The sequence below is a fragment of the Sphingobacterium sp. UME9 genome, assembly GCF_014170215.1.
GTDB lineage: Bacteria > Bacteroidota > Bacteroidia > Sphingobacteriales > Sphingobacteriaceae > Sphingobacterium > Sphingobacterium paramultivorum.
The window spans coordinates 1-57,671 of sequence record NZ_LZZP01000013.1 but is presented as its reverse complement, the minus strand read 5'-3'; the positions used below and the strand labels follow the sequence as shown (position 1 = coordinate 57,671).

Annotated in this window: 35 protein-coding genes and 2 rRNA genes (1 of these 37 running past the window's edge); 16 read left to right on the top strand and 21 right to left on the bottom strand. The window is 40.7% G+C overall.

The window, feature by feature from the left end:
• The 7 genes from A9970_RS19305 to A9970_RS19275 all read left to right on the top strand — a co-directional run.
• Window positions 1-2,475, top strand: the 3' portion of a protein-coding gene (locus A9970_RS19305) for a SusC/RagA family TonB-linked outer membrane protein (RefSeq protein WP_182983390.1). It extends 984 nt beyond the left edge of the window; 2,475 of the gene's 3,459 nt are visible here — the last part of the coding sequence; its start codon lies beyond the left edge, outside the window; it ends in the stop codon at window positions 2,473-2,475.
• Window positions 2,476-2,479: 4 nt separating this feature from the next.
• The gene (locus A9970_RS19300) at window positions 2,480-3,928 is read left to right on the top strand and encodes a RagB/SusD family nutrient uptake outer membrane protein (RefSeq protein ID WP_182983389.1); all 1,449 of its coding nucleotides are present in this window, start codon (window positions 2,480-2,482) and stop codon (window positions 3,926-3,928) included.
• An 8-nt stretch (window positions 3,929-3,936) separates the two neighbouring features.
• Complete coding sequence (locus tag A9970_RS19295) at window positions 3,937-4,746, top strand: DUF4843 domain-containing protein (RefSeq protein ID WP_182983388.1); 810 nt, start codon at window positions 3,937-3,939, stop codon at window positions 4,744-4,746.
• A gap of 24 nt (window positions 4,747-4,770) precedes the next feature.
• Window positions 4,771-6,288, top strand: coding sequence for a PKD-like family lipoprotein (locus A9970_RS19290; protein ID WP_182983387.1), 1,518 nt, complete (start codon window positions 4,771-4,773; stop codon window positions 6,286-6,288).
• Window positions 6,289-6,401: 113 nt separating this feature from the next.
• A complete protein-coding gene (locus tag A9970_RS19285) occupies window positions 6,402-7,898 on the top strand; it encodes a retropepsin-like aspartic protease (protein WP_182983386.1) in 1,497 nt (498 codons plus the stop codon).
• An 11-nt stretch (window positions 7,899-7,909) separates the two neighbouring features.
• Entirely contained in the window at window positions 7,910-9,139 is a 1,230-nt protein-coding gene (locus tag A9970_RS19280; protein WP_182983385.1) for a thioredoxin family protein, read from the top strand.
• Window positions 9,140-9,151: 12 nt separating this feature from the next.
• A complete protein-coding gene (locus A9970_RS19275) occupies window positions 9,152-10,495 on the top strand; it encodes a TlpA disulfide reductase family protein (RefSeq protein ID WP_182983384.1) in 1,344 nt (447 codons plus the stop codon).
• Window positions 10,496-10,582: 87 nt separating this feature from the next.
• Here A9970_RS19275 and A9970_RS19270 read toward each other — a convergent pair whose 3' ends face one another.
• The 11 genes from A9970_RS19270 to A9970_RS19220 all read right to left on the bottom strand — a co-directional run bounded on the left by A9970_RS19270 (window position 10,583) and on the right by A9970_RS19220 (window position 27,891).
• Window positions 10,583-11,437 (bottom strand): PIG-L deacetylase family protein, encoded by an 855-nt coding sequence (locus tag A9970_RS19270; RefSeq protein WP_182983383.1) that lies wholly within the window; start codon window positions 11,435-11,437, stop codon window positions 10,583-10,585.
• Window positions 11,438-11,615: 178 nt separating this feature from the next.
• Complete coding sequence (locus tag A9970_RS19265) at window positions 11,616-14,093, bottom strand: phosphocholine-specific phospholipase C (protein WP_182983382.1); 2,478 nt, start codon at window positions 14,091-14,093, stop codon at window positions 11,616-11,618.
• Between the two features lie 141 nt (window positions 14,094-14,234).
• Window positions 14,235-15,758, bottom strand: coding sequence for a SusD/RagB family nutrient-binding outer membrane lipoprotein (locus tag A9970_RS19260; RefSeq protein WP_227550089.1), 1,524 nt, complete (start codon window positions 15,756-15,758; stop codon window positions 14,235-14,237).
• A gap of 22 nt (window positions 15,759-15,780) precedes the next feature.
• Window positions 15,781-19,128 carry a SusC/RagA family TonB-linked outer membrane protein gene (locus A9970_RS19255; RefSeq protein ID WP_182983381.1) on the bottom strand — a complete coding sequence of 1,116 codons (3,348 nt, stop codon included), beginning with the start codon at window positions 19,126-19,128 and terminating at the stop codon, window positions 15,781-15,783.
• 3 nt (window positions 19,129-19,131) lie between these two features.
• Entirely contained in the window at window positions 19,132-20,088 is a 957-nt protein-coding gene (locus A9970_RS19250; protein ID WP_182983380.1) for a FecR family protein, read from the bottom strand.
• 56 nt (window positions 20,089-20,144) lie between these two features.
• A complete protein-coding gene (locus tag A9970_RS19245) occupies window positions 20,145-20,699 on the bottom strand; it encodes an RNA polymerase sigma factor (protein WP_153844800.1) in 555 nt (184 codons plus the stop codon).
• A 297-nt stretch (window positions 20,700-20,996) separates the two neighbouring features.
• Entirely contained in the window at window positions 20,997-22,580 is a 1,584-nt protein-coding gene (locus A9970_RS19240; protein ID WP_182983379.1) for a DUF3843 family protein, read from the bottom strand.
• A gap of 271 nt (window positions 22,581-22,851) precedes the next feature.
• Complete coding sequence (locus A9970_RS19235; protein WP_220801659.1) at window positions 22,852-23,652, bottom strand: tyrosine-protein phosphatase; 801 nt, start codon at window positions 23,650-23,652, stop codon at window positions 22,852-22,854.
• A gap of 175 nt (window positions 23,653-23,827) precedes the next feature.
• Window positions 23,828-25,804: a DUF4836 family protein gene (locus tag A9970_RS19230; RefSeq protein ID WP_182983378.1), complete on the bottom strand. Its 1,977-nt coding sequence runs from the start codon at window positions 25,802-25,804 to the stop codon at window positions 23,828-23,830.
• 91 nt (window positions 25,805-25,895) lie between these two features.
• Window positions 25,896-26,600: a hypothetical protein gene (locus A9970_RS19225; protein ID WP_182983377.1), complete on the bottom strand. Its 705-nt coding sequence runs from the start codon at window positions 26,598-26,600 to the stop codon at window positions 25,896-25,898.
• Window positions 26,601-26,760: 160 nt separating this feature from the next.
• Window positions 26,761-27,891: a clostripain-related cysteine peptidase gene (locus A9970_RS19220; RefSeq protein ID WP_182983376.1), complete on the bottom strand. Its 1,131-nt coding sequence runs from the start codon at window positions 27,889-27,891 to the stop codon at window positions 26,761-26,763.
• 156 nt (window positions 27,892-28,047) lie between these two features.
• Between A9970_RS19220 and A9970_RS19215 the strand changes: the two genes are divergently transcribed.
• The 6 genes from A9970_RS19215 (at window position 28,048) to A9970_RS19190 (ending at window position 37,184) form a co-directional block, all read left to right on the top strand.
• Window positions 28,048-29,658 carry a DNA/RNA non-specific endonuclease gene (locus A9970_RS19215; protein WP_182983375.1) on the top strand — a complete coding sequence of 537 codons (1,611 nt, stop codon included), beginning with the start codon at window positions 28,048-28,050 and terminating at the stop codon, window positions 29,656-29,658.
• A 37-nt stretch (window positions 29,659-29,695) separates the two neighbouring features.
• Complete coding sequence (locus A9970_RS19210; RefSeq protein WP_182983374.1) at window positions 29,696-31,123, top strand: fimbrillin family protein; 1,428 nt, start codon at window positions 29,696-29,698, stop codon at window positions 31,121-31,123.
• Between the two features lie 87 nt (window positions 31,124-31,210).
• Entirely contained in the window at window positions 31,211-33,928 is a 2,718-nt protein-coding gene (locus tag A9970_RS19205; protein ID WP_182983373.1) for a TonB-dependent receptor, read from the top strand.
• 11 nt (window positions 33,929-33,939) lie between these two features.
• Entirely contained in the window at window positions 33,940-35,319 is a 1,380-nt protein-coding gene (locus A9970_RS19200) for a DUF5689 domain-containing protein (protein WP_259655440.1), read from the top strand.
• 7 nt (window positions 35,320-35,326) lie between these two features.
• Window positions 35,327-36,352: an endonuclease/exonuclease/phosphatase family protein gene (locus A9970_RS19195; protein ID WP_182330413.1), complete on the top strand. Its 1,026-nt coding sequence runs from the start codon at window positions 35,327-35,329 to the stop codon at window positions 36,350-36,352.
• A gap of 187 nt (window positions 36,353-36,539) precedes the next feature.
• On the top strand, window positions 36,540-37,184 hold the full coding sequence (locus A9970_RS19190) for an HAD family hydrolase (protein ID WP_182983372.1): 645 nt from the start codon (window positions 36,540-36,542) through the stop codon (window positions 37,182-37,184).
• Between the two features lie 133 nt (window positions 37,185-37,317).
• Here A9970_RS19190 and A9970_RS19185 read toward each other — a convergent pair whose 3' ends face one another.
• Window positions 37,318-38,826, bottom strand: a complete 1,509-nt coding sequence (locus tag A9970_RS19185; RefSeq protein ID WP_182983371.1) for an alpha-L-fucosidase — start codon at window positions 38,824-38,826, stop codon at window positions 37,318-37,320.
• A 66-nt stretch (window positions 38,827-38,892) separates the two neighbouring features.
• Window positions 38,893-40,500, bottom strand: a complete 1,608-nt coding sequence (locus tag A9970_RS19180; RefSeq protein ID WP_182983370.1) for a beta-N-acetylhexosaminidase — start codon at window positions 40,498-40,500, stop codon at window positions 38,893-38,895.
• A gap of 469 nt (window positions 40,501-40,969) precedes the next feature.
• On the opposite strand from A9970_RS19180, the gene A9970_RS19175 reads away from it, so the two are divergent.
• Together A9970_RS19175 and A9970_RS19170 are read left to right on the top strand one after the other, a co-directional pair.
• Window positions 40,970-43,204 carry a glycoside hydrolase family 2 protein gene (locus tag A9970_RS19175; RefSeq protein ID WP_182983369.1) on the top strand — a complete coding sequence of 745 codons (2,235 nt, stop codon included), beginning with the start codon at window positions 40,970-40,972 and terminating at the stop codon, window positions 43,202-43,204.
• A gap of 256 nt (window positions 43,205-43,460) precedes the next feature.
• Window positions 43,461-43,739 (top strand): DUF4342 domain-containing protein, encoded by a 279-nt coding sequence (locus tag A9970_RS19170; RefSeq protein ID WP_075990719.1) that lies wholly within the window; start codon window positions 43,461-43,463, stop codon window positions 43,737-43,739.
• Between the two features lie 24 nt (window positions 43,740-43,763).
• Here A9970_RS19170 and A9970_RS19165 read toward each other — a convergent pair whose 3' ends face one another.
• On the bottom strand, window positions 43,764-45,773 hold the full coding sequence (locus tag A9970_RS19165; RefSeq protein WP_182983368.1) for a beta-N-acetylhexosaminidase: 2,010 nt from the start codon (window positions 45,771-45,773) through the stop codon (window positions 43,764-43,766).
• Between the two features lie 250 nt (window positions 45,774-46,023).
• Here A9970_RS19165 and A9970_RS28945 point away from each other — a divergent pair, with 250 nt between their 5' ends.
• Window positions 46,024-48,150, top strand: a complete 2,127-nt coding sequence (locus A9970_RS28945) for a hybrid sensor histidine kinase/response regulator (RefSeq protein WP_182983367.1) — start codon at window positions 46,024-46,026, stop codon at window positions 48,148-48,150.
• A gap of 122 nt (window positions 48,151-48,272) precedes the next feature.
• On the opposite strand, the gene A9970_RS19155 is transcribed toward A9970_RS28945, so the two are convergent.
• The 7 genes from A9970_RS19155 to A9970_RS19125 form a co-directional block, all read right to left on the bottom strand.
• Window positions 48,273-49,472 carry an AhpC/TSA family protein gene (locus A9970_RS19155; RefSeq protein ID WP_182983366.1) on the bottom strand — a complete coding sequence of 400 codons (1,200 nt, stop codon included), beginning with the start codon at window positions 49,470-49,472 and terminating at the stop codon, window positions 48,273-48,275.
• A gap of 52 nt (window positions 49,473-49,524) precedes the next feature.
• Window positions 49,525-50,931 carry a RagB/SusD family nutrient uptake outer membrane protein gene (locus tag A9970_RS19150; protein WP_182983365.1) on the bottom strand — a complete coding sequence of 469 codons (1,407 nt, stop codon included), beginning with the start codon at window positions 50,929-50,931 and terminating at the stop codon, window positions 49,525-49,527.
• 35 nt (window positions 50,932-50,966) lie between these two features.
• Window positions 50,967-54,458, bottom strand: coding sequence for a TonB-dependent receptor (locus tag A9970_RS19145; RefSeq protein WP_182983364.1), 3,492 nt, complete (start codon window positions 54,456-54,458; stop codon window positions 50,967-50,969).
• Window positions 54,459-54,493: 35 nt separating this feature from the next.
• On the bottom strand, window positions 54,494-55,681 hold the full coding sequence (locus A9970_RS19140; protein WP_182983363.1) for a FecR family protein: 1,188 nt from the start codon (window positions 55,679-55,681) through the stop codon (window positions 54,494-54,496).
• A gap of 142 nt (window positions 55,682-55,823) precedes the next feature.
• The gene (locus A9970_RS19135) at window positions 55,824-56,414 is read right to left on the bottom strand and encodes an RNA polymerase sigma factor (protein WP_182983362.1); all 591 of its coding nucleotides are present in this window, start codon (window positions 56,412-56,414) and stop codon (window positions 55,824-55,826) included.
• 363 nt (window positions 56,415-56,777) lie between these two features.
• Window positions 56,778-56,889 (bottom strand): 5S ribosomal RNA (gene rrf, locus A9970_RS19130).
• Window positions 56,890-57,012: 123 nt separating this feature from the next.
• Window positions 57,013-57,671: ribosomal RNA gene (locus A9970_RS19125) — 23S ribosomal RNA — on the bottom strand; the annotation flags it as partial.

The following is a 57,671-nucleotide window of genomic DNA, read 5'->3' as shown; positions in this document are numbered from 1 at the left end:
GATCCAAACCAACCATTATTTATTTTGGATGGTTTCGAAACCTCGTTGCGTACCATCATGGATTTGGATATGAACATTATCCAATCGGCAACCATTCTGAAAGATGCCTCATCCACTGCGATTTATGGTTCCCGGGCATCCAACGGTGTTGTTGTCATCGAGACGATCAAGCCCAAAGCCGGGAAGGTAAAATTATCTTACGGTACCGACTTACAGATCCAGGCACCTGATCTTTCAAGCTATAACATGATGAATGCTGCCGAAAAGCTGGAATTCGAACGTCTTTCCGGAAGATATCAAAATAGTATCGTCGCTACACAGTTGCAATTGGATGAATTATACAATACAAGATTAAATGATGTATTAAGGGGGGTAGATACCTATTGGTTGGACAAACCGGTACAGACGGGTTTCTCACAGCGCCACTCCTTGAGTGCTCGTGGTGGAGAGGGGGCTGTTGTATTTGATATTGGCCTCAATTATAAGAACACCAAAGGGGCTATGAAAAAATCTGGACGAGAAGATTGGGGGGCTAATATTAACCTAAACTATCGTACAGGTAAGCTCAATGTTGCCAATCGGGCCTATATTTCTGGATATACTGCCGACGAATCTCCTTATGGAAGTTTTTCAACCTGGGTAAATATGAATCCCTATTTTGAGCCTTTGGCGGCAGATGTGATGTACCTCTCGTATAATACTCCTAATAATACCAATACAACAAATAACAACATTACCAATATCAATCCGTTGTATAATGCCAACTTAAAAAGTTTTGACCGCACTAAAAATTATATTATCAGCGATAACCTGCAGTTGAATTATGATTTTACATCGGCATTGCGGTTGACCGCAGGTGGGCAGATCAGCAAAGGCAATACCAATAGTAATGATTTTTTGTCACCATTGAACAGTAAATTCGTTGGTGTAGAATATGCAAAGCGTGGCAGTCTAGCGCATTCAGAAACCAATTTCTTCAGCTATACGGGTAACCTGATGTTGACCTATGCCAAAGTATTTAAAACGGTGCATGCGGTGACCGCCAACTTGAGGGGGGAAATCAGCGAATCGGTAAATGAATCCACCGGTTATACTGCTGTCGGATTTCCTTCAACAAGTAATGGTAACCCGACCTTCTCTTATGGATTTGAAACGGGTTCCAAACCTTCTTCCTACAAGACCGTAAGTCGTAGAAATTCCATATTGGCCTCGGTTAATTATTCCTATGCGCAAAAGTACAATGTAGATGTCAACTATAACCTGGACGGTTCGACAAGTTTTGGATCCAACAACCTTTACTCCTCGTATTACTCCTTTGGATTGGGCTGGAACCTGAACAAGGAAGAATTCCTCAAAGAAGCGAAGTGGATAAACATCCTGCGACTACGCGGAAACGTCGGTGTCACGGGAAATCAGAATTTTGGTAATGTTAGCCAATCGGTCTTTAATTACATTACCGATATCAACCGCTTTGGAGAAGGGATCTATCTATCAGCATTGGGTTCGCCAGACCTAAAATGGCAACGGACCAGACAGACAAGCTTAGGTTTAGATGCTACATTGTTTAATAACAAGGTGACCGTACAGGTCAATGCTTACGACAAATACACAGATCCGTTAGTTGTTGCTGTTACACTCCCTTCATCTACAGGCCTGTCCGCCTATCCATTTAACGCAGGAACGCTTGACACAAAAGGATTGGAAACCATTATCAATTATTCGCCGATATACCGGCCGGCAGAACAGTTTGTCCTGACATTCGGAATAACTGGTTCTTTGATGAAGTCCCGTTATGGCAACTTCAACGACAAATTAACCTCACTGAATAATGAGATGCGGAAGAGCAATTCTTTGACAAGATATCGTGATGGTTATAGTCCAAATGATATATGGGCAGTTCGTTCCCTGGGTATTGATCCCTCGACGGGACGAGAACTCTTTTTGACCAAAGATGGCGAACAAACCTACAACTACAATCCGGATGATGTCATCAGAGTGGGCACCGCGCAACCTCTAGCCGAAGGGGTATTGCGGGGTAGTTTATCCTACAAAGGATTTACCGCCAATCTATTGGTAAGATATATCTGGAATAAGGATAACCTGAATACGGCCCTGTTCAATAAAGTAGAAAATATATCCGTAAAAAATGTAGAGAACAATCAAGACAAGCGCGCCTTGTATGAACGCTGGCAAAAACCGGGGGATGTTACCCAATTCAAAGCCATCAGTATCACCAATACAACACCGATTTCTTCGCGTTTTGTCCAAAATGAGAATACCTTTAGCGGTGAATCAATCAGTATTGGCTACGAGTTTAAAAACAAAAAGTGGTTGGATCAAGTCAAGCTATCCAACTTGCGCATCAACACGTTTTTCAACGATATATTCTATACCTCTACCGTTAAGCGAGAAAGAGGAATCGACTATCCATTCACACGCAATGTCTCTATGAGCATTTACGCAACGTTTAAATAAGAAAATGAAAAAATTAATTATACCCCTACTAGCGATTACAATTTCATTGTCTGGCTGTAATAAATGGCTAAATGTGAAACCCGAGGACAAATTTATTGAAGAAGAGGTATTTCAGACCCCACAAGGGTTTAAAGATGCACTCAATGGCTTATACCTGAGATTGGGTAGCAACAACCTTTATGGCAACACCCTCAATCTTCGCAACTTGGATCTCTTGTCCCAACTCTACTATATTACTGGAGAGCACGATCAGACATTGCAACAGCTAATTGCCTATAATTATGGCGATGATAAGGTTAAAGTGCTGATTGACCAGATCTGGACGGATATGTATGTAAATGTTACCAATGTCAACCGTTTCTTGGAAAATGTGGATCAATACGGTGCAGTACTTGACGACCAGTCAAGAGCCTTGATGAATGCAGAAGGCCATGCCCTACGGGCCTACCTGTATTTTGATCTGCTCCGGATGTTTGCCCCCAACTATACCAAAGATCCGGAGGCAACATATATCCCTTATTACGATAAGACGGGATATGAACCGGCTCCCTATGCAACCAGTTCATTCGTCGTGAGCAAAATCTTAGATGACTTAAAAATTGCGGAAGACATTTTGAAGGTACAGGACCCCGTAATGAATATGAATGTTGTGGACCAAACCTTTGGTGTATACGAAATCGGAGACAAACCTTACCTTCAATTTCGCAACTACCACATGAACTATTTTGCAGTAAAGGGTATGCAAGCAAGGGTACACTTGTACCAAGGCAACAAAGTTAAAGCATTGGCTGCCGCTAAAGAGGTGATTGCCAATCAAACCAAATTCCCTTGGATTACCTCCGCAGGGATCTCAAATAAAAGTACCGCTAATCGGGTGTTTTCAACCGAATTATTATTTGCGTTTGAAAACCAAAAATTGTACAATATCTTTGACAGCCAGTTCAATGGAGCACTGGAGGACAAAGCTATCCTCAGTGCTGGGCCAACTCCAAATTTCTTAAAGGAAATTTTTGAAAACTGGGACAACGATTACCGCAATGGCAATATGTGGGATCAGACAGCTGGTAAATCCTATGCGGTATTTATCAAATATAAAGACCTTACAGCAAATAACAAAAACCAATACAACTGCCGCTATACCGTCCCGGGCATGCGGATCAGTGAAATCTATCTTATTGCGGCAGAATGTGAAGAAAATGCAGACCAAGGACTTGTATATTTAAACGAACTACGCCAACATAGGAATTGTGCCGTTTTAAGCTCAAGCGCTGACCTGTCAAATAGTATCATGAAAGAATACCGGAAAGAATTCTACGGCGAAGGCCAATTGTGGTATTATTACAAACGTACCAATACTCCTTCTATCCTCTCGGCTACAGCCAAAGGTCAAAAAACAATCGCATTGGATCAATATACTTTTCCAATTCCATTGTCCGAAACCCAACCAAGATAATCCAAAAGATGAGAATATTTAAATACACCACCGCAATACTGTTCCTCTTAGCAACAGTATATTCTTGCAAGCAAGAAGAACTCGGCTATTATGCAGCTCAGAATTCCATTCTATTTGAGGGCTTCGACAACAAGGCCGATAATATTTATACCCCCACAGATTCCAGCAACTTTTCCTTTGGGTATGTATCTGCTTACATCAGGGATAGCCTTGCTTTTATATCGGTACTGGCTACGGGTGGCCCTCAAAACGTAGATCGTCCATATAAATTGAACATTTCGAATAAAAGCACACTTAAACCGGGGGTTGACTACGAATTATTAAACAAAGATTTCGTAATAAAAGCCAATCAGGTCCGGGATACGCTGATCCTTAAGCTGATCCGTACCGATGTAATGAAAACGACTCCTTTATTCCTGGATTTAAAGCTAGAGGCCAACGAGAACTTCAATACGGCAATTACTGATCAGATCATAGGATCCGGGATTAATGCAAAGCTGAAGAATTTCACAAGACTCCATCTCTCCGTGGATGACATTGCTGGCCCACCCTGGTTTTGGAATCCCGCAAAAAACCCGTACTCTTCAACATTCATAGGCTACCTTGGTACTTTTAGCACAAAGAAGTTTCAGCTGATGATCGGCCGTTTCGATTTGGATATCAATGTGATAACAACAGAAAAATACCTACCTCCTGCTACATCTACGCTTGCATGGGGCAAAAGTTTACAGTCCTACCTCAACCAAATGGAATCCGAAGGCACGCCAATTCTAGAAGAAGATGGCAGTCTGATGAAAATGGGGCAATATGCACAATAATCTAACAAAAAAATGAAAATCACTATGAGACATTTTGGATTCTTGATCCTTTCCATCCTTTTGTTGGGATCCTGCGCAAAGGATTTGGGGAATTATAATTATACAGAACAAAACCATGTGAACATAGCTGGTATTGAGCCTAGCTATATCGCATATTTCGGACAGCAATTAAAAATAGATCCGGTTCTGACCACCGACGATGGAACGAATTTTCAAGCAAATGACTATACCTATGAGTGGTTTACACTTGATTCGTCAACGACTGCCGCCAATGCCGATAAAATAAAAAAACTGGGCAATCAACAGAACTTGGATATCGTCCTTACATTGAATCCCAGTATTTCAAATTATGGCTTGTACTATAGGGTAAAAAACAAACAAACCGGCTATGTATGGGAAAAGAAAGTTGCCTTGAAGGTAACCGTTGAAATATCTGATGGCTGGTTGGTCTTAAATGATATTAACAATGAGGCACGGCTGGACATGTTGGCTTATAATGCCAAGTCCAAAACCTTCATCAATTACTTCGATATTATCTCAAAAACCAGTAATCTAAAAATTGTTGGCAAACCAACTCTTATTTACTACCTACGGAACTCTGATTTCATCAATTCGAAGAGCTCCGCCAGAATTTATGTATCGACAGACAAAACGACTTATAGTATCAACAATCAGCTCTATACATGGGACAATTACCGCAACCTCAAGGAAGAAGTAATGCGCCCAACTCCGACAGACTATCGTGCTCTAGTATTTGATTCCTATAGTTCGCGTACCTATATGTTGGATAGCGAAGGCATATTGGGTTATGAATATATAACTCAAGCAAACATGTACGGAGCAACGCTCAACCGCCTCAGCACGGGTGGTACCATAGCCATCTCACCGTATTTTGCTTCTACAAGACAGTCTAATAATTTCTTGGTGGCATTTGACATTCAGAAAAGAAGGTTATTGATTCACAAGAATTCCGATCGTTCTATGATTATCCCCTCATCATCCAATCCGGAACTTTTCCAACCCGATGATCTGAAAAAGGACTTAATCTATCTTGCACAGGCACCAATTGCCAACAGTCAGATCTATGCACTACTAAAAGATCCGATCACAAAGAAAATCAACCTTATTCGGTTTACAAACAATAACACCGAGCTCGTTCTTCTCGGAGATGATGCCGTTGATTCTGGATATGGAATTGACCAAGCGCAATTCTATGATGTTGATCCGACCTATGGTTACATCATGTATTCCAACAACAACAAGATTTTCCAATACGACCCTTTTAACAAAGTAAATAAGCTATTATTGGACTTAGGCAATAGAAAACTATCCCTGATGAAATATCAAAAAGTATCGAGTGCCGGATCAGAGGGAAGATATACCGCGCTATCCAAAAAGCTAATGGTCTGCAGCTATGATGAAGCACAGCCCAATACGTCAGGAAAGATGGAATTGTATAACATCAGCTTATCGGGTGCCCCGGTACTTGCCGAATCATACACTGGCTTTGGAAAGATCGTTTCTGTCTCTTACCGCGAATAAGTATAGTCGCTCGATCATGTTATTCAATCCAGTCAAGTGGATCTGTAATCCCCTTGACTGGATTACTTTTAATTGTTTTACAAAAAAAAAACACGCTGAGAATAATTTCAACTATGTGGAGTCAACATATAAAATTACAGGTCCTACTGGGCCTTTTTAGCCTAAGTGGAATTTCTGCTTTTGCCCAGTCCGACCAGAATTTTTCAACCAACCTGCTCAAAGTGTTCAAAGAGAAAGATACGGCCCACGTGTCGCATGACCTTGCCCCTAATTTTTCCATTGCCGGACATACAGGAAATGGGGCCAAATTCCGTCTCAATCAGATTGCACAAAAGTACCAAATATCGGATGCACACGCTATCGCCGAACAAAAAGTTGCAAAAGGAAAGATGATCCAATACAGCATCACGAATACCGATCAGCAGCAAACAAATGCGCAAGCACTATTCAATCCGGGGGGCAAATTATTATATTTTTCTCTTTTTGATCAGTTATATGGATTACAAAGACAAAAAAAGCCGCAGTTAAAAGCGACTATTCCCTTTGAAAACAAGAATGGATCGATCTATCTGCAAGTAAAGATCAACAACTACGATCGTCCGCTACGCCTGCTATTTGACACGGGTGCAGATGGGATGGCTGTCGGACAACAGCTAGCTGATGAAATTGGCCTCAAAATTACACGTGAGAATAATGCATCGGTCGTAGGAGGCAACACCACGATCAAAGTCTCTGACAATAACAGCATCACACTAGATACCTTAAAAATCGGAGGACAAGGCATTGCGATCTTTCCAACAATGAGCCGAGATGGAGATGGTATCATCGGTAATACTTTGATCCAAAAATACATCACACATATTGATTACGACAAGAATGTCATGTCGCTCTATGAATTTGGGGACTTCCACTACCAAGGCAAAGGCACGTTGGCAACGATTACTATGCCTTCGGGGGTCATGCTACTGCCTGGACAATTGGATATTATACAGGGTAAAAGCTACCCCGGTCAGTTCGTCTTTGACACAGGAGCAGCCTATGATTTGATTTGTTTTAGACCCTTTGTTCGACAAAATAGACTATTGGTCAGCGGATTTAAACCCGAATCACAAGCCGCAACGACAAGCATGGGCATATCGTCACCTACATTTTTGGGAAAAAGCTATCAGTTTGCCATTTTTCCCCTCGCAGCCATCAAAAATCTACCCGTTACCTTAATGGGCGGAAGCACCACAAACGAGCAATGGCAACCCGGAGTGGATGGCTCCATCGGCACACGGTTGTTGAGCCGATATAATATGACCATCAATCTCGCCGACAATGAGGTGTATTTTGTACCAAATAAACTCCATGCCCTACCCCAAGATTTTACCCTTAAAAACTACCGGTTCGGCTGGGATAATCAAGGTCAGTTGAAAGTACTGGGTACTGTCGCCGGCGGAGCAACCAGTGTCGGTGGCCTACAAGTGGGACAAACCATTCGGAACATTGCCGAATACAGTATTCAACAATTACAGAAGAAACCTTCACTGCTGGAGGAAATAGCAGCAAAATCCAAAGAAAACAATATTGTCATCACATTAGCTGATACCACAGCAGTCACTATTTAAAAGAGATAGAAATGAACTTAAAATCGATATTTACCCTTTTTACTTGCCTTATTTTGAGTTGCCCTACACTGGTTTCGGCTCAAGAAGGCCAAGCATTCAAGGGAAGTTATGAAGAATGTCTAACACAAGCAAAAAAAGAAAACAAACTCATTTTGATAGACCTCTATTTTGCAGGTTGCATGCCCTGCGCCGAAATGGATAAACAAACTTTTCCAGACCCGGCAGTTGTGCATGAATTACAATCCAATTATATCTTGTTCAAAACAGATGTATTGAAAGAAATGGACGGAAAAAAACTGGCCCGCAAATATGGAGCACCTGGTTTTCCGACCTATGTTATTGTGAACGGCGATGGAAAAACCCTATTGATGGAATCTGGTTTCTTTGCGACGAACAATTTTGTTCCCTTATTACAAAAAGCTGTACAATTGAATACATCAGGTCAACTTCTTGCTTTTAATTCGCTTTTAGACAACACCTACCCGCCAGCTTATAGTGAGCGATTTATCAAAACCGCCCAAAAACACGATTTTGCCGAACTAAAAGGCTATTTGGAACAGCAGTCTGACCTTTATAATGAAGTTGCCATCGTAGCGAATTCGGTGACCAGTTTCCCTGAATATAACAATTGGACCTATGACAATCTTCCTACCATTCTAAACATGTATGGCGGAAATCTCATGCGGAACAAGCTCTCAACGATTGCAAGGATAAAAAGCAAAGAGTTTGGAAAGGAACAACAATTGGATAGTTTTCAAAATATGCTAAATTATATTCGTCCGACTTTCAACAACAAATTGTGGGATGTATATCTTCCCATATTTGCGACCAGTTATTACACCGGCTCAAAAAATGCCGCAATCTATTTCAAGCTTATTGAGCAATATGACCTATACCCTACTTGGGATTTGAGAAGTAATGCCCTGGGGCAGGTCATCATAGACCAGGCACAAAAGCCGGAAGTATTAAAGTCCATTCTGTCCGAATATATGACGGAGCAGCATAATAAAGATTTCGATGTCATAGATAGTTATCGTTTGACGCTTCTATATAGCTACCTCGGTGAATACACAAAAGCGTCGAAAATAGCCCAGGACCTTTTAAAGGTTGATTTCAGTGCTCCTGGCTTGGCCCTTAAGAAAGAGGACGTACTAGAACTCAAAAAAGCGATAGACAAAAAGAATATTCGTCTATATGACGCGAAGAACATTCAAAAAACAATACCATTCAGTTTAAGTTAAATGCAATATATAATGATCAAAAAAACCATTTTATTATTTACCGCTATCGCAACTTCATTGGTTGCGCTGGCCCAACAGCCCAGCAATATTACTGGAACAACCGATCCTGCTAAAATTCAAAAAGTTGGCCTATATAAAGTGCTCAATGGCCGCCTTGTCGAAATTGCGACCTCAACACCAGATTCAATAGGTAGATTTGCTTTTCGTTTTACGCCTGAATATGAAGGCTTATATTCCCTGGGAAACGGCAATCCTCAAGTACAACAAGGTATGTTTAGGTTTTACTTTAAGAGCAACGAGGACCTCAACATCAATCTAACGAAAGAAGGTTACGAACTCATCGGGAAAAACAGTCCTGAGAACGAAGCCTTATATGCATGGGACAAACAGTCCAAAACATTACATGATAAAGGTACAACTCCAGGGGGGATGAGCACTTATGTAGATTTCTTCCCGGAGGTAGAAGAATTCAAGGGAAAATTAGATGCCATCAAGAAAAACGTAAAAACAAAGAATGCCAATTTCAACAAGTTTTTCACGGAACTGGTAGACTATGATTTTGCTTACTATGCAATATCTTATTTATACATGCCACGCACAGCGCATCCGAGCAAAGAGGAAATGAGTGACTTCTATTCTGAGTTCAATGCCGATAAATACCTAACGACAGAATTGTTAAAATTCCCGTACGGAGATCGTTTTATGGCAAATCTCGTATACCGCAAGGTAAATATGGCCAGCAGACCTTCATTGGACCAACAAATAGCAACTATAGGTCCTGATGTCCTGAAAGGACAATATGTTTTGCAACGTTTAGAGAATGTACGCTCATACAGCGATTTTCAAGAGATGAACGACAAATACAAGCAGTATTTTACATTGCCTGAACAAATCGCACGTGCCAAAGCTGTCGCCACAAAATTGGTGGAAACTAAAACAGGCGTACCTGCACTACAATTCAGCTATCCAAATATTGAAGGCAAGAAAACGAGTCTGGCTGATCTAAAAGGTAAAGTTGTATTGGTAGATATGTGGGCAACATGGTGTGGTCCTTGCCGTGCTGAGGAACCGCATTGGGAAAGACTGAATGAAGAGTTCAAAGATAAACCAGTAGCGTTCGTCGGGATTTCTGTCGATCAGGATAAACCAAAATGGGAAGCCTACGTAAAAGAGAAAAGCTTAAAAGGAATTCAGTTACATGCTGGCCCAAGTAATGATCTGTCGACTGGCTATAAAATAAACGGGATACCTCGTTATATCCTCATCGACAAATCTGGCAACCTGATCTCAGCCGATAGTCCGAGACCAAGCGACCCTAAATTGAAGGCACTACTCGAAGAATGGAGTAAAAAATAGGAAAATCCAGCCATACATTTACCTTAAGAAAGGCCATCCAAGGATGGCCTTTCTTAAAACAAAGCATCTTTCAAGTAGCAATAATCCTCATCTCTGAGACAGCATTGGAAAAAATAGAGGCATCTCCTTCTCCTCGAGTTGACGTCCAAATTCAGCAATTTCATAGGATTCAATATACTTTATCCCGGCACTATCCTTTCCATACCACTTGAGCAGCGCTGGTCGATTAATGTCGGTAACACTACTGAATGGATATGCATTGTCATAGATTATTTTCTTCTGTTTCTCAGGATCTGCCCTAACTTCATCCAAAATCCCCATACTATGGGGAATAACATCCGCAAGCTGAGATCGATGAGCCCCTAAAGCGGCTAGTTTGACCTGCCAAACAGTATCAATGGCAACAGCAAAATCAGGTATATATGAAAATTTGATGGTGTGATAGTCACGAACATATACAAAGACAGGCTTTTTCTTCATCTGTAGGTTCGGTGCTGCATCACGAACAATATAACCGGCGGTCATATTATCTATATGCCCTCCTTCCGCAGGGTAATATGTAAATACAACATCGGCCTGCCAGTCTTGAATACTCTTGATAACCTTCTCCTGTGCCTCTTTTGTATTTTTCAGATATTTATCATGATAATCCAGTACTTCATAAGCATCTAATGCCAATATTCGTTTAGACTCCATAGCCTCCTGATAGCGCATCTTAGTTAATTCAACTGGATTCATCGCATAATGACCCGCATCTCCGTTTGTTAGCGACATAAATTTTACTTGATGCCCCATTTTTGTATACAAAGCAGCAATACCGCCCGTATATTTCTCGCCTTCATCAGGATGCGCAAAGATGATCATTATCTTTAGGCTCTTTTGAGCCACACTTAGTGTAGTCTGCAATAAGAACAATGCAGCGAATAAAAAAAGTCTAATCATGGTTAAAATTTCTGGTAAGTCAAAGTGTATGATGAATTTAACTAAATTCATCATAACAAACAAATGATTGACTTCCTATACAGGCACAAAAAAAGATCCTAGCCCACTGTAGAACTAGGATCGCATAGTTAAAGAAGTACCGCCAACAGATACCACTTATCGATGAATTGTTTGCTTATTATCCCAACTGAGGGTCAGTTTTCGAATGATTACCCGTTTCCACACGCCCCGCAAACTGGCGTACAAATTTGGTTCCCTCCACGTGCAGCGTCACATCATACCAACCATGGGTTTTATGAGATTCCACAATCCACTTCGTAGATTTCCCTGCCGCAAGTACAATAGATTTCTTCCAGGTGCTGTAAGCATTATCTTCTACATGTACTTGAAATGATTTTTTCCCTTTGTTATGGACCTCCAGTACAAGATTACCCGTCAAAAGACCTTTCTTCCCGATTTCATAGGTCGCTCCAACAGATAAGGGTTCCTCCTGTCCTTTAAATCCGCGCATAAAACCATTAGGTCCGTACACCGTCAAATCGTAATGGTGATCTTTAAAGTCCGCCAAGTTCCAGTCAAAGCTTAGTTCCTGCCCAGCGACAACTGCAAATGGCCAAAATTTCACACCGTCCTTATAACTCGGTCCACTATAGACATTAAATGGGCTATTTAGCGATTTACTGCCAAATACCTTATTGCCAACTTCTAGTGTCAGATGAATCTGATTGTGTTCCTTAGCAAAAGAGTCTTTGACATAAAGCTCGTACGCCAACGCGCTGGAGTTTTTCTGACCTTTCTCCTGTCTTGCCAGTAAAGTGGAACGACCTTTAGACCGCAATCCTGCGGCATCCTCTTTCGACCAAACATGAAAATTATTAGGTAGTGGTTTCGATTTTGCCTGATCAATGGCATAAATCTGCTGATTCCGATCAAGGAAAGGCAAATCAACAGCATTCGCTCCCTCAGCTTTCCGAAATATCGATGTCAAATCACCTGTAATTGCCCGGCGCCAAGAGCTGATATTCTCCTCTTTCACATGCTTGCCCAACTTTTTCTCAAAGAAATGTTCCATAAACTGAATCGTCGATGTGATATCGCAAATCTCCGAATTGACCCAACCGCCTTTTGACCAAGGTGACGCCACAATCAAAGGTACGCGGTAACCGAGCCCCACTGGGCCTTCCGTTGCATTATCTTTTTCTTCACCGTCGGCAAGCTCCTGTGCTAAACTCACATATTCACCACTATAATCTAATTCCGGCGAAGTTTTTCCTGAATGGCTATCTGCAGGATTAGGTGCTACAAAAGGAGGAATATGGTCAAAATAACCATCATTCTCATCATAGTTCAGAATAAAAATAGTCTTCTTCCAGATTTCGGGATTCTCTGTCAGAATATTCAAAAGCTCCGATACATACCAAGCTCCATACATAGGGGCGCTCGGATGATCTGAGAAGCTCTGTGGTGCTACAAGCCAAGACACTGCGGGTAACTTTCCAGATTTCACATCATGTCTAAATTGGTGTAAAACATCTCCCTTAGGAACAGTAATCTTTTCACCTTCATGTGTCACCACGCTTGTCTCACGATAGAAAGAATCACCCTCGTTCGTTTGAAAAGCGCGTTCATGCAAGGCACGCTGTTCTTTAGGAAGCTGCTGAAAAGCATGATCCGTAAGACGTGCCAAATGTTTTTGGTAGCTATTCAGCTGCTCCTGCTTCTGCTTGAGTTTATTCTGTGTTTTCTGGACACTCTCGGAGCTATTATTCGCTAATGCTTTTTCAAGTTCTTGAATCTCCGCGGGTAATTCTGCAATACGTTTACGCATAAAATCAAGATGGCTTTTCTTAAATTCAATGTGATATTGCGCAAACCATTCCAAATTATTGTCCGTGAAATTACCCAACAGATCCTCACCGTCTAAGCCGCTTTCTATGCTGACTTCATTTTGGTAGACTTTCCAGGAGATCCCTGCTTCTTCCAAGCGCTCAGGAAAAGTCTTCCAATGTGCCCAACGATTAAAATAGATATCTGAATTCCGCACCAATGGCTTCGCCCCTTTATGCGGCACACAGGTTCCCGTCCAAAAGAAATGCCTATTGGTTGTTGTACCTGTAATAGATGAACAGAAATGCTGGTCACAGATTGTAAAAGCATCAGCCAATGCATAATAAAAAGGAATATCTTCACGTGTATAATAACCCATCGTCAAAGGAATATCTTTCAGGACCTTTCCCCCCGGACGCTTCGCTTCGATCCAGTTATCATGTTTTCCCTGATTACGGGCTGCCATCTGGTTTTCCCAGGAATGTGGTAAATTTCCGGTCCAGGCAGCATTTGAATTTTTGATATCCAGTCGAAACGGCGAATAGGTCTTACCTGCAGCCGACGACTGCAACCATACGGGGTTACCATTAGGTAATTTAATCGCCCGTGGATCATTGAATCCCCGAACCCCACGAAGTGTTCCAAAACTATGATCAAAAGAACGATTCTCTTGCATTAATAATACAATATGTTCGGCATCTAAAAAGGTACTTCCTGTTATAGGTTCTATCGCCAATGCGCGCTGTATGGCATCTGGCATAGCACTCTGTAAGCCAAAAACACCAGCTAACAATGAAGCCTTCTTGATAAAATCTCTTCTGCTATCCATAAATAAATTTGTTGTCTCTCTACTAAATTCAATGGTCTACAGCGAATATATTCATTCGCTACCTTTTTTTATGTAACGTTTTTAACAAACAATCCCCGCAAACGATTGATCTCATTTGCGGGGATTGTTTTTCCAAATGGTCTATTTCAAAAGCCACATCAATTGGTTGATCTCATCATTGCCTTTATATTGGCGCTGCATTGCCTCGTCCAAATTTGCAGAATTATAATTGTACTCTAATGATGGGTAACGCCACCGCATCGGTATTTTATCCGGTGCGACTGAATTCAAACTTGATGTTGGATTGATTTTCCATTTAGGATAGCCCGTTCTTCTGTAATCATAATATGGGGTCATACGACCCTGCAAGTAACTGGCTAAATATTTTTGTGTCATAATAGCCTCCAGTTGTGCTTCGAGTACAACCGGAAATTGATTTCCATAAGTTGCTACTGCTGTATTGATGTAGTTGGCATCCAATGGCATATTATGGGTATATTGAGCCGTATTCGGCGTATTATCCGCTATAAATTTCATTGCGGCTTCAATTCCTTTCTTATACCAATTAACGGAAGATTCGGCAACCCAGCCCCTTGCGGCAGCTTCAGCTATCACAAAACATAGATGTGCATAACTGTATTGTTGTGTTGGTTCACCACTAACTAGTTCCGTATAACGGTCATTCAATTTAGAATAATCATTTTTCTTCTTTAACTCAGCAATTTCACTAAAGGAAAGAGAAGGATCTGTCCCTATGTAAGCGCTAAAATCATTAGATTGTTTGCCGTTTGTGATCTGTAATGCGGAAGGATTCGCATAATAAAATAATCTCCTATCTTGATATTGTTTCAATCGGTCAATAACCTCTGTCGAAACAATAGGATAAATAACAAAGCTATTACTAATCTTATAAAAAGGATAAGTTTGGCTGGCTTTGTCCTCATGAACGACTTGAAAATTATCTGCATTACTACCAAAGATCGGTTTACTGGTCAAGATTGATTTAAAACGATCTTTTATCTTCAGATCGGCATCACTTTCTTTTTTGCTTAATTGAATAAGAACATTTAATGCAAAGCTGTTTACCAATTTGCGCCATTTCGTGACATCTCCAGCGAACAATGGATCACCATCAAATTTTTCACCTTCCGAAAAGAGCTTATCTGCAAGCTCCAATTCATTCAAAATACCCAGAAAAACATCTTTTTGAGTATCATATTTAGGAAAATAAACTTTATCCGTTTCCCCTTTTAATGCATCTTTATAGGGAATATCTCCAACACTCATTGTCCCCTCGTAAAACTTCATGGCACGCGCAAAATACATCAGACCATTATACGAGTTCTTGAGTTTTTCGCTTGTTGCAAACTCTCCCATAAAATGAGCATCGTTGATCGAGGTCATCGAGATATCCCATTCGCCGAGGCTATTGTATTGATATCCCTCTGTTAATTCTGTCCAAGCAATCTCTTTGGTAAGCATATAAGGCTGCATAAAACCTTTAGTTGAGGATTGGCGTGCCAAATTTAATATTATACGAGTAGCCAACATGGAAGGTTTAACAACCGATGGTGTCTCAGGATTGGTATTGATCTCATCAAATTTGGAACAACTTGTCGACATCACCAAAGTACCAAGGGTGATATACGTCAATAATCTTTTCATGTTCATATTTGTCATGTAATTTTTAAAAAGTAAGGTTAATATTGAAACCAATGTAACGCATAGATGGTGAACTTAAATCTTCAGAACCAACATCTGGATCTGAGAAACGGAACTCTTTGGTCCACAACAATAAATTTTGTCCAGTCACACCGACACTGGCGCGTTTGGCTTTAAACTTCGAAGCGATCTTATCGGGCATTCGGTAACTAAGCGACAATTCACGAAGTTTAATGAATGTTTCGTCCCAATAATTCCATCGGCCTGAATAGGCTCGTTTGTAATACCCCTCATATGAAACCACTTTATCATTTGGAGCAAATACACGCGTATCCTCTGTAATCTGACCGTATTTATCATAGGTCACACTACCGGAAACAATTTTAACACCCGGAGCGATAAAGGTTTTATTTCCATTAACCACTTCCTCATAACGGTATGGTGTATCTGAATCAGGATGAGAACCTGTCTGCCATAAACGACCATTCATTGTTGAGTAGGACATCCCTTTAATTCGACCATCTAGGCTAAAACCAAATGAGAAGTCTCTATAACGAAACTGATTTGAAAAACCCCAAAACCATTTTGGCGCAGTATATCCTATTAATTGATTGGCATACTGAGCTGAAATTGGCATCCCAGAACTATTTAGTATCATCTGTCCATCCGGAGAACGCTCCCAGTCCTTATATTCGATATAATCGGCCCGCAATCCTTCCTTAACATATAATGCATCTTTTGAATATTGAGGATCTAACTTGTGGAAATAGCGCATGTTCTGAGAAAGGTTCATCGTAATATCCCATTGGAAATTTTCACGCTTAATCGGTGTACCTCCCAATGTGATTTCATGCCCTTTAGTCATCTCCTCTTCCTTTGTATTTATCAAGCGCTCCTCAAATCCTGTAGTTTTTGAAATCTTAGCTTTGACAATCTGATTGTGTAATAAACGATAGTAGCGGGTATAATTACCATACAACCGATTGTTCAATACCGCGAAGTCAAACCCGAACTCCGTCAAATCGCGTTGCGTAGGTGAAATCGAATAGTCTTTGATAATATTCGGATAGGAGGCTGTTGGCAAGCCATTCCAAACATTGCTTGTAACCGTAAAAGTTGAATTTATCTCATATGGATTCAGTACAGATTTTGTAATAGCCCAAGATCCCCGTACTTTGAACATGTCCAACCAGAGAGGCTTTGATGGAAGTAGGTCCGTAACAACAACACTTCCTGAAACTGAAGGATAAAAATAAGAGCGATGATCCTTCGTTAACGTTGATACCCAATCATTACGTCCAGTAGCTTCCAAAAAGATCGCATTTCGCCAAGACAAAGAAAGACGTCCATAAAGGCCATTCCGCATTTCTTTAACACGCGACTCAACCGCTTTTGCCGGATCGATTGAATTCCGTAATGAATAAAATCCTGGAATTGACAAACCGTTAACCGTATTCGCGATCAAATTATTATCCTTGCTATAGAAAATAGACCCCCCTAATAATCCATCAACTCCCCAGTCGCCAAAATTTTTCTTGGCAGTAAAGATCGCATCATTCGTCGTCGCAAAGCCATCATAATCGGCTTTCATATACTTCCCTTTACTATCAAATCCACCAAAATCTTCAAATCCGCCCCGTGTTCCATATATTCCGATCGGATTTTGCTGAGTCCTTGACTTACCATAATAATCATAACCAGATCGCACCATGAATTTCGCCCAATCGTTAACCTTATAATTCAAGGTAACAGCAGCATTCACCTTATTGACTAATTCGGGAGTAGTTTTTTCGTGCGCGATCAAGTATGGATTGTCATACCATCCTTTATACATCCAATTTTGAGACTGGTCTTTCACCAGCCAATAGTCTTTGTAATCTTTCAAATTATATTCAGGGCCGGTCCACACTAAGATATTATAGATGTATCCTTGATCATTATAGCCAGAACCAAAATTATTAGAGGAAGAACTTCGGTTATAACCAAGCCTAGTTTCCAAGTCAAATTTCTCGCTGATCTTGGTTGTTCCTGTCACCGAAATATTTGTCAGGTTCAACTTTTGATTGGGATACTGTCCTTTATTATAAATATGGTTAATGGATGTTCTTATGCTTCCATGGTCCCCTTGATTAGTAAAGCTGACTGTATTGTTGGTGATGAAGCCTGGTTCCAAAAAGTTTTTAAAATTGTCCTTACCCCTTGACGTAAGCTCACTTACTTCATACTGTTTGCTAATTGGATTCCATTGTTCGGCAGTTCGGCCAATATCCAACTTATCCCCCCAGACATAATCATCATTGTTAAATTTTCCGGACTCGCCCGAAGAATAGCTATGCTGTACCTCAGGCAACGCAAGATAGCCTGAAAAGAACATATTATTGGTATTCACCGTAATCTCTGTTCCTTTCTCTGCTAGACCTTTTTTGGTCGTGATCATGATTGCTCCTCCTTGTCCCTTACTTCCATAAAGGGCGGTAGCAGTAGCTCCTTTCAAGACCGTCATATCCTGGATATTGTCGACAGGGACATCCCTTAGGTCCATATTTTCGTAAGCCACGCCATCAATGACCAAAATAGGTGTCAGTCCACGTACTTCGATTTGTGGTGTTTTGTTAAATTCTGTACTATTCATAACACGTACACCAGAAATACGTCCGGTCAAAGTCGTTCCGACATCTACTCCTTTCACACGAGTCAAATCTTCTCCCTTCACACTTTGAGTTGAATACCCCAAAGCCCTTTGCTCTCTTTTTATTCCCAACGCTGTAACAACAACCTCTTCCAATGCTTCGGAAGATTTGACTAGTTTAATAGTGCCTGCTTGTGTCGACAAAATTTCAACACTTTCATACCCTATATAGGAAATTTGGAGGATCGCATCGTCAGCAGTATCTGGCAGTTTGAAGACACCGCTTCCGTCGGTAGTTACAGCAATGGCAGTCCCTTTAACCCGTACGGTCACACCAGCGATAGGCTGCCCCGTTTCTTGGTCGACAACCTTTCCTCGGATCTCTTTGGCGGCGTTAGAAACTGGCTTGTCGTTTTTCACCTTAGTATCGTTGCCAGTTTTTCTCGATATCACATAAAGCTTCTCATCAATTTTTTTGACCTCAAGATTTCCGTCTGAAATTGTCTGGATATATTGAACAATTTGCTCCTTTTTCAATTTATCAAGGTCAGCGGCTTCATTGATCTTTTGGTTCGAGATCGAAGCGTCATAACCAAATTTGACGTTGAATTTCTGTTCCATTCGCGTGAGGATTTTCCCGATTCCTTCACTGGTTGAAAATTGTGAGGCCATGGTCTGAAGTGCGAGCGACTGAAAGAGCAGCGCACTTCCCATAAGTTTTAAATAGTAATTGGTTCTTTTCATAAATTACTTTTTATGGATAATTGTTTGATTAAATGCAGTATTAAGCATCTTGAGAGATTTTTCCAAATCGCTAGCCGGTAGATAACCGGTATAACTTTCAGTCCGGAAAGAATCGATTAATTCGAGATTACTGTCAGGATAAAGATTATTTAGATCGGCTACGATCTGCGTGAGTGGAACTTGATTAAATGACAAAAGATCACTTTTCCAATTTGAGGCTATAGTTGTATCGGCCTTGGATACATCAAATTGCTTGTGTTGCTTATCATAGGCGACTTTCTCTCCGGGACTAACAACAGAATATTGTCCAGCACGTGAGACCCGTACTTTGCCATGATTCAACACTAGGCTGCTATGTCCTTCAGAACAATTTAAATTAAATGCTGTACCCAATACACGTACATCAAAGTCGCCAGAACTGGCAATTACAAAAGGTTGCTCCGGATTCCTCGCTACCTCAAAAAATGCTTCCCCAGAAAGCTTTATCCGACGTAAACTGTCGGTATCGAAATCTGACAACAATTCAATCTGTGCCCCTTGTCGAAGAGAAACATGTGTACCATCTGGTAATACAAGGCGCTTAACAAATTTTGTCGGATTGGAATAATAAACAACTTCAGAAGCTGTAGTCCCATGTTGTTCCTTAAATTTAAATTGGAATAGGCAGGCGAGACTGATCAACAGTAAACAGGCGGCTGCGGAAATGACAGACCAACGCCTTTTCCAAATAGGTATTACTGGCTGAGTCAACGAGGTCCCTGTAATCGTAAAGAAGATATCCTCGGAAGTTGTTTTATTTAGTTCACAATCGCGATCGTCCAGCGCAACGACTTCCTCCACACCTGGAAGTTCATCCCTGTCACAAGATGTCAGTAAATCAAGAAATATGGCGTTTTCCTCGGGACTAAGTTCTCCATTAAGGAATTTTTTATATAAAGCAGCTATTTTGGAATTCATCATCTATGCCCATCTTTAAATACATATACGTACCTAGATGACCGAAAGACGATGCGGCTCTAAAAAATATTTAAAAAAATCAATAGGGCTATTGAAATCTCAAAATGATCAATAATATATTGCCGAACGAACTTATTGCCTTTAACCAATTGATCTCGAACGGTATTAACGGAAATCCCAAGCCTATCTGCAATTTCCTGATTATCCAAAAACTCTTCTTTACTCAAAAGAAAAATTTCGAGTCGCGCTTTTGGGAGTTTTGAAATGGCCTCACGATAAACTCGCTCCAAATCTTTAAACCGAATAGCTTCCTCATTCGAATTGTCTACCAATTTGGTCTGATCGATATCTGAAGCTTGAAATTGGAATCTGACCTTTTGTTTCCGCAATTCGTCAAACACAAGATTTCGGGCAATCGTATAGAGGTAAGACTGCGGATTTTTATTTCCGTCTAATTCCGCCCATTTTTTCCAAATTCGGGAGAATGTTTCCTGGACCAAATCCGCAGCAGCTGGTTCTTCTTTCAGATGTAAATAAGCATATTTATACACTTTGTCCTTATACAACAAAAAGAAGGTTTTAAAATCCAGGGCATTATTATTTTCAATAGGCATTCTTCATCACATATAATTGATCCTACAAGTTTAGTGAGAATTTTTTAAAATATGCCCATGAAATGCATAGGATGTGCGGCATGTAAGCTCAAGCAAAATAAGTGGTAACAATTTAATTATAATGAATTTACATTAAATTAACACTAGTATCATGGGATATTCGATCAACAAAATAGTGGCCAGGAGACCACACAATCTTCTACAGCAAAGAATAGCCTGACTTAAATACATAAAAAAATTCCATGACATGTATGCCATGGAATTTTTATTTATTTCTATTGATTACAATACTGCTTACTATTTTAACAACGGAAATGGCCCCAAGAAGTAAGTTCCTCGCTTATAAAAACGGAGAAAGAAATCGAGTACCGCATCATTCACTGGAAAGAAGAACTGTTTATCCACCTCCGCCTTAAATAGATTAACATAGTACTTCGGCAACTCGCTTGGGAAAAAATCTTCAACCAAAAGATTCAAAAAATACCGTGCATAAGGTACCTCACTTTGATCATCTTTCTCTACAAAGTTGTTATTCTTTAATGGAAAGAATTCCGCTATACCGCCAAAAACTTCTAAACCCGTTTTTGGATTAAAGAATACCGTAACTTGGGCATCTTCCGTAAGATCCAAATTTGATTCTGGAAGTGGAGATTCTTCTTTGCTCGGATATTTTTGTTGATACTTCTTAAAGAAATCTGTTGCAAATTCCTTCACTTCTTTTCCTTCCATAAACGCAACAGCCGCCTTATGCTCTGACTGAAACAATTTGCCCATATCTTTCAGCTGCTTTTCCGTTTTCTTCAAGCTCTTATCCTTACCATTCAAGGCCTCAATGCGATAAGTCATCTCATACTGCTCCGGTAAATCAAAATTTACCTCATCGCTATTCACAACGGTCATGATTCCAGAGAGATTCCAGGCATCTTTCCATGGCACAATTTCCATATAGAAAGATAAGGTTTCCGTAGGTTCAACAAATTGCTGTATAGAGTCCTTAAAGATTTTAAATGCAGTCTTTGTCCCGATATGTTTTACATGCACATAAAGCTCGTCCGTTTTTACATATTCGAAAAAGCTATTAATGCGATTACCTAAAGTTTTGACAATACCATATAGCGCATGTTCTTTGCCAACCACCTCAGCTACAAATTCAGATGCCTTCAATGCAAACAGATGCAGTCTATAATTATTGAAATGGTTATCTCGAACGCGATAGATCATCTGTTGTAACTGATTCTGATCGTGCTGATATCGCCCTATCTCCGCAACTTGCATCAAATGATTAAGATTGGTGTTATATTCACCCGCTGTCAGGTAATTTGTGGCAACAAGCTTTTCAATAAAATTACGGACTTCAAAATAGTTCGCCCCTTCGTCCAAAACATATTCTAGTTTTAACTTTTCATTTTCAGGAGCAACTTCATAATGTTCTTCCAAGATCGAATAGGCCAAATCTGTAACCAATTGGATCAAACGACCACGGGGATCAATAAATAAATGTGGATTACGTTCACTGAAAAATAACCAGGTCAATACAGCAATATCTTCACTATTAATATCCTCAGCATAATAATCCGTTAGGTCATTATCACTATAAAAAGGCAAAAGTTGATTGTATAGTTCTGTATGGATCGTTCTAAAAGCAGCAAAAATTCCTGTTTTCGCAATAACGTCTTCTAAGTAACACGTTAGATAGATACTCAATGTCTTTAAAGCATCGGTATGGATGAGATCATTTGTCTCTTGCTCCTCAAACCATAGTGTAGATAAACTATCATTGATTTCATTTGCAACGCGTAAGTAATAACTATCTATTTCGTTTGTTTTTTGATAAGTATGGTGTGCTATCCAGTCTTGAATAAAAATTCTGTTTCCTCTCATATGAAAAATGCTAAAACCAAAAGTAGCCAAATTTTCGAAATATCCATACGGGCAAAACACAAACGCGGACGAAAATAATCTACATGAGTTAAAGCAACCGCAAACAGCAAATAACACCCAAGAATCCTTCGTAAAATTTTAAAATACGTCCTTACTGCAAAGCAGACTAACTGGACTAAAAGCAGGCGGTATCTGCCAGAAAAGATAAAATTGTCACAAAAAAAGAGATACCTAAAAGGGTATCTCTTTCTCCAATTCATATATTTTGATGCTAGCCAGTAGCGATCACATTCTTATTACTTCCCAAATGGTCTTGCAATGTCGGATTCAATATGGTACATGTTTTGAGTAAATCACGTACAGGATATTTAGCCACCACATCTTCTAAAGCGGCCAAATGGCGTTCATGATGTGCGTCTGACCCCACAAAATCATACATCCCAGATTTAATCATCGTCAAAGCTGCCGATTTCACCTCAACACCATAATACCGACTGATAGACAACAAGTTCAGCTGTAACATGCAACCGGCGTCCTTAATCTGTTTATACATATTAAAGTTATAATGGTAATAATTATAACGTTCCGGATGCGCTAAAATAGGTTGATAACCGAGATTTTGTATATCCAATATCGTTTGAAATAGTGCTTTGGATTCTTGTAAATAGGACATCTCAATAAGCACATAACCACCGGGCATAACACAGAGTTCATTTGATCCGATGAGATTCACGATCCCATCATCAATCATATGTTCAGCTGCAGCATGAATTTCCGGCATCTTAGGCAGCCCAACCATACCAGCTAATAATTTGTCCTTAGCAGCTTCAATCGTACGAATCGAATTTGGATGTACACCATCCATAATATGCGGTGTACAGATAAATTTCTCGAAGCCCATTCGGCCAAGCCCTTTCAACAATACTAATGACTGTTCAATTGATTGACTTCCATCATCTATTCCAGGAAGGATATGGTTATGCATATCCACCTCCAAGAAGGCCAATTTACCGACAACCTTTACTTTTGATTCCTGAGTTTTGTTTCCAAACAGTTTTGAGAATATCCCCATACCGTAATGTATAAAATCGTTTTTTAGTCTATTTACTTAATTTATTAAACGTCAAAAGTACCATAAACAAGCCAAACGAGCTTAATATTATTTTAACATTATAAAAATATAACCATAATATTACAAAAGACACCCAAACAATAGTGTAATAAAATTGTTTTACAGCCTCCTTTAGTTACTTTTTATTTAATTCCACCAAAATTTGATCGAGTAAATAACTGATCGCACCATCACTGGTCTGCGGCAATCTTGTCGACATTTCAACCTCAGCACGGTTGCCAACAACACCTTTGGAAGTAATTGCGGTACTGCCATATTGATTGAGTTGCTCCAGCGTTGCTTCCCATTGTTTACCTGGCGTAACCCCCATTTCCTTTAACATTGTCGGTAACTTTTGTAGGTCAATAGCCGCAGACATCTTGTTTTGCTTCATCAGTTTTACAAAGTCTTTATTTGCGGGAGCATTCATCTTATTCTGACGAATATCATTTAGGGACAATGAGTCATTACTGACCATTACCAAATCTTCTTTCAAGAGAACATACATTGGAAAATCCTTGGCTTTCTGTTTTGAAAACGCATAAATGCCGTCATAGACTTGCCCAACTTGCTTTGAAACAGCCATGTCCAAGCCTTTTTTTATCAGACGTTGATCCTTTGATGTGAACATCCAAATAAATACTGGAAGTGTTTCTTCCTTCGTCTTTTTCACTTCTGTTGCATTGTAATCATCGTCGTAGGTGTAATCGATATAGTCTTTTTTGAACTTCCGAAGACCGTTCACGACAACCAAATGGTCTCCTGGCATCACCTGGGCAATGGCCTTTTCATCTAGTGCTATTTCGAGAGCCATCAGTCCCCATTCTACGACATCCTGTTGAGGCCCCAACAAACCGCTATAATATTTTGCCATATAGGCAGGCATTTCTCTCAGATAAGCCTCCGAATTAATATTCACATTAAAAAAACCTAAGGTTTTATCCGTTAAATATTTACTGAACTTCGAATTAGGTTTTCGCGCATACATTCTTTTGGTCATCTCAGCAAGGGCCTTATCTAAACCCACAGATCCCTTTAATTTCAGCACATTCCCTTCTTGCACTAAATCCAATAGACCGTCTTGATAACCCGTCTTGAACTTATCCAGTTTAATCCCCATGTAATAATAAGGAAGAGACGTGGTGTAAGGCATAAGACCACGGTACAGATCCTCTACACGAGGAACATACAATCGAACAAGCCCGAGATTCTTTAATACTTTCTCCTGATCTGTAATTGACAAAGACTTATAACTACCTGAAAGCAAACGGGTAACCTCATTCAGTAACCATTTATCGCGCAAGCCATTACGAATAGAATCGTTTTTCCGATTTTGATCTTCATAGGCCGTATAAAGTGAATCATAATAACTAGGATCATGCATTTCAACGGCATCCACCCCAGCAATATCAACAACCGGAGGTAATACTTCCGTCGCTGCGGCCGCTATCGTATCGGGTTCAACGGCGATAGCAACTGGCGGCGCCACTGGAACAGCAAGCGGTTTTTCATCCTCATCCCAGGCCTCAGCGACCGAATCCACAGCGGCTACAGTTGTATCTGCCCAAGCATCTTCGTCGTCGGCTGGACGTGCAACGTAATCCACCTTTTTGATTCCATAACGACTAGCGATCGAATCATTATCCAAAAAGGTAGTATTTGTCGTCGCCGAAATAAATCGAGCAACCCGATCGTTATACACCAACATACTGCCGGCTTTGAGACCTATGCTCGTATAACCATTGGCAAATGCCTTGGGTTCTCCCGTCTCATGAAGCAGTTTCTCAAATTGCCCCCTGTTGTTCAAGGAAAATATAAATTCCGTAAAACTGATACTATCGGTCTTTCTGGTATAAAAATAGGCTGTTTGAGATAGGTCTACTCCTAAATTTTTAATATCATTGCTCGCTGAGATTCCTGATTTTTCAAAAAAACCTGCTTTCTGAAGCAACTCGTTCAGCTTATTTGCATTAGCCTTCTGTACAATATCTTTTACGTTAAAGGCCGCAATCATTTCTGCATCTTCAGGGATCTGTTTGATCAAGTCCTGCGCCTTTACACTTGTCCCAAAAGACAAACAGGCTAATCCTACCAGTATAAATTTTGATTTCATCTTATAAATAATTTTTCAGCTACACCCAACCTACTCTATAGAAGCGCTTTCAGCAACTAAATATGGCCCTGGTTTCACCAATGTTATTAGGTTATTTTGTTAATGTGATTTTATTTGCCAAACTCGATTTACCATATACCAAATCCATAAAAGGTAGCTTTAGCAAGACCCCTTTCTTATTTCCGGCAACCTTTGCCAGGCCGTTTACCTGAGATGCTATCGGTTTTTCAAAACGAATAATCTGCGTATAGAATGCATCTGCAAACTGTGTCGTATTATCGCTTCCCAACTGATTGAATTTTGTCTTCCAGTCAGCAGAAGCCACAAATTTGCGTTCAAAAACATTGCTTGGTGCATTATAATAATAGCGGTTTGAATTCGATATCTTCGTTTTAAATCGATTTGCCAATATATCTGAAAAGGCATTCAGCGATTCTATCTGACTAAAGTCACATGAAATATTAACGATATAATTGGTAAAATCTGTGCTGTACTGTACATTAGAAATACCTTTAGTCTGCTTGAGCAGCTGAACAGCAGATCGAATTTCTTTCTCCATGTCGGCTTGAGAAGGGATCTGGATTCCCTTGATACTTTTCATCTTCATTAAAGAAGCTACCTTGGTTTTGCTTTTACTTAAATTCAATGTCGCTGCAATATGCCCAGAACCATTCGTTTTTAAGTCGATCTGCTCAACAAAATCAAAGCAGCTCGATAATGTCAACGCCATTACAACGGCACAGATTATCGTATAAAATCTTTTCAATTTTCCTTTCACTTTAAGTACTTCTTCCATTACAACGTTGTAACGATTAATAATTTGTCAAATCAATATATGTTTTGACATGAACAGCAAACATTGTGCTATTTTTTTCCTATTGACAAATTTATTAAAAACGAGAATGCAGTTTACTACCTGATTTCAGGGAAAAATGAAGAAAACCAATGCAATGCTATTACTCCTTCACAAAGGAATTAAAACCGCTATCCTTAGCCCATTGGAGCGAATTATAATAGGGATGTATCCACTTATTTAAATCATTAGGGACATAACAGGACAGTCCAGAAAATCGCAAAATGGGCTTACCTAAAAAAGTTGCTGTATTCGCCTTATAAATAACCAATTTCGAAACTGTAGCCTCGATAGCGGTAGTCTCAGTCGGCAACATATTCTGATGTACAAAATCAAGAAAATCAAAGCCAGCCGATAAGGATTTTTCATCAAAATCCAATCGCTGTAAGTTATCGCGATAGATCCCTGTGAGCGGGGATCTGGTCAGTGCGACGTGAACGTTCTTTGCAAGATCCGACCAATATGCATTATTGACCACAGAAATAGTAGCAGATCGATAGAGTCCTGTCAACTGATTATAAAAATTAAAATATGTTGTCGCAGTAGATATCAGCCCCCGTTCAAGATCAGGATCGACCAAGTGTTTCAAGACCAAATGATAAGGCATACTGGTTGAAAGCACTTCTGCTGGAGAAGCTATCGTATACTTCGCTTTATCCCGAAGTTCATATAATACTTCGACACTTGCCATGGAACAGGCGTCAAATAAGAGAAAATCAAGCCCAGACGGAATGATCGCCTGCAAATCTCGCAACTCCGTTTTATTTCCCCGATCTTCATTAAACGACATCAACTTGACCCCAACATTCGGTAGCCAATTTGTTGCATGTGACCACAGAACCAGACCTGATGGGCGATTACCAACATATCCTTTCATCGTCTGCAGGATTTGCTTCATCACTACTGGATTCGCCGAATCTTGATCCCCATAAGATTTGATGACCGTACTCTTTATTTCCGGGCTCTGGTCAGCAACAATTTTATAAATTTTAGGTGTAGTACCTGCCAAAGTCGCATACACATACACATCTGCATCTAATCCAACCATTCCCTCTTCCATTGCATTGATGCTATTGTAAGCATCCGAAACTAAATTATTATTGGCCCCAATATAAACCAACAAAACACGGCCATCTCTTTCATTTACAGCATTTTCTTTGTCATTGCAACTAGTTAACAGCACTACAAATAGCAAATAAAACACTCCAAATAATCTGAACACACTAGAATTCATCAAAATACAATTAAAATCGCAACAAATATATCTAAAAATCAAATATATACATCAAACAAACATTTAATTACACAAAAGAACACGAAAGGTTCACATTAATTTAACTTAACTTAAGTATTTTTGTCATTACTTTATTAACACACACTAACTATCAATATGATTAACAAGATCATAACTATTCCAAGACAGAATATCTTGCGAATAGCTTACTTTATGATTGCATTGCTTACATTAGATTCCTGCCAGAAAACAGAATCTAAAATGGAGCAAGCTGCAGTACAATTTTCCCCAACTATCGTCGGCCAAATTAACACGAAAGCAACTGGAACCTCCTGGGATCAGAATGACCAGATCGGAGTATTTATGTCCAAATCAGGCCAGCCTCTGGAAGCAACTTCCATTGTTGATGAGGTCAAAAATCAGTTATTTACTTTCAATGGCTCACTATTCCAGAGTGCCCGCCCAATCTTCCTATCTGCTGAAAAAGTAGATTTTATCGCCTATCATCCTTATAAATCCCTTACAGATTTTCAATATCCAATTGATTTAAGTGATCAGTCTAATCCCACAGCTTTAGATCTGATGTACGCAAACAATGCCAAAAACATTGACAAGAGTAACAATACGGTTCCCCTTATTTTTGTACGTCAATTGAGTAAAGTCAGCATTAATCTATCCATTACCAATACCGCCGCATTGGAAGCAAACCAGATTACGGTAAAAATGCCGTCCATAAGCACGCAAGGAGGATTTGACTTAACAACAGGGAAATTGATAGTCAATTCGACGGAGAAAAAAGATGTTCAAGGAAAAGTATCTGTAAATGCCAATAAAACGGCTCGCATAGAATTTATACTACTCCCTGGTGAAGACATTACAGGAAAAGCTATTAAGTTTATGGCCGCTAATGGTGATACCTACACCTGGACAATCCCGCAAAATCAGAATTTAAAAAATTTAATAGCTGGAAATCAATATAGCTTCGATATCAAAATCGACAATGGCAAGCCAAGTGGTGGAATCGGTGATTCACAAGCTTATTTGGAAATCCCAAAAATGAGTAACCTAGGCAATGACGAGGTATTTATTCAACATTTTATGCCCGATGCAAGCGACAGTAGGAATTACGCGATGCTCTATGACAAAAAGCTAAAAATGGCTTATTGGGTAGCCTATCCATTATACAGCAGTATTCTTGGATCAGGCAATCGTACAGATGCATGGGGATATGATCCGCAAGTATCTACTGCGTTTCAACCATTGTTGCTTAATGCGCAAGGCTTTAGTAAATATGGTTATGATAGAGGGCACCAATTGCCCAGTGCCGATCGTAATCTGACGACTGCGCAGAATAAAACAACATTCTATTTCACCAATATGACCCCACAGGTATCTTCACTCAACCAAGGCGTTTGGAGACTACTGGAAGAAAAAGTACGCACCTGGTCCGCCCAGTGTGACACGATGTATGTCGTCACAGGTGCAATGCCTATCACAAACAACAATAATACACTAACTTTTGCACAAGACAATCAAGGGAAAGACGTCGCTGTACCTAAATATTATTTCAAGGCCTTGGCCATGAAAAAAGGTGAAGATTACTATACTATTGCTTACAAGATGGATAATGCAGCACCACCATCCAATAGTAAATATGACAATTATAGATTAACCGTAAGCGATCTTGAAAAAGCAACTGGCTTCACATTTTTTCCAGATCTAAATGATACACAAAAAGGGAACATAAATACCTCCATTTGGAAATAATTAATAAACGATTTAGTCATATCAATTCAGTTTAATTATGAAAGTAAACCAACTTTTATTCCTAGCGACTGCGGCAGCTGCCGTAACCAGCTCTTGCCAAAAGGCACCTATTTCAGAACAAGAACTCACCAAGGCGGTGACTTTTTCGTCAACAATCTCTAACCAAGTGACCACAAAAGCTGCTGGCGCAAATTGGGAAAGCAACGATGCAATCGGTGTTTTCATGAAAACCGGTAGCGGCTTAAGCAATGTATTGGCAAGCAACAAGCAGTATGTAACGACAAAAGGAGATGGTAATTTTAGCGCAAGCAGCATTACTGAAGAAATCAATTATCCAGCTGATGGCTCCAATGTAGATTTTATTGCCTACTACCCTTACCAAACAACAATCACAAACAACATTTATCCAGTTAATGTAGCTGATCAAACCCAACAAAATAAAATTGATCTCTTATACGCTAATAATGTAACTGGAGCCAACAAGAATAAACCAAATGCGCAACTCCAATTTGGCCACAAACTCAGCAAAGTCGAATTGACTGTTGCTGCTGGGACTGGTGTAAGTTCCCTATCAGGTCTTACGGTAACTTACAATGGATTTAATACTACAGCAAACTTCGACCTAGCAACAGGTACATTAGCTGCTGGCGCTAACCCAGCTTCGATCAAGGCAAAAACTACAGCGGGAACAACTACAACAGCGGCAGAGGCCATCTTATTACCTGTAGCTAGCGTTGCCGGTGCAAAAGTTGAATTCAAAATTGGTAATGAAACCTATACGTGGACTTTACCATCATCAACAACTTACGAAGCCGGTAAAAAATACAGCTACAATATCACCTTGCAAGAGCAGGCTGGCAACAATGCAGCTATTGTGGCGTCTGGAAATATCACAGACTGGACCGATGTACCGTCGGGTTCATACGTGATCGGTAAAGACGAAGATAATGGTGGTACAACTGATCCTGTTGAACAAACATTGTATGAAGAAGATTTCGGGACAACCCCATTAAGTAAGGATGAAAAATTTAAAATAGCTGATTTCAAAGGCTGGTCGAATACGACTGTTACATATTCCGATCAATATGCAAAAGCGGATATTAGAACAACTGGGACTATTGTAAACAATCACGTATGGCTGCCTACTACAGGTAATTCAGAGCTGGCTATAGAAGGAATTAATACAGAAAAAGCAAGTAAATTAAAAGTTTCGTTTGATGTGGCAATTGGAACATCAAAGGATTTCGACCTACAAAATCTAGCAATCATATTTAACGGTCAAACATTCAATCCTGAATCTAAAATGATCCTTTCTGCAGATGCAAATAAATTCATTAATGTAACAGTAGATCTTTCTACTGCAACTACACTGTCTGCTAACTCGAAATTATCCTTCTTCTCAGATATCCAGACCAACAAAGCTGGTCTCCGTATCGATAATATCGTCTTGAAAGGCCAAAAATAAAATACAATAAAAACATCTTCAAATGCAACACATCTAAAATGTGTTGCATTTGTCATCTAAATACATTTCACTATTTAACCTCAAGCTATGTATAAAAAATACATACTTTTTGCCCTCTTATCTGCTGCCAGTACACCTATATTTGCCCAAAGGGCCAATGTACAGGGTATTGTCCGCAACCAGGTGAGCAAAGAACCTTTCTCCAATGTACGTCTCGTCTTTGAGAAAAATCAAAAGTCGGTCGTCACCGATTCCAAAGGGAACTTCAGTCTACCGAAGTTAAACTCGGGTGAGGAAACTATCCTGATCACAGGTGGTAATATCCAGGAGATCAAAATTACCGTTCAGATCCCGGCCTCCGGCCTGCTCAAAATGGACGATATCTACGTCCTTCCAAGTACCGACAACGACAACATGGTACAACTAAGCATGGCTGCCGATGATCTATTGGATGATGACAACGAATCTTTCGACCAAAACATTGCAGCCAAGATTATCCTTTCTAACGACGTATACGTCAACAAAATTGGTTATCAGCTCTCTCAATTCCGTTTTCGTCTCCGCGGATACAACAACCGCTACGAACAAAAATACATCAACGGCGTACACTTCAACGACCAATTGCGCGGAGTCTTCAACTATGCTTCCATCGGTGCCATCAATGATTTGACCCGAAATGGAGACCAAGACAATGCTATGGACGCCTCGACCTTTACATTCGGCTCCATCGGCGGTTCCGAAAATATCAATATGCGCGCCAGCACCTTCGCCAAAGGAGCAAAAGCAACAGCCACATACACCAACCGCAATTACTATAGCCGGGGTATGCTGAGCTATTCAACGGGACTAATGGACAATGGCTGGGCATTTACAGGCTTAATCGGTGGTCGCTATGCGGATAAAGGAAATATTGAAGGTACATTTTACAAAAACTTCTCCTACGCACTTTCCATCGAAAAACAATTCCAGCAAGGCAAACATAGTTTATCACTGGTCACCTTTGGTTCACCGGTAGAGCGTGGCCAACAATCAGGTTCTTTCCAGGAAGCCTATGATCTCCTCGACAACAACCTATACAACCCCAATTGGGGCTATCAAGACGGAAAAATCAGGAATTCGCGTATCGTCACGGCTTATGACCCTACCGCAATCCTTTCACATATCTGGAAAATCGATCCAAATACAAAATTAACGACAGGTATATCGCTGCACTATGGCAAGTATGCCAGTACAGCATTAAACTGGTACAACGGTCCGGATCCTAGACCAGACTATTACCGCAATTTGCCGAGTTATTTTACGGATTCCATCACAAATCAATACTACAGCAACCTTTGGCAATCGGCAAAAGTATCGCAAGTGGATTGGGACAATTTATACCTCGTCAACAAGCTCGAAAATAAAATCAACGATGGTGCAGCCATCTACATGTTGGAGAAACGCCATAGCGACCTATTGGAAAGCAGTTTCAACACAACACTCAACAAAACGATCAATGAGCATGCTAAATTGACGCTCGGTATCGGTGCCAAAGGTTCCCAATCGCAACAATATAAAACTGTAGCGGATCTGCTGGGCGCCGAATATGTACTGGATATTGACAAATTCTCTGAACGCGACTTTGGGCAAAATACAGGTCAGAGCCAAAACGACTTGTTAAATCCCAACTTTAAGGCACGCAAAGATGATATTTTTGGATATCGTTACAACATCAATATCAAGTCTGCGAATGCATGGCTACAAAACGAATACACGTATTCGAACATCGACTTTTTCTACGCTACACAGCTTTCTTACACCAGTTTTCAACGTGTAGGCTACATGAAAAATGGACGCTTCCCGACCAATTCCTATGGTAAAGGGCAAGAACACCACTTTTTTGACTATGCTTTCAAGGGGGGAATGACCTACAAATTCAATGGCCGCCACTTATTAAACGCCAAAATCAGCTATCAGACCAAAGCACCATTGGCTAATGATGCTTATATCTCACCCAGGGTAAGTGACTTTACTTTTGAAGACCTCAAAAGTGCCAAGATATTCTCTACAGATATCAGTTATGTCTTCTCCTTGCCGAAACTAAATGGTCGTTTATCGGTCTTTCAGACCAACTTTACAGATCTCATCAGCCGACAAAGTTACTATAACGATGCCGCCCGTACCTTTATCAACCATGGTCTAAAAGATATGAACCAGGTCAATAGAGGGATAGAGCTCGGATTGACCTATAAAGTTGACAACAATTGGAGTATTGATCTCGCAGCAACAAAGGCTGAATACTATTACAGCAATAATCCAATGGGAGCACAAAACTCCGAAAATGGGTTGATCAATAATGAACGCGAGATGGTGTACCTCAATAACTACTATGTTGGTGGAATGCCACAGACCGCAGGAACTTTAGGAGTCCGTTATTTCGTAAACTACTGGTTTTTTGGCGCTAATTTAAATTACGCTGGCGATATGTATCTATCGAAAGCTCCTCTTCGTCAGTTGGCATCTAACTACAGTACCATCAATCCTTACGATCCAGAGCTCGATAATGCTTATCATATCCTTACTGATCAAGAAAAGTTCAAAAATAGTGCAACAGTCGATCTATCAATCGGTAAAATTCTTTACCTGAAGAATCGCAATTCAATGAACTTCAATTTAGCGGTCAATAACGTCTTAAATAACAAAAACATCAGAACTGGAGGTTTCGAAAATGCACGTTTGGATATTACTGCAGCAAATAAGTTTGCATCCAAATATTATTACATGCAGGGAATCAACTGTTTTATGAATGTATCCTATAGATTTTAATCTCGACAATAATGAACAAAAAAAATATACAAGCTGTCTATACATCGATGCTATCGGTTATCTGTATTGGACTCATCTTATTTACAGGAGCCTGTAAGCGTGATCCTGAAGCCCCTCTATTGACTCAACCGATCTATGACGGTCCCAATGCCAACACAACGATAGCCGCATTGAAAGAAAAATATGCTAACATTACCGATCCAAAAGTAATCGATGAGGATCTGATCATTAAAGCACTGGTGACCGGAAACGACATTTCGGGCAATATCTACAAACAATTGTACATCCAAGATGAAACTGCTGCCATCAATCTAGGAGTCGACCAAAATAGCATGTACACAACTTTCCGCGCAGGCCAGGAAGTGTTTATCAACTTAAAAGGCCTGTCCATGGTGAAATATGGTAGTGAGCTACAGATCGGTTTCAGTGGAACCAATGCCAACCGTATCGCCTGGGAAATTTTCAAAGAGCATACCAAAGTAAACGGATGGCCAAATGCAGCCAATTTAACGCCATTGGAAGTTGATCTTTCTAAATTAGACGCTTCGATGGTCAACAAGTTGGTTATCATTAAAAATGTGCGTTTTAACAATGGTGGTGTCAATGCTTTCGCAGGTGGAACGGCGACTGTTAGCGAAGTAGTCAAAGATGCGAATGGTAAAACATTGGATGTCCGCAACAGTAACTTCTCCAGTTTTGCTAAAGATATCCTTCCTAAAGGGAATGGAACATTAGTCGGAATATTGGGCCGTTACAATGGTGGCTGGCAGCTCTTCCTGCGCGATAAAACAGATGTGATTGACTTTGATGGAACTGACGCTGGAACAACACCAACTGACCCTGAAACCGGAGGAACAATTTTCAACGAGACATTTGGAAATGGTACCTACCCAAGTGGCAACCGTCCTAAAATTGCAGATTTCACCGATTTCGATATGAAAGCTCCGGTGACGTACAGCGAGGAAAGTGGTTCGGCAGATATTCGTACAGCGACAGGAATCAGTGCCTCAGTATGGCTTCCGGCAAACAAAGATATTACACTGAAAATCGCTGGAATACAAACGGCCAACAAAACGGATCTTACATTGAGCTACCAGCTTGTTCCTAATATTTACAATGTTGGTGAAGCGACCAACCTCAATGCTATGAAGGTGAAGGTCAACGGAACAACTTATACGATTCCAAGCACACCAGTAGCGATCAACTCGACAGATGATCGTAATAAATATTACACGGTCAGTATTCCAAACATTACACCTGCAGCGACAAGTACCGTCGAATTTATAATGACTGGCGCTGACAATGCCTTTGGCTTCCGTTTAGATAATATTAAAATCGTAAGCGCAACTGGCGGAAACGGTTCTGGCAATACGATTATCGTTACTAAATAAATTAAAGATGAACTATAAACACATCAGCTGTATTTTTCTTCTCCTTTTATTTGTTGTACACACAAGTTTCGCACAAACCAACCGTCGGGTTTACCCCATCGCATTCTACAATTTGGAGAATCTATACGATCCTGTAAAAGATTCAACGATCAATGATGATGAGTTTACACCAAAGGGTGCCAATACATGGACAGAAGCTAAGTATCAGCAAAAAATAAAAAACATGGCACGAGCGATTCGTGCCATCGGCTCACCTAGTTCTAGTTTGGGTCCCATTGCTCTTGGGGTAGCCGAAATTGAGAACCGTCGGGTTTTGGAAGATCTTACACGAGATCCACAGCTCCGTGAGCTGGGATTAAAGATCGTTCATCACGATTCTCCTGACCGTCGCGGTGTGGATGTTGGGTTCCTTTACAATCCGGAATTCTTCACGCCTTTTAATGACAAGGTTCATCCATTCAACCTACCGGAAAACCCAGGCTTTAAGACGAGAGATCAACTATTGGTATCCGGCACGATTGCTGGAGATACGGTACATATCATTGTCAATCACTGGCCTTCGCGTTATGGCAATAAATCTTCTGAACTTCGCGAATTTGCAGCCGGAATTACCAAAGGCATATGTGATTCGTTATATCGCGAAAATCCCGAGGCCAAGATTATTATCATGGGCGATTTAAATGATGATCCCAAAGATAAAAGTGTAAGGGAAGTATTGCAGGCCAAGAAAAATCCGCAGGATGTACCTGCGCAGGGCTTATATAATACCATGTGGAAGTTTTACGATAAGGGCATTGGATCACTGGGCTATCAGGGACAATGGAATCTCTTTGATCAAATCATCATTTCTAGACCTTTATTGGACAACAAAAACAAGGGTTTACGTTTTGTCAAAGCTGAAATCTTCAATCGGGATTTTTTGGTGCAACAGGAAGGCCGCAACAAAGGCTACCCGCACCGAACATTTTCTGGAGGAGTATTTATCAATGGCTACTCAGATCACTTTCCAACATTGATCTATTTGGTAAAATAATATAAATGAAATCCGATTAACTCTTCTTAAGCGGAATTAAAGATAGGAGCTCGATATAAATGAGCTCCTATTTTTTTTTGATCTCCCCAAGTCTTCAGTAATCTTTTTATTATACACAAGCTATAAACTACCATTTAATCTCCTTATTATACCATGGTTCAACCGCAATTTTTACTAGATTTAGCAGATGAAGCTTATACTATTTGATCTGGACGGAACACTGCTAGACACATTACAAGACCTCGGGGACAGCTGCAATGCTATTCTTGAACAACATGGATACCCAACGCATCCACTCGTTGCTTATAAGAAATTTGTAGGCAATGGCGTGCAGAAACTTATCGAACGCGCATTACCGCAAGAAGCACGGTCAGAAAATATCATCTCAACTTTACTCAGTGCCTTTAAAGTGTATTATGAGCAAAAGCCCATAACGCACACAAAACCATATACCGGCATTATACCGCTACTACAAGAACTGAAATCATTAGGCTATCTCATCTCGGTAGCATCAAATAAATACCATGAAGCGGTGATACCTTTGATGGCCGAATACTTTCCCGATATTTCATTTGATCTCGTTTTGGGGCATCGAACAGGTCGCCCCGCCAAGCCTGATCCCGATATTGTCTTCGACAGTATCCAAACACTCGGTGTTAACAAACAAGATTGCTTTTATCTAGGCGATTCATCCGTGGATATGGATACCGCCAATAATGCAGGAGTAACAGCTATTGGTGTTACTTGGGGCTTTCGGGAAGAGAGCGAGTTAAGACAACACGGTGCACAGCATATTATCCACCATCCACAGGAACTGTTGGAAATTCTATAAAAGAAAAGCGGGACCTAAATCAACACTGATTTAAGTCCCGCTTTTTTCGATCACTCCCAGTGGTCTGGAATAGCGCTCATATACATTTGAAATGCCGATGAGATCGCGAAAACCTTCGCGCGAATGCCAAAATTTACATTTTTGCATCCATGAGTTGATCACCCTGTACTTTTGGCTTACCAAGCTTCATTTTTACAACAAAAGCTTTATCTGCACTAAACGTTGCCGGAAGAACAATATCATAATATATATTCTTATCAAGATCCAAACCAATGTCGGAACGTTTAAGAGCTAATGATTGACCATTTTGCAACAAGACAGCTTCTACCGGAACCTCAGCTGAATTCTTCGGTACAGCAATACGGACAATATTATTGACCGGTCGATTAAAGACAGTAAGATAGAGGTTGTCCTCTTTTTTTGTAAAATACCCCAATTTAGATGGAGCAAGTCCTGCATGTCTCACACCATAAACAGCTTCACCATTGATTTTGATCCAGTCACCAATCTCTTTCGCCAATTTATCCTCTCCTGGATGCATCCGGCCATTTCCATCCGGACCAAAATTCAACACGAAATTCCCGTTCATCGACACACAATTCATCAACATATCGATCAAATCGTCGGATGTCTTTGTATAAATACCCGACCAATCTTTCATGTAACCCCAACCATTAGGCGGGATGGTCATCACACAATCCCAGTCACGCCCTTCTAGCCATTCAAATTCTTTCGGCATTTTGCGTTCCCAGCCTTGCTCATAATCCCCCAACATATCACCATTCGAGTCGAAATGCCGTTTTCCAAATTCATCGTTTCGAAAACGGCTACCGATGATTAAGCCCGGATGTTTCTCACGGAGTTCCTTCTCCAGTTTATAGGTAAAATCATATGCCTGAATCCAGGACTGATCCCAAGTACCATCGAACCAAAACCCTTTTATCTGCGGATAGTTTTGAAGCAGCTCCAACAATTGGTTACGGGTATACTCCAAAAACTTATTGAATTTTGCCTTTTCTTCCGGTGTAGACGGCGCCTTACCCATATAGTTTGAATTATTCCATTCTAAGATCGAAAAATACAAAAACACATCTATCCCTTCAGCGGTGTAAGCGTCTACAACCTGCTTGACGATGTCTTTTTTATAAGGGCTTTTCTTAATGGTATAGTCTGTATACTTCGAAGGCCATAAGGCAAATCCATCGTGATGTTTGGTGGTAAAAATCAGGTATTTTGCCCCCATTTCTTTAGCCTGCTTAGCCCATAGCTTTGCGTCAAATCCTTTGGGATTAAATTGCTTGTATAAATTATCATAGGTGTTTTTCCAGTCCTTTGGTGCAGTAGGTCCACTCCAGGTACGAATCCATTCGGAAGCGGCCGCACCTTTACGAGCGCTTACTCCTTCCCATTCATTGCCAGGAATTGCATAAAGCCCCCAATGGATAAACTGTCCTAAACCATATGTCCGAAAACGCTCCATCGCTTCATCGGTTCGATGTGCCGGTGTTAAAGGCCCGTATTTTACGTCAATTCTTTGCTCCACCTTTTTGCGTGGCCCAGTCCATTGGGCAGAAACAGTTTTCCCGGCCAATAGCGCACCAGCCAAGAGCAAGGGCATCATCAATCTGTTATAGCTTATCATATTTTATCTAATTGTTTATTATCACGATTCTATATAGTCCAACTTATTCAAAGACAAAAAACGCAACTAGTCGGGACGATCAATATACTGTTTCTGTACTTTCTTCATGACGACCGGTTCAGGGTTACTGTCCTGAAATGGATCAAAGTAATAGAGTCCCTGTTCCCGATACAATGCTAAATGTTTCTTTAACACTTTAGTGAATTGGTCAAAATTACGTTGCTTGCCAGATGTCCATGCTGCTTCCGCCAATGCCGCAATTCTCGGAAAGACGAGATAATCCAATCGATTGGTATTTGTCACGGTTTCAGTCCATAGATTGGCCTGGATACCCAATATCTGTTTTCTTCGACCACCTAAACTATCCAACTGTTCGCCTGCAAAATTGTAGACATCTTGAATAGGGTTAAACCCTTTGCCCCATTTCCGTCCATACCGATGGTTTTCCTGCTGCACAAAATCAAAATATAAAGGTAAACGCGGTGTAAGAATTGCCTGATATCCTTTATCCAAAATTTTGTTGAGCTGTTCGGGTTTATCATGGCGCCACCACATCATCACAGTCTGCGCTTTGTTCAGTTTTGCGTCTACCATCTCATCCCAAACAATGATTTTTCCATTTATTCGGGCAACGGAATCTGCCATACGTCGAATAAAATACTCTTCCACTTCCTTATTGGATTTCAGCCCTTCTGCCTTTTTTAACTCCTGCACCTGTAGATCATTATTCCAGGCATCACTACCAAAAGCAACCTCATCTCCGCCCAAATGAATGTAGGTCGAAGGAAAAAGCGCTTTTACTTCGCGCAGCACATGGCTTAAAAATGAATATGTCGTATTTTTTGCTGGGTGAAAAGTAAAATCAGGGTGTTTTTCATTACCCCCGCCCGATAAAAACGGATACGCGCGATTTGCCGCTGTTGCATGTCCAGGCATATCAATCTCAGGAATGACCTCAATATTACGTTCATCAGCATAAGCAATAATCTCACTGATATCATTTTGCGTATAATACTGTACCCCAGCATAGGGATCTAAATAATTGCCTATCCCACCTATTTGAGCCAGCCAGGGATAACGTTGTATACTAAGGCGCCACGCAGGCTCATCCGTCAAATGCCAATGAAACTTGTTCAGTTTATAGAAAGCCATCCAGTCCAACAATGACTTTACTTTTTCCTTCCCGAAGAAGTGTCTCGACTCATCTAACATAAAACCGCGCCATGTAAATTGTGCTTTATCTGTAATTTCAACAGCATCCAACTCACGCTGATCACCGCTTTGGGCTGCAACGGACAACAATTGGTCTAAACTTGCAATTCCATTGACAAGTCCTGATTTATCTGAAGCGTAAATTCGAATATGAGTAGGATCTATCTGCAAACGATAGGCCTCATGTTCAAGTGTTTTATCCCAGCTTACCATAACCTGGCCTTCGTCGGCCTTGGTCGCAGCATAGGCCGAAATCCCGAAACGCCCAAGTAGGAGCTTCTTGAAATACAATATCGTGGGATCAAAATAAGGATCGCTTATAATGCCTATATTTCTACCTAGGATGAGTTTCCCCTTCCGCGCTTCCTGCTGTTGCGGACGTGGGATGATAGCAACCTGTGCCTCCACAAACTGTATCGTCAAGAATACCAAAAGAAATGTTCCTATTAATCTATGTTTCATCCGTTCTATCGTTATTTTCAACTGATCAGATTAAATCTGCTTGTGTAAAGTATTTGTTTCTAAGTAGGTTCGATCCTACATTATTCAAACCTAGTTTGCGCTATAATCGGCCCACCACAGCCAGCACGCGATGTAAAAGGAATACGAAAATCCATCGTATGAACTGTTTATATCGGTTCTGCCCACAGTTTATCTTGTAATACAATGGTAAAGAATTTATTATTTATTACTGTAGTCCAAGTATAGTCAATCGTTTGCGCAAATCTCGAAAACGTTGTAGTGGATGGACGCAACAAAGCGAATAAAGAAAAAACAATTATTAATAGCGATATTTTGATCACTATTAATTAAAAACAAGATCAAATAGCAGTTCTACCGAGGCTAGTCCAATTAGTCATTATCATTTTGTTAGCTATATTTGAAGACATAAATTTGAAGACACAAATACAATACCCTAAGTTAAAACCGTATGATAAAAAAGATCTTTTATACCTTAATCTTTATTGGAATACTGCTATTGAACGTACAAGCACGAACCGTAGTTCCATTTAATACCAGCTGGACTTTCAAAAAGGGACCTTTTTCTACTTCGACATTAGACTATAATCAACTGTTTGAAGGGAAATGGCAACTTGTCAATTTACCGCACACCTGGAATGCAAATGATATGCAGACCAAAGAGATTAAGTCTGGTAGTTTAGGAAAAAATGAGCGCTTTTATACCGGCGATGCTTATTACCGGAAGTCATTTGTTCCCGAAACAGCTTGGAAAGGCAAACGCATTTTCATTCGATTTGAAGGGGTCAATACCAACACAGAAGTATACGTAAACAATCAGCCCCTTCCTACCAAAGAAGGCAAAAATGATATTACCTACGACAATACGAAACGCAATGGAAATTATAACTTCGTGGGCAGACATCAGGGTGGTTATTCTGCATTTGTATTCGAACTGACCACTATGCTCCAATTTGGAAAAGAAAACGAGATTTTGGTGAAGGTAAACAATGAAGCTACTCCACAGGTCATTCCTGTTAACCATACCCTTTTCCCCATGTACGGCGGTATTTATAGACCAGTCGAGCTTATTGTAACCGACGACATCCATATTGCGGTGAATGATTTTGCAGCTAAAGGAATCTATATCACGCAAAAAAATGTCTCCAAGAAAACAGCCGATGTCGCTGTAAAAATAAAAATAGACAACAAATCCGGGAAAAAACAACCAATTGAGTTATTGACAACCGTTTTCGAAAAAGACGGATCGATTAAAGCCAAACAAAGCACACAGTACACGTTGTTACCGCAAGGCCGTCAAACCGTTACGCAACAAATCCTAGTCAAAAGTCCACATTTATGGCAAGGTTTAGATGATCCCTATCTCTATAAGGTGGTCACACAAATCAAAAAGAACAACCAGGTTATTGATGAGGTAACAGCACCTCTTGGTCTTCGTAAATTTGAATTACGAACCGGTGAAGGATTTTTCCTAAATGATATCAAATATCCACTATATGGTGTTTGTCGCCATCAGGATCGACTAGGTAAAGGATCGGCCCTAAGCAATGCAGACCACGACGAAGACCTAGCAATCATCAAAGAAATGGGAGCAACATCGATCCGATTGGCACATTACCAACAGTCTGAGTACTTCTATTCAAAATGCGATAGCATGGGCCTCGTTATCTGGGCCGAAATCCCGTTTGTCAATCGGGTAACCACTTTGGAAGACAACAACGCACAACAACAACTGAAAGAACTGATCCGCCAGAATTTCAACCATCCTTCCATCTATATATGGGGTATGCACAATGAGGTATACTCTCCTTCTGCCTATACCGTCGAACTAACGACCAAATTAAATGACCTCGCTAAATCCGAAGATCCTGATCGCTATACCGTTTCTGTCAGCGGTTACAATGTTATCGACCATCCAGTTAACAATAATGCAGATGTTCAAGGCATTAACCATTACTTCGGCTGGTATAATGGTGAATTGGAGGATAAATCAGATAAAGAGGATGATGTCGCCTCCTGGGCAAAACGTATCAGTGAAGAATTCAAAGATTACCGGATTATCTTTTCGGAATATGGTGCAGAAGCCATTCCCGAAGATCAAGCAGAAGAGGTTGGAAATTTTGGAAATCAATGGAGCAATCCATCGTTTTTCCCTGAAGAATATGCAACCAAATTTCATGAAGTACATTGGGGCGTGATATCCAAAAGTCCAATTTTCCTAGGTTCTTATGTCTGGAACACATTCGATTTTGCCACGCCCATTACTGCGCTGAATGTTAACCCCCGGAATTATAAAGGACTGGTTTCCTTTGACCGTAAACTGAAGAAGGATGGCTTTTATTGGTACAAAGCCAATTGGAGCAAAGAACCCGTGTTATATATTACACAGCGTCGTATGATCAACAGAGGTAATGAAATCACGCCTATTACGGTTTATTCGAACCGAGGTGAGCCAACATTGATCATCAATGGACAAACGATCAAAGGGGCCAAAATTGGTCAGACCAATGTACACTACATCTTCGAAAACGTGAAGCTAAAACTGGGGAAGAATACTGTAGAAGCAAAAGTAATCCAAAAAGACGGTAAGGTATTAACCGACACGATTGAATGGAACTATGACCCAGCGTTTAAACAAGGACCATCGGGACCAACAAAATCGAAAACAGAGCACGTAGGTCTATAATCACGCTAGCAAAATAATAGACAAAAAACAGGGGTAGCCTAAAAAGCTATCCCTGTTTTTTGTTTAAGGATATATGTCCCTCAGCTATATTGATCATCATATCACTTTCCCTAATTTCAAAAAAGTATTAACCGATAAAAGCGGGTCGTTTACCGAGATTGTCTCGAGACTGGCCTAATGCCCCTCTTCAGGGCTATATTTGCTTCCTATCTTTGAGTCATCAAACAAGAAATAAAAAAATTAAAAAATAAACATCATGGCAACTAAAACAACATTCAGCATCAACAGTAAAACAATTACTAAAGTTTTTCAAGATCTTTTTGATTCCTTCAAAAGCTCCCGTTTAAAAGTTTCCTCCAAGAATGGACAAGAATACTTAAATATCTCCCTGCTATTAGCTGTAATCATCGGAATTATTTTCCCTGTAGCTTTCATTGCATTGATTATTTTAAGTCTGATTGCACCTATTGAAATTGCAATCCTTCAAGAAGTAAAAGAAGAGAATGCAAATCAAAAGATGATCGAACTCAAATAAGTAAAAAATAAAGGGTAATACCCTTTATTTTTTTTCTATCTTATCAAAAGGCCTATTCGGAGACAAATTAAATGTAAAATTTCCTTTTGAATCCACACCGCCAGCACCTCTGACACGAGCTTTGATTTCGTATTTCGATTGCGGATTATAATTCGTTACTGTAAAATTGTAGTAAAAAGGTTTGATCTTGTTGGTTCCCCTAAATTTATCCGCAAGCGCATGATGTCCATCCTCTGCAATGACCTGCCCGTCCTGTAGCAATTGTACGGCATCGATCTCCAGAAAATTCTTCCCCTCCACAAAGAAAAATCCAGCTTGCGCTCGTCCATTATCGTAAATCTTCCTGCTCACGTCAAAAGTTAGAAAACTATACGTTTCCTTGATATCATTAGGTCCCCATGATCCCGCAATATATCCCCCGGGACGATAATAATCAATACGCATGGAATCTAATCTTGGAAGATTGGCATCCAATCGATGGCTGAACGCTGTATAATCTTTCGCTGACTTAGCAGCCCATCCAATTTCAGCAACCGCAAGCAATCGCGGAAAATTCTGCACATTCAGATCTTTAATATCCTGAGCCAACGCTGTCCACATATTTCCCTGAACACCGAGGACAAGCTGATCCTCAGCCGGACTAAGTCCTGCAGAAGGATCAAATTCATACACTCTTTTCAGCGAGTTTATCTGCGGATAGGCCAGGTCAGTCATGGTACCATCATTCCGATCGGCCTGTGTAATATCAAAATAGAGATGCGATGCTGGTGTGGCTACGGCCTTAAATCCATCTTTGGTCGCTTCCTTGATCGCTTCCTCACCAAGCCAGCTCATGATTGCTGTACTCTTCGGCAAGTTTTCAGCATCAGCTAAGATATCATTCCACCCGATCGGTTTTTTCCCTTTCTGGACGATGATATCAGAAACGCGTTGAACAAAATAGCTCTGAAGTGCTTTGACATCCTTAATCTGGTGCTGCTTCATAAAATCCTGCACATGCGCCTCTTTTTCCCACAAATCATGACGAACCTCATCCCCTCCAAAATGAATATAACTACCCGGGAAGAGATTAGCGATTTCGGTGAACACATTATTCAAGAATTCATACGTAAACTCTTTTGTCGGATCCAATGTATTGGGGGTAAATTGATTTCCCCAATATCCCCAAGATGACACAAAAGGAAAGATGTGATTCGGGTAGGAATTTTTGTTGACCCCAAGTTCAGGATAGGCCAATATTGTCGGCCAGGAATGTCCAGGAACATCAATCTCGGGCACAATCGTAATATTACGCTCTCGAGCATATTGAACAACTTCCTTGATCTGCTCCTGTGTATAAAATCCACTGCGTTCTGCAGGTTGTTTTTCTGTTCGATGAAATACCGTCGCATTTTCCATGGTCAATTTCGGATATTTCTTTATTTCAATCCGCCAGCCCTGGTCATCCGTCAAATGCCAATGAAACGTATTCATTTTGTATAATGCCATGACATCCAAATACTTTTTCACGGTTTTCACATCAAAGAAGGTCCGGCTTACATCTTTCATATAGCCGCGCCAATGATAGCGGGGATAATCTTTAATTTTCACAGCTGGAATATTCCAGCTTATTTCTTTGGTTGGGTTACTACCCTCGAAAGCTGTCGGTAAAAGTTGCCGCAGTGATTGCGTTGCATTGAAAAGCCCATGGGAGCTTTTTGCTGTCACGACCACTCCCCGATTGGAAACCTCAAGCTGATAGCCTTCATCATTAGGCGTTGTCAATTTAGGGTCTAGTCTAAATTCAATACTATTGCTCGCCTGTTTCCTCACGTTCAGGGGATAATGCGTTACTTTTCTCAGCTGCTCAACAAACAAAGACACATCTTTCACATCGCAGTTCTTAAAACTTAAGGTAGTTTGTGGATTTAACAGAAACTGGCCTGCTCCTATATTGATTTCCTGAGGCTTGGGGATAATATCAATCCCAGACTGCGCATGGAGTCCTTGCGCAAATAAAAGGGATAACGCTACTGAACAGAGGAGTGTTTTCATTAAAATTTAAGTTTTTATTTTTAAATAAACAGACAAAAAAAAGACCGTTTATTGGTTTCGTTATGCAAAATAAAAAATAAAAAATGATCCTTCTACTCCAACTTTCAATCAAACGATTGTGTAAGATTTTCAAAAAGTAGCTCGTTGGCTACAGGCACACCAAGAGGATATCATTTTTTAGTATTAAATTTGACTTCCAGACAAAACAAAATAGGCTATAGTTAACTTATTGGGGTGAAAGAACAATAACGTGAAAAACAGTAAAAAATTATTTATTATCAGGACAGTTTTAATTGCTTTCCTGATTCTTTCCTTGGTTTATATCGGTTCGATATTTACCTATCAATATATTGAGTACCAAAAGACCGAAGCCCGTTTAAATAAAGCTTACAGCTCTAAGAATCAATTGACGAATCTTTTTTACGAACTCTTCTCCTCTTACAACGCTGCCGGAAATGCTTTTCGCTCTTATACCGTGGACTTCAGTGCCGAAAATTTAAAGAATTACAGCAATCGTTTAGATACGTTACGATTTTATATTGATTCCCTTTCGAAGTTGTCTTCCCAAAAAGGACTTACTTTCTCTACAAATACTTCCTTGGAACAAAATATCTCCCTTTCAGACGAGTTCGCGCACATTAAAAAATCTGTTGACAACATGATTTTTTTGGCCAAAGACTCGCTGTCACTCTTAACGAAAACGAATAGAACAATTCGCCCAGGAAACAATCGTATACTTGCTGATTCGGTTGTCAATAAAATATTACGAGATACAGCACTCAATGTAAGTAAGAAGGATACCATTGTGCGAAAGAAAGAAAAACTCTTTACACGTATTTTCAAAGCTAAAAACGACACCTTGGTTGCTGATAAGCTGGAGCAGAATTTCAACGTGAATCAAATCAAGGCAATACATAGCCAGATCCAAAGTTTGATCGAGCAAAATGAGACATTCCACCGGCAAGATTTCAGTAAAATCCGTCGTTCATTTACTGAGCTGCAACAAAAGGAAAGACAGCTTCTACAGTCTAACTACAATTTATTCAGTACGATCAGCACGGCCTTACTTCGCATTAAGACCCATGAAGATGAGGTATTAAGGGCTGCTGAAATTCAAGATTTCAAGCTTTATCGGGAAAACTCCTCTATTTTTGGCAAACAGGTCATCGCTTCTATTATTCTCATGATTATTATGGTGACACTTTTGTTGTCCTACCACTACAATACACTTGTATATGAGCGTAAGCTTACTGCCGCTAGAGATTATGCCTTGCGAACAGCGAAAGAGAAGGCCAGTATACTGGCCAATGTAAGTCATGATGTGCGCACACCGGTCAATTCTTTGGTCAGTGTTATTGATCTGCTAAAGAGCAATGCGGCAAACAATCGGGTCAACCCTGTTTTATTAGACTCCATTACACAAGATATCCATGTGATCAATGATACTGTGGAAGATATTCTGAATCTCGGTAAACTAGAGTCGGGTACACTAGAAATTAAGGCTGAGTACTTTTCGCCAACTCAATTGCTCGCGAACCTCATAAAAATGCAGCAGGCTCAAGCAGACAAAAAAGGGTTAAAACTCATCAGTTACATTGATATCGATCCCGACATCTTAATCAAAAGCGGAACGTATCGTGTACGACAGATTATTTCTAACCTCTTGAGCAACGCCATTAAATATACAGATAAGGGGCAGATAGAGGTAAAAGCCTTTATCAGTAGAGACCAGGGATCCAAATTACATATATTAGTCAACGATACAGGAAAAGGTATTTCGGCAAAAGATCAGGAGCATATTTTCGAACAGTATTATATGACCGATCAGAAATCCAAGAATAGTTTTGGATTGGGATTACATATTGCTAAACTCATGGCCGAACAGCTAAACGGAACGTTAAGTGTTAGCAGTCAACAGGGCAAGGGATCAACATTTACATTAGTCGTTCCATTCACCGAAGAAAAGAAAAATAGGAAACAAATTACGAGCTTGGATAAGCTCTCAAAAGAGCTGAGCTTTGTCGTTATTGATGACAATCCGATCAATAATCTATTCGTAAAACAAGCATTGCAACATTTCGAAGATGTGAAAATCTATCAGGATTCATCTACTGCAATAGCCTATCTGAAGGAAAATAGAACGGATATTATTATCACCGATCTCAAAATGCATGGCCCTACCGGTTGGGATATCCTCAATACGGTCAAAGACAACAATAGCGTAAAGGGATGGAATAGCAAAGTTATTGCGCTGACGTCAGACGAATCACAAGTAACCGTACAGATTCCCGAAGGGCAGCTACATCAATTTGATGGCGTCATGACCAAACCTCTGGACAAAGCTATCCTTGCTCAGCTTATCGCAAGGATTTCATAAGCTAGGCCGTGTAAGTAAAAGAAATAAGGGACTGTCTTTGACAGTCCCTTATTTCTTTTACACAATATACCTACTAAAGTAACCGTGATCATGCAGGACATCGTTACCTACAGGATATGCTGTTATTTAAATACTTCAGCAAGCTTGGCATCCAACTGTTCGTCTGAACCGCCATTGCCCCCACCATAACGTCCGATAATAACGCCTTGCGGATCTATTAGCACTTTTGTCGGTAACGAACTGACACCATACCCCTTCGTCACATCTTTGCTCAGGTCAAAATTTGTTCCATCGAATTTTGCTCCACGCAAAACATGTTTCCAAATGCCAATCTCATCTTGTTCAACCGCCTTGTGCCATTTTTCAGGCTTGCTGTCATCATCTGCAATCCCTATGATTTCAAATCCTTTACTTTTATATTGCTGATACAACTTAATAAGATGCGGATTCCCTTTGCGACAGGGCACACACCAGCTAGCCCAGAAATCCAACAAGACATACTTGCCTCTGAAATCCGACAAACTTAAGGCTTTGCCGTCGATATCTGTCGTGCTAAATACGGGAGCAGTCTTACCAACAGCACCACTTCGGCTTTCCGCTAGTTTTTCCGAAATGTCTTTTCCAAAACGACTATTTTGCACCTCTTTGGAAAAACCAGCAAACAACGTTTCAGTTTCTTCCAACGATAGGTTGTTCATCCTGAACATCAGCAAATAAGGACTCAAAAAGGACTGTGGATGGTTTTTAATAAAGGTCATATCAATCTGGGCCGCTTTTTCATTAAAAGGCTCAAATTGATTCTTGATGCTGGCAGCCTCTTCACTAAGTAGCTTTACTTTCTTTTCTAAAGCTTCAAGTTCTCGCTCAGCACGACTATACTCCTTATTTTTCGCAGCATAAGCCTTACTAATGGGCTCCATTCCTTTTCTGATAGCTGACTTTTCGAGTTCTAACTGCTTGTGTTCGGCATCCAATTTTGAACCTGTCAGCGTATAGTTTTTTAGATTATCATCTTGAAACTCCAATTTCATTTTGGAAGGCTCCAGGTACATTTGTGTATAATCACCCTCAGCTGCGCGCTCGGGATGTGGCGATGTGGTCAAAAATACCAGGGTAGGCTCCGTCAACGTTCCTTTAAATTGAAAATGGTTTTTGAGAACCGAAGCACTATCACTTACTTGTTTACCTTGACCATCCATATAAAAAAGGTAAAGCTTTTCGGTTGTCCCGTTTTTAAGTTCACCATCCAGAACAAACTTTTTCTGCGCCATTCCCATCATAGGAACTACCATAAGGGCGGCTATTTTTAGTATATGTTTCATTTGATTATTTCTTTATTTGTATGTTGCGCTAATTTTACACGTCCACTAACTTTTACCACCCATATCCAGGATTTTGATCTCCAAACGTTGGATTTTTCTCATATTCTGAATAAGGTACAGGTAGGATATACTGCCATCTCGCTTTCATATTACCATTCAGTTGTTTAATCGTATCAAAAGGTAAACGTAACAAAGCCATCCAGTCCGAACCGTCCTCTGCAACGAGACTTCGCATAAGTTCTCTAAAAACTTCCGTAGTCAACTGCTCTCGCGTATTCATTGCATTTAATGCTGTAAAATCCGTAATACCAGCTTTCGATTTGACCATTTTAAGTAGGTCCCGGACTTCTGTCAAGCTGCCATTCGATTTGGCAAGAGCCTCAGCCTTCAGTAAATAAGCTTCGGTCAAACGAAATACAAACTTAGCTTCCGCTTGTCCGCCGGAATGTTTCTTAAAAACCTGACGTTTGGCTACTGTGCCAATCATCCAGTTGGCCCTTGGATCATTCTTTAAGAGATCCAATAAAAATGGCGTTGCATTATAATTATAATTAGCGCGGAAATAGTACTTTTCCATTTCTGCAATTTGGTTAGCAAAAGCTTTTGTACCAAGAATCACCTCTTTACTCGCCAACCCTTTTGTAGAAAAAAGGTCCTCAACATGGGTTTCAAGGGCATATGGGGATTGTTCAATGAGTTGATTCGCCAATGTAATGACGGCGGTATAGTCAGCAGGAGCTTGTCGTAACATCAGAATCCTCATTTTCAGCAGCATGGCAGCCCATTTGGTTGCATAGTAGTTTGGATTATTCTCTGGCGCATTTGCTATTGCGTAATCAATATCGTCCAGGATAAACGCGTAACTATCGGCAACATTTTTACGAACAGTAGCTATAGTCGATACCGTAACAGGTTTTGTACGTATCATGACCCCGAATTTGCTGCTGCTGTCAAAAAATTCGCCATAGTATGCTAATAACTTAAAATTGGCATAGGCTCGTAAAAACCGAGTTTCTCCAAGTATCTGCGTACGTCTGCTTCCGCCAAATCTCTCTTCACTCAATGCTTCAAGGCCCGCTATCACGCCGTTGGCAGCATTCGCAAGTTTATAATTTCCGCTCCATATCGGCAGGACTTCGCCATTATCCTTTGCGGTCATCGTATGCATTTCAGGGCGACTGGGCCCCTGATAATTTTCAATGAGACCTGCGAACTGTGCCGGAAGTATTTCATGCGACGGTGCCCAGGTAGTCCCAGGTAGACCAGTTGTCCTGTTTTCAGTTACATCGACAAATAAATAATACACCCCATTTAATGCAATTTCTGCACTCTTTTGATCCACAATGACATTGTCGTCAACTTTTTCCTGTGTCGGTAACGCATTGAGCGTTTTGTCACAGGATGTATTCATTCCTATTAGCGCTGCTAACAGGAAATATAGTAGAAAGCTCTTTTTCATTCGTTTAATTTATTTTCTTAAATCAGCTCTATGTTTTAAAAACCAAACCGTAGTCCAAAGGAAAACATCCTATTCGCTGGATAGGCAGAGATATCGCGCCCACCACCAATGACTGACGTAGGATCATCAGAAACCTCGGGATCCATTCCCGGATAATGCGTAATTGTAAAGAGATTTGTAGCCGAAACATAGGCCGAGCCACTTCTCAACTTTAATCCATTCAGCAAAGATTTTCCAAAATTATAAGACAAGGTAATAGACTTAAGTTTGAGATAGGATGCATCGAACACATTGACGTCTGCTAACGGTCTAAACTGTGCCGTACCGTAAAGCAGCCTTGGTCTTGTCGCACTAGTATTATCCTCATTGTAGCGTCCCAATACGCTCACACCTCGATTTGCCAAATTATCAGCGGAGCCATTAGCAATATCCGCCTGATAGATCAAATCATTACCATAAGAAAATGTAAATAGGGTGGTCAGTCCGAAGTTTTTATAATTGAGTGTATTGGTGATACCGCCAAAAAAGTCCGGCGTTGCATTACCAATAATATCCTGTTTGTAAAAAGGTTCACCTTCCCCGATGCCATTGGGGTCTAGTTTATATTTCATATCCCCCACTCCGATGTAATACTCCATGTACTCTAGGAAAGGAAAACTTTCTTTATAAGCCTTAAGCTCATCCGCAGTTCGGATCAGGCCATCGGTTACATAACCATATAACAAACCTAACGATTCGCCTTCCTTAACAATACTTGTCCCAAGATTTAATCCATCACGATCATTGGGATTCGAAAACGGTCCACCATTGATATTTAAGACCTTATTCCTATTCTTCGAAATATTGAGGGCCAAATTCCAATTGAAATCTTGTTTTCTAATCAAGTCACCCCGAATATCAAACTCTAGTCCCCGATTACGAATTTTAGCGACATTAAGCACCACATTCGAATAGGCAGAGCTAGGCGCGGTTGTGATATTGAGCAATAAACCGTCCGTAATCTTTTCATAATATCCGATGGATCCCCTTAATCTTCCTTTGAAGAAAGCATAATCCAGACCGGCATCTTTCTGAGTGGTCGCCTCCCACTTAATTTTGTCATTACCTAACTGTGTCGGAATAAATGCATTTTTACCGGCATAACTTACTGGCGAGTATAAGGTTCTATAAAGATTGCTTCCAATATTCTGTGTACCCGTTTTACCTGCGCTGACACGAATTTTCAGCTCGTCTATCCAAGGGACGCTTTTCATAAATTCCTCTTCAGAAATTTTCCATGCTACAGCACCTGAAGGAAAGTAGCCCGTCTGATTTGCAGGGGCAAATTTGGATGAACGATCAGAACGTCCTGTGAATGTAAAAAGATAACGGTCTTTCCACGTATAATTAGCACGCAAATAGAACGATAACAACGCATTCGTTTGTGCAGGGCTACTCCCCTTAACAGCTACTGGAATCGCAGCGGAATTTAAATTGTTCAGAAAATTATCATCCGGATAACCAGCGCCGGAAGCCGAGAAAAAATTCATCTTATAATTTTCCCATGATGTCCCAATCAATGCATTCAGAAGATGGTCTTCATTAAATTGTTTGTCCCAGGTTAATGTGTTTTCAATGAATGTATTGATCGATTCGGTATGAGCCTGGCTTCCTGTCCCCCCATTTGAATCCCCCGCACCATAAAAGCCACTCATCATCACATAGCTGGGCACATAATTCAATTGATTATAAGTGCTATAATTGATTGATCCCACAGAGCGCCATTTCAGCTCGGGCAAGATATCCCATTCTGCAGCTAAGGACCCCAGCAGCATACCCGTCTTTCCCTGATTGATTCCTGAGGCCATTGCCAAAGGGTTTTGATAGCCCTGATACTCCGCGTGCAATAAGCCAAAGTTGGAAAAAGTACCATCAGCATTGTAAGGAGACTCTGTTGGCGGTGCAAACAGCGCCTGCGTATAGGCTCCATTTGTAATATGGTTTGTCGTATAACTATAGTCAACATTGGTATTCATACGAAAGCGCGGAGCAATCGTTGCATCCAAATTTATTTTACCCGACAGCCGATTAAAGTCTGTACCAATAATTGTTCCCCGTTGATTATTATAAGCTAGGGAGGTATAATACTTTGTATTCATGCCACCACCACGCACCGATAAATCAGCATTCTGAAGGATCCCTTTCCGTAAAACCAAACCTAGCCAATCCGTATTATTATTTCCGAAAAACTTAGGATCGTTTTCAATGGCTGTAGGTGTCGCGCTTGGCGGAAGCCCCATGTTGCTCCTTGCTATATTGAGATTATGGGCTGCCTCCTTCATAATCATCTTGTATTGATCTGCATTGAGTATCTTTTCCTTAAAAGGAGAAGTAAGCCCCGTATAATAATTAAAGTCCAAAATTGGTTTACTATCTGCAAGACCTCTTTTTGTGGTAATAATAACCACGCCATTCGCTGCCTTGGACCCATATATGGCGGTCGCGGAAGCATCTTTAAGAATATCTATGCTTTCGATATCATTGATATTTAAGCCTGCCAAACTATTGAGCCCCCTGTTAAAAGATCCCGATACCATACTGCCCATATCATCGCCGTAATAACTTTCCATCGGATTAACAACTTCTGCACTGCTCGACACATAGCGATTTTGCACATTGACAGGTATGCCATCAATAATATACAGTGGTTCATTTGTGCCCAACAGTGAGGCACCCCCGCGGATTCTGATGCGTGCTACAGCACCGGGCGAGCCATCCGATTGTACCACCTGTACGCCAGCAGCCTTACCAGACAAAGCCTGATCAATACTCGTAAAGGGTACATTCTTTATTTCCGAAGGATTTACAGAAGCTACAGAACCTGTTAAATCACTACGTTTTGTTGTACCATACCCTACGACGACGACATCATTAATCACGTTATCCGCGACCGTCATTCTAATTAATACATTTCCCGCTTCAACCTTTTGTTCGACAGTACGGTATCCTATACTAGTGACGATCAGTATATCCCCATTTTTTGCTGCAATCCGAAACTCACCCTGCGACCCACTACTGGTCTGTATAGTCACCTTTTCTTTTACACGAATTGTAGCACCTGCCAGCGGTTTACCATTTGCATCGACAACGATACCACTTACACTTTGCTGCTGCGCAGCTGTTGGCTTTTTGGCTACCACGACAATCGACTTTCCTTCCATCAGGTAGTCGAGGTTCTGCCCTTCAAAAATTGTGTTGAGCGCTTCCTTTATTGTTGCTTTGTTGAGATCCACGTCAACAGATCCAGCCTTTTTGGCAAGTTCCCCCGTCAGGATATAGTCGTATCCAGTCTGCTTTTTAACCTCTTCTAAGATCTGCGATAGCTTACCTTGCCGATGTAGCGTAATAGACTGTCCGCTGGCCAAGCTAATTCCAGGAAAAAAAGATGGAACGATAAGGTACATTGCAAGTGCGCCCTTTCTAAGCATCCGCCCAACAGGGGGGCTTAATGGACTTTCAGTCCATAAATTAGGTAACTGTCCTTTCATAGTTATTTAGGTATAATGAGATTAGGTACTTAGGTCTATTCAACAATCAGCGTTTTCTCTCCTTGACTGCTCATGGTAACGCGAAATGTGATATTTGAAGTTTTTTTCAAGAGTTCCAAAACATCGGCAAGACTATTTTTACGCGAGACGCTACCGTAGAATGTGACATCGGGATAGCTCTTTTCATATTTTATATCCACATTGTACCAGCGCGAGACCTTATCGAGCACGGTTTTCAAGGATTCGTTCTCAAAGACAAAATCGCCATGGATCCAGTCGAGTTGAATCGTATTGTCGAAAGGTTCGACATCGACATCCTTTTTATTGCTATCCCAAATAGCCTGATATCCTGGCTTCAATTTGACGGTCCGATTCTCACGCTGATACTTTACCACAACACTGCCTTCCACAAGCGCTGTTTTGGTCAGCATTTCTCCAGCATAAGCCTGTATATTGAAAATAGTGCCCAATACCTCCACATCCTGCTCAACGGTATGGACGATAAATCGTTTCTTATGCCCATTTTCCATCAATTTAGATACATGAAAAAGCCCTTCTCCGATCAACTCTACCCTACGGATTTCCTGACTGGCCAAATCCTGAGAGAAGCGTAGCGTGGAACCCGCATTTAAGGTAACTTCTGTACCATCCGGTAATTTTAAGTTAATTGTACCACCTTTAGGCGTTTCGATCTGATTGATGACCGCTTGGCTCAAATTGCTGTTAGCCGCCACATACTCCACCTGGCCATCCCGGTTTTTTATCACATTACAATTACCAACGCGTAACATGGTTCCTGGTTTCAGTTGATCAAGATCGACTATTTGACCATCAGCAAGACGGATCAATGCCTGGTCTCTTGCGGGCATTACTGTTTCTGCAGCTATCTGATGTTGGACTTCGGCTCCGATCTTCCCATACCAATGGTATACAGCCAATCCAGTTAAAAAGAAAACCAATAAACTCGCAGCAATCCAATAATGGACTATACGTCTTCTGATCGTTAACAAACTCCGGTGTGCAGCACCTATTCCCAGTTCCTCGTGGATACTACCGAGCAATTTATCCCGAATATCTGCTTGATGATATTGTGGATTTTCCTCGAAAAACGTCTTATCTTCCGATTGAGCGTACCAATGGTCCAATTCATGCTGCTCTAAAGCATTTAGATTCCCTGAGAGAAACTTCTCAAAAAGCTCTTTTAATCGTTGATAGTTGTACATTTGGTTAGCCTGTTTATAGATAAGTCGTACGAAAGAGGCCAAGGTTCTATTCAAAAAGTATTTTTTTTGAATATTTCTTTTAAAAACCTGCAATTGACTGCTAAAAGAACTTAGACGATGGATGTATTGAGGAGATCGACGCTTATTTGGAGATAAAAATCGTGGCCAACAGACAAAATAGAAAGTCTGTTTTCATCTCTTTTCGTAAGATAAACAATGCTTTATGGATGTGTTTCTTTACAGTGCTTTCGGAGATATTCAATTGCTGCGCAATCTCTTGGTGAGACTGATGTTCAAAGCGGCTCAAGTGGAATACTTCCTTACATTTTTCAGGCAAAGTATTGATTATCCGAACCAACTTTTCATTTGTTTCCTTAATTTCCAATAAGGCGTCGGGAGAAGGGACATCTTGGCTTGTAAAAGACTGCCAGGTATCCATTTTTTCCGTCTGACGCATCATCTTCCGATAACGGTCAATGACTTTATATTTTAGGGCGGCAAGAAGATATCCTTCTAAAGTCGTACGCACTTGAACACTCTCCCTGTTTCGATACAGATCCACAAATAACTGTTGTACCAGCTCCTGCGCCTCATCAGCATCTCCCAGCTTACTATACGCTGCATCCAGTAATCTATTCCAATAGCGATGATAGAGACAATCGAATGCGTGTCGGCTATTCTCTTTCATTGCCAACAATAAGTCTTGATCACTTTGTCCCTCTTTGTTTTTCACGGTATGTTTCTCTATTAAAAACAAATGAACATAATTTTATATAATACTCCAAATGCGAATACAATTTGGGCATATCTTTTAAAAAATATAGAATTAAAAAATAGGATTATTTACGTAGCGTACTGAGACTAATTCATGTTATCGCCACTGTAAGGGAAGAGTTCATATAAGCTAAGGGCCTAAAAATATGAAAAAGGGATATACTCGTATCGGATATGCAGTGATGGTCAGTGGCGGAAGTGTAACGGTCCTGTGCTGCGATAACCAATATGCGGAGGATAGGCAATAGCCTGTACAGGGAAATACGGAAGTACTTAAACGAAAGAAGCCCTTGACTGTTTCCAGCAAGGGCTTCCGTGTAAAAAAAGGCACCGACCTACTCTCCCACCTGTTACGGCAATACCATCGGCTCTGGCGGGCTTGACTGCTCTGTTCGGAATGGGAAGAGGTAGACACCGCCGATATAGGCACCTAAAAATCTTTATTGGCTGATTTATGATTCATATCATGTTATTCATGCCAACTGACATAGCTATTGAAAGAGTTACGTTTCTTGTTTGTTTCAAAAATTAAAGAGGAAGACAACAGTGTCTGTCTGCTTGAGAAAGCTTCGGGCTATTAGTACCACTTGGCTTTGGTCTCTCAACCTTTACACCTATGGCCTATCAACGTAGTCATCTTCTACGACCCTATAAGGAAGTCTCATCTCGTGGCTAGTTTCGCACTTAGATGCTTTCAGCGCTTATCTATTCCAGACGTAGCTACCCTGCCGTACACCTGGCGGCATAACAGGTTCACCAGAGGTCTGTCCAACCCGGTCCTCTCGTACTAAGGTCAGATCCACTCAAACTTCCAACGCCCACAACAGATAGGGACCGAACTGTCTCGCGACGTTCTGAACCCAGCTCGCGTGCCACTTTAATGGGCGAACAGCCCAACCCTTGGGACCTTCTCCAGCCCCAGGATGTGACGAGCCGACATCGAGGTGCCAAACCTCCCCGTCGATATGAGCTCTTGGGGGAGATCAGCCTGTTATCCCCAGCGTACCTTTTATCCTTTGAGCGATGGCCCTTCCATACAGAACCACCGGATCACTATGTCCGTCTTTCGACCCTGTTCGACTTGTCGGTCTCACAGTCAAGCAAGCTTATGCCATTGCACTCCACGTACGGTTACCAAGCGTACTGAGCTTACCTTTGAAAGCCTCCGTTACCTTTTTGGAGGCGACCACCCCAGTCAAACTACCCACCAAACAAT

Bases quoted from the DNA above. Each gene is read 5' to 3' on its own strand.
- A9970_RS19190 (WP_182983372.1), top strand. From the start codon at position 36,540: ATGAAGCTTATACTATTTGATCTGGACGGAACACTGCTAGACACATTA.
- A9970_RS19230 (WP_182983378.1), bottom strand. From the start codon at position 25,804: ATGAAATCAAAATTTATACTGGTAGGATTAGCCTGTTTGTCTTTTGGG.
- A9970_RS19300 (WP_182983389.1), top strand. From the start codon at position 2,480: ATGAAAAAATTAATTATACCCCTACTAGCGATTACAATTTCATTGTCT.
- A9970_RS19280 (WP_182983385.1), top strand. From the start codon at position 7,910: ATGAACTTAAAATCGATATTTACCCTTTTTACTTGCCTTATTTTGAGT.
- A9970_RS19260 (WP_227550089.1), bottom strand. From the start codon at position 15,758: ATGAAAAGATTATTGACGTATATCACCCTTGGTACTTTGGTGATGTCG.
- A9970_RS19165 (WP_182983368.1), bottom strand. From the start codon at position 45,773: ATGAAAACACTCCTCTGTTCAGTAGCGTTATCCCTTTTATTTGCGCAA.
- A9970_RS19220 (WP_182983376.1), bottom strand. From the start codon at position 27,891: ATGAATTCTAGTGTGTTCAGATTATTTGGAGTGTTTTATTTGCTATTT.
- A9970_RS19245 (WP_153844800.1), bottom strand. From the start codon at position 20,699: ATGCCTATTGAAAATAATAATGCCCTGGATTTTAAAACCTTCTTTTTG.
- A9970_RS19275 (WP_182983384.1), top strand. From the start codon at position 9,152: ATGATCAAAAAAACCATTTTATTATTTACCGCTATCGCAACTTCATTG.
- A9970_RS19255 (WP_182983381.1), bottom strand. From the start codon at position 19,128: ATGAAAAGAACCAATTACTATTTAAAACTTATGGGAAGTGCGCTGCTC.
- A9970_RS19155 (WP_182983366.1), bottom strand. From the start codon at position 49,472: ATGAAACATATACTAAAAATAGCCGCCCTTATGGTAGTTCCTATGATG.
- A9970_RS19195 (WP_182330413.1), top strand. From the start codon at position 35,327: ATGAACTATAAACACATCAGCTGTATTTTTCTTCTCCTTTTATTTGTT.
- A9970_RS19295 (WP_182983388.1), top strand. From the start codon at position 3,937: ATGAGAATATTTAAATACACCACCGCAATACTGTTCCTCTTAGCAACA.
- A9970_RS19170 (WP_075990719.1), top strand. From the start codon at position 43,461: ATGGCAACTAAAACAACATTCAGCATCAACAGTAAAACAATTACTAAA.
- A9970_RS19200 (WP_259655440.1), top strand. From the start codon at position 33,940: ATGAACAAAAAAAATATACAAGCTGTCTATACATCGATGCTATCGGTT.
- A9970_RS19145 (WP_182983364.1), bottom strand. From the start codon at position 54,458: ATGAAAGGACAGTTACCTAATTTATGGACTGAAAGTCCATTAAGCCCC.
- A9970_RS19240 (WP_182983379.1), bottom strand. From the start codon at position 22,580: ATGAGAGGAAACAGAATTTTTATTCAAGACTGGATAGCACACCATACT.
- A9970_RS19290 (WP_182983387.1), top strand. From the start codon at position 4,771: ATGAGACATTTTGGATTCTTGATCCTTTCCATCCTTTTGTTGGGATCC.
- A9970_RS19205 (WP_182983373.1), top strand. From the start codon at position 31,211: ATGTATAAAAAATACATACTTTTTGCCCTCTTATCTGCTGCCAGTACA.
- A9970_RS19150 (WP_182983365.1), bottom strand. From the start codon at position 50,931: ATGAAAAAGAGCTTTCTACTATATTTCCTGTTAGCAGCGCTAATAGGA.
- A9970_RS19235 (WP_220801659.1), bottom strand. From the start codon at position 23,652: ATGGGGATATTCTCAAAACTGTTTGGAAACAAAACTCAGGAATCAAAA.
- A9970_RS19250 (WP_182983380.1), bottom strand. From the start codon at position 20,088: ATGATGAATTCCAAAATAGCTGCTTTATATAAAAAATTCCTTAATGGA.
- A9970_RS19185 (WP_182983371.1), bottom strand. From the start codon at position 38,826: ATGATAAGCTATAACAGATTGATGATGCCCTTGCTCTTGGCTGGTGCG.
- A9970_RS19265 (WP_182983382.1), bottom strand. From the start codon at position 14,093: ATGGATAGCAGAAGAGATTTTATCAAGAAGGCTTCATTGTTAGCTGGT.
- A9970_RS19175 (WP_182983369.1), top strand. From the start codon at position 40,970: ATGATAAAAAAGATCTTTTATACCTTAATCTTTATTGGAATACTGCTA.
- A9970_RS19180 (WP_182983370.1), bottom strand. From the start codon at position 40,500: ATGAAACATAGATTAATAGGAACATTTCTTTTGGTATTCTTGACGATA.
- A9970_RS19215 (WP_182983375.1), top strand. From the start codon at position 28,048: ATGATTAACAAGATCATAACTATTCCAAGACAGAATATCTTGCGAATA.
- A9970_RS19140 (WP_182983363.1), bottom strand. From the start codon at position 55,681: ATGTACAACTATCAACGATTAAAAGAGCTTTTTGAGAAGTTTCTCTCA.
- A9970_RS19270 (WP_182983383.1), bottom strand. From the start codon at position 11,437: ATGATTAGACTTTTTTTATTCGCTGCATTGTTCTTATTGCAGACTACA.
- A9970_RS19225 (WP_182983377.1), bottom strand. From the start codon at position 26,600: ATGGAAGAAGTACTTAAAGTGAAAGGAAAATTGAAAAGATTTTATACG.
- A9970_RS19210 (WP_182983374.1), top strand. From the start codon at position 29,696: ATGAAAGTAAACCAACTTTTATTCCTAGCGACTGCGGCAGCTGCCGTA.
- A9970_RS19285 (WP_182983386.1), top strand. From the start codon at position 6,402: ATGTGGAGTCAACATATAAAATTACAGGTCCTACTGGGCCTTTTTAGC.